The following is a 43,486-nucleotide window of genomic DNA, read 5'->3' as shown; positions in this document are numbered from 1 at the left end:
ATTCCTGCTTTCAGAGAGAAAGGTGTTTGGAAGATCAGCGAGAATTTTGAGTATACACCTGCAAAGATTTAAATATAAAAAAATGAAGGGGGAAATGGGAGGGGTTTTGTACTCTAATTACGCAGAGTCGCCGCTGGGGAGTTGGGGCTGGGAGATCAGATTTCAACGTCAGGATTTTTTTTGAAAAATATTCGGAGTTTGTCCAAGAGGGGCAACCATATCTTCAATTCACGTTATGCAAAAGGAATATAACCGGAGCCTAACCGAGAAGTCGAAAATTCAAACCGAAGTCACTCCGGCTATCCAGGAATTTTTAGGTGACTACAAAGTGAAAACCTATGAAGACTTAGTCGCCCTTCTTAAACATATTCATAGCTCTCTTGAATTTAGGAATTACAATGATGCAACCAAGGAGTATGCCGACAGTATTCAGTGGAAACGAACAGCCTCAGAGATAGTCGAGGACGGTTATGTCTATAAGGGTAAGGCCTGTTCTGATTTGGCTCTGATTTTTATTGCCCTCTGCAAAGCAGCTAGTGTTGATGCTCAACTGTTGAAATTGATCAGACTTGATGGCAAGAGCACTCATACGATTGTGGAAATACAACTGGAAGATGGATGGTATCGACTCGATACTTCAAATAACGGCTCCGTACCATTTAAAGGTTACTTAGCTGATGAGCAAGTGTGGAATAAAAACTGGGAAGGTGGTTGGAAGGTTTGGAAAAGGGGTCCTGATTTGTGGAGCATGGGTCTCGACAGTATTGATAGTGAGGATAAGGTTCGTGAGGAATAAACAATTATAATAACGTTTGTTTGAGAGTCGATTGAGGTATTTTGCCTTTCAGTAAGGCGCCAATGTTGCTGACGCTGAGCATGGTCCCACTATCGAATAGGCGGCAGATTAGCGCTCTAGCGAATAAGTGTGTACCATTAAGCTCATGACAGCACCTCTTAAATCAGCTGCATTTCTCAAAGCAATCACAGGACCGGATGATGAGCTTAATGACGAGAAGTCTCAGATTGCATTTATCGGCAGGTCGAATGTAGGAAAGTCCTCGCTGATTAACTCACTTACTCGACATAAGGGTCTTGCACGCACGAGCGCGCTCCCGGGGCGGACGCGCGAGATTATTCTTTTTCGTATAAATAAATCAGTCCTATTTGTTGATCTTCCGGGGTATGGGTATGCAAAGGGGTCAAAGCGCGAACAAGAGCAGATCCAACTTTTGATTTATTGGTATTTGTTCCAGTCGGGGTATGCGCAAAAAAAAGTTGTGCTCATAGTCGATGCGAACATCGGACTGACCGAATCAGACCGAAACATGCTCTATAGCCTAAAAGAGCACCATAAAGATATAATTGTTGTCGCAAACAAAATCGACAAACTAAAAAAGACTAAGATTAAGAATGCGCTGGAAGATATTCAGAACATCGTTGGGCGCGAAATGGTGATTCCATATTCCGCAAAAAAAAATATCGGCACGGGAATCTTAATGCACGAGCTACTCACATAGTTGATTTAGTTAAGATAATTGACAGTTTCAATGTTCACTAATAAAATACAAGCCGTAGATCCAACATAGTGTGTGATTATCATAAGGAGATAGAGAGTGCCCACTCCCGATGAATTGATTGATGCCGCATTGAACGGTCATGACCCGCGGAAGTATGATAAATTAAAGGATTTACTAGGAATCCCTCAGGAAGAAGAAGAGGTGGAGCAGAATCCTTCGCAACCCTCCTCCTAGTATTGGGGTAAAAAGTGAAGTGATTTATGAATATACCAAAACAACCATCTTTTTTGTTTACTTCAGAATCAGTAACCGAAGGTCATCCGGATAAAATCTGCGATCAGATTTCCGATGCGATTCTCGATGCTTTAATCGCCCAGGATCCGTATTCTCGCATCGCCGTTGAAGCTTTTACAACTACGGGCTTGGTGATCGTGGGTGGAGAAGTGACAACCGAAGGGTTCGTTGATGTGCAAAAAACTGTACGATCAGTGCTGCGATCGATTGGGTATACCGATCCTTCCTATGGCATAGATTTTGAAAACTGCGGCGTTCTAGTATCGCTCCATGAACAGAGTCCTGATATAGCACAAGGGGTGATAACAGATAAAAGGGTTCATGGTGCCGGTGATCAGGGGCTTATGTTTGGCTATGCATGCAGGGAAACACCCGAATACATGCCACTACCGATTATCTTAGCTCATAAGCTTGCAGCGCGTCTTGCTGAAGTGCGGAAAGATGGTACCCTGCCATATCTACGGCCTGACGGCAAGTCACAAGTAGCTGTGCAGTACCAGAATGGCAAACCGATGAGGCTTGCTAATGTTGTACTTGCCGCTCAGCATGATCCTGACATTTCACTTGAGCAAATCCGTACAGACTGTATTAAAGAAGTGATTATACCCGTCTGCAAAGACTATATTGATGAGAATACGCAGTATTTTATCAATATGACTGGACGATTCGTAGTTGGCGGCCCCCATGGGGATACCGGGTTAACAGGGCGAAAGATTATAGTCGATACTTATGGCGGCAAGGGGCGGCACGGTGGTGGATGTTTTTCCGGTAAAGACCCAAGTAAAGTAGATCGGTCGGGTGCCTATATGGCTCGTTATGTTGCTAAAAATATCGTTGCAGCGGGGTTAGCAGATACTGTCGAGGTACAAATAGCTTATGTTATCGGAAGAGAACAGCCAACATCGGTGATGGTTGATACGTTTGGAAGTGGTAAGCTGCCCGATGAAATAATCGCTGAGCGGGTGATGCAGTATTTTGACCTAACACCCGAAGGAATTATTACTCATTTGGATTTGCGGAAACCCATCTATGCAAAAACCGCCGCTTATGGGCACTTTGGCAGGAATGAAAACGAATTCTCATGGGAGTGTACCGATAGAGCGACTGATTTTTTCACATTTTGCCATAATGGATAAAACGAGTTTTTGTTTTGATTGAAATCGTGATAGTATACAGAGTGTTTCACTCAGCATACTATGGCACGAATGAGCAGTGAAGAAAAATGCATTGCTATCATGATTCGCAAAGACATCGTTTCTAAGGATGATGTTTTGGCATTGAAAAAATCGATTAAAGGAACAAAGCAGGATTTGTTCCCGGCCCTTTTAGAACAAAACAACCTATCTGAAGAAAAACTTGGAGCACAGCTTGGCAAAGCTCTTGGTGTTCCCTTTGTTGATCTTGTCAAAGAAACAATTGAAGAAAATGTTTTTTATCTCATTCCCCAAATTGTTTCAGAAGCAAGCGGAGTTGTAGCGTTTGGCAGAGGAGCGGAGGGTATTCGAGTGGGAATGATCGATCCGGAAGATCTTTCTATGCGGCATCTTCTTGAGAAGCGGTTTGGCGAACCCATTATTGTCTATGTCATCACTCCCAAAGGGCTTGCAAAAGCAGTGGCGCAATACAAGGGCAGCTTGATAGAGGTATTTAAAGGCATCTATCAGCGCATAAAAAACCTTTCGCTTTCCCGTGAAGAACGAGACAGTGCCATTGTTGAGCTTGTAGATTCGATCGTCCACTATGGTTACAAAAATCGCGTATCAGACATCCATGTCGAACCGTCTTCTCGAAGAATTCTTGTGCGATTCCGCATCGATGGCGTTATGCACGATGTTTTGGAAATGCCAAAAGAACTAACCGAGCTGATTGTAACACGCATTAAAATTCTTTCCCGAATGCGTACCGATGAACATCGAGCAGCTCAAGATGGAAAATTCCGTTTTGCTACCGATGGCGAAACAATCGATGTCCGCGTATCGGTTGTGCCCGTAACCTATGGAGAAAATGTCGTCATGCGCCTTCTTTCCAGTAAAGCTCAGCAGTTTAATCTCAATGATTTGGGATTTTCTGAAAATGATCTTAAAAAAACTCAGCGCGCTATTCGAAAACCCTATGGCATGATCTTGGTGACAGGACCAACCGGCAGCGGTAAAACCACCACGGTATACGCTATTTTAAAAATTCTCAATAAACGGGATGTTCATATTATTACCATTGAAGATCCTGTGGAATATGATATTGAAGGCATCAATCAGATCCAAGTAAATGCCAAAACCAATCTGACTTTTGCCACCGGGCTGCGTTCTATTTTGCGCCAAGATCCGGATATTATTTTAGTCGGTGAAATTCGCGATGAAGAAACAGCCGGCATTGCTATCAACTCTGCAATGACGGGGCATTTGGTGCTCTCAACGCTCCACGCAAATGATTCTGCAACAACACTGCCCCGACTTCTCGATATGAATATTGAACCGTTCTTGTTGGCAAGTACGGTGAATATTGTGATTGCTCAACGTTTGGTGAGAAAAATATGCGAAAAGTGTCGCGAATCGTACACCATAACACCGGAAGAAAAACGGCTTATCGAAGATGAAACACTTCTTAAAGAACGCATCCTTGCCCATAACGTAAAGTCTATCGCTCACATCCAATGGTACCGTGGAAAGGGATGTGCTCTTTGCAGCCAAACGGGGTATCGCGGGCGCTTAGGTATTTACGAGGTCATGCAGCTTGATGATATTCTTCGCGAAGCAATCCTGCGCCGCGCTTCAAGTGAGGAACTCATGGATGCTGCTGTGAAGGGTGGCATGACAACAATGCTGGATGATGGCATTGATAAAATATTTTTGGGCATCACGACTTTTCAGGAGGTGATTCGAGTTACCCGCACATAAGAAGAGTATGGTAAAAAAAACCAAAAAAAACCCTCTTACCATGTCACTTGGCGGCGTTTCGCTTTCCCAGCGAACGTTATTGGCGCGGCACCTTGCAATTATGCTGAAGTCAGGGCTTTCAATCACCGAAGCTTTGCATATCGTGCAAGATTCTGCGCATGGAACATTGAAGTTCGTTCTCGATAATGTTTCTCGTTCTGTTACTGCAGGCAGATCATTTGCCGATGCACTCTCAGATCATAAAAAGGTATTTTCTGGGTTATTTGTCAGTGCTGTGCGCGCCGGAGAAGTATCAGGCACACTCGAAACGAATCTTGAGCACCTTGCATTGCAGCTGGAAAAAGATCGTGCAGTTATTTCGAAAGTGAAAGGCGCGCTCATTTATCCCATTATCGTACTTATAGCAACGCTTGTATTGGGTCTTGTGATAGCATTCTTTGTGTTGCCGCAAATCACGCCGCTGTTTACCGGACTTCGGATGGAATTGCCGATTACGACACAATGGCTTATTGCTTTTTCAAAGCTTGTTGAGCAGCACGGAACAGTGCTTCTTGTTGGTGTTATTGGCGGTATTATTTTTTTGGCATGGCTGCTGAAGCGGCGTTTTATTCGCCCCTATACGCATTGGTTTTTTCTGCGGATTCCAATCGTCAAGCAAATTACGCAAGCGGCAAATCTTGCCAGATTTTCAAGAACACTCGGAATGTTGTTGAAAAGCGGACTGCGCATTGATGAAGCGCTTGATATTATGAAACAGACTCTTGAAAATTTCTATTATAAATCTGCAATGCAAGAGCTTGGCATCCGCGTTACAAAAGGAAGCGCACTTCATGAGATATTGGATCAATATCCTATTCTTTTTCCTTCGGTTCTTGTTCATATGGTGCGCGTTGGAGAGGAGTCGGGCAAGCTTGAGGATACGCTGCTCTACCTCGGAGAATATTATGAAGCAGAAGTGGATAGCGCAACAAAAGCGCTCTCAACTGTCATAGAACCAGCTCTCCTTATTTTCATAGGCCTTGCAGTGGCATTTTTGGCTCTCTCAATTATTACTCCAATTTACAATATTACAGGAGGGGTAAAAAAATGAAGTACGGTTTTACGCTTATTGAGCTTTTGGTCGTGAGCGGCATCACTCTTCTATTGGTGGCAGCAGCATTTCCCATCTATTCAAATCTTCAGGTAAGTTCGCAACTCAACGAAGGAGCAGCTCAACTTATACAAAATCTGAGGCTTATGCGTACCATGAGCGCAGCACGCCTTCATAACATTCCTCATGGGATCTATTTTGATAGTAATCCTACCGGTCCCGATCGCTATGTTGTTTTTCAGGGGACATCCTATGCGGCACGAGAACAGGGCTATGACCGAGTTGTGCAGTTGGATTCTGCAATCTCACTTGCGCCATCATTAACCCAAGGATCTCAGGAAATTGTTTTTTCAAATACATTCGCTCTTCCTTCGGCTACGGGAACAGTTATTCTCACGCATAGCGTATCAGGTGCTCGCACACTTTCTATTAATGGCGCAGGTAAAGCTGAATATGAATAAGAAAAAAGGGCAGGCCATTCTTGAAATTGTCATTGCTTTAGCTATTTTTTCTTTCATTGCAATGGCACTCGTCTCGCTTATGCTGGGTTCGCTTCATGGCGGTCAACAAGGTTCCCAGCATTTAGAAGCTGATGCCCTTGCCCAAGAGGGTCTTGAAGCAATTCGTTCAATACGCGATGGAGCATGGAATGAGCTTCCAGCCACGCCAAGCGGAGTTGCAATTTCGGCAAATCAATGGATTGCATCGGGTGCGAGCAATTCAATCCCACCCTTTACTCGTACGATCACCGTGAGTGATGTGTGCAGAACATCTCAAGGAGATAGTGCTTCATGTCCGGCAAGTTATACGGATCCCCATACGAAATATGCAGAGAGCCGCGTTGATTGGACAACGCTTGAGAATACGCCAAATAGAGTTGTGAGAAGTTCCTATCTTACCAATTGGGATTCATCAGTATGGACACAGACAGATTGGGTGGGCGGCGCAGGACAGAGTACATGGCTGCTTCCCAATCGTTATGAAAGCGATGATGGGCATGCGCTCACTACTATTGCGGGTCAAGTTCAGATTGCACCAAATATCGGGAGTGGCGCGTGGTCGCTCCATACGGAATTGCCTCAGGGGCACCATATTCGGGGTGTAAGCACAGTATCGGCAAGCGACATGTGGGCAGTGGGTGATAACGGGCTTATTGCCCATTACAACGGTACGGCATGGACGGAAGTATCCTCACCCCATGGGGATAGAATCAATGCAATCCATATGCTTTCACAGAGTGACGGCTGGGCGGTAGGAGATGGGGGTAAGATCATTCACTATAATGGAACTGCATGGTCATCTGCTATATCTCCGGCAACAGACCATCTTAATAGTGTGTATTTTTTAAACCCGTCTGACGGCTGGGCAGTTGGCGCTGCCGGTAAAATTTTTCGCTATAACGGTGTTAGCTGGTCAGAGTTTGCCGACACCGGCGGTACAGAATGGAATGATGTGCAGCTGATAAGCGCTACGGACGGTTGGATGGTTGGTAATCAAGGCTTGATCTATCACTGGAACGGTGCGGCATGGGCAGAACATACGGATACCGGCGGCACGGTATGGAGTGCACTCCATATGATTTCAGCGCTTGATGGCTGGGCAATCGGAGATCAGGGATTGATCTATCATTGGAATGGTATTGCATGGTCGCAAGCTGAGGATACGGGAGGCAATAATTGGAACGCTATTCATTTTTCCTCTACAGTCCATGGATGGGCTGTGGGAAACGGTGGAGAAATCCTTCATTGGAACGGCGTTTCATGGCAGGAAGCCACATCTCCAACGACGAACAATCTGCGTGGAGTTAGTGCGTTGTCACTAACATCAGCATGGGCCGTAGGCGATGGTTCGAAAATTTTTCGTTATGTAGCGAATGCTTATTATGCACAAGCGACACTCGTATCATCAGCATTTTCCCTGAGCGATTCCTCTCCTGTGACTGTTATTGAGTGGGATGAAGCAGTGCCTGTATGCACTCCTGCCTGCGATGTGCGTTTTCAGGTACGTACCGCGCCGGATAATGGTGGCATTCAGGGAGTTTTTGGATCGTGGTATGGCTCTGCAGGAGTTGATACGTATTTTTCCGATCCTCGAGGATCGGTGATATCCAGTGCCGCAAATAATAATCGATGGGTTCAATACCGAGTCATTCTCGATGGAGATATGCAGAACACGCCGACTCTTAATGAAGTTCGGATATATTATAAATGATCCGTATGTTCAACCGGAAATCAAAAGGCTTTACGCTTTTTGAAACAATAATCACTATTGCTCTTTTGTTAGCGATTGCCGGAAGTTTCGGAGGTTTTATGGTATCGCTTCTTTCCACACGGTCATCACTGGAAAGCATGCAGGAAGTCGATGAAAATAGTCGGATGGCACTGGATATCATGAGTCAAAAAATTCGGAGCGCCACAGGTGTCAATACTGGAGCATCAACATTTGATGCTGATCCTGGCGTGCTTGCACTTTCGATGGCAGACCCGGCAGTCAATCCAACAATATTCCGTCTTGATCAGGATAATGGCATACTTACCATGCAGGAGGGTGCAGCTCAACCTATTGCTTTGACGACTAATGAAGTTCAATTATCCCAATTACTATTTTCATTGCTTTCGGGTTCAACAGAACGCGAAAACGTTCGTATAACTATTGAAACGCAGATGCGTTCTCAAGATGATTCGTATGTTTCATTCACACACACATTTCAAACAGCCGCATCGGTCCGGCAATAAGAGGGGAGTTTCACTTCTCATTGCTGTTATTATTCTTGGCTCATCGCTGTTGATTATTTCAACAAGTGCGCTTGTGATTGGCCTTGGCCAAAGAGAAGGTAGTTATGTGGGTGAACGCGGTGGCGAAGCGTCGTCATTGGCAGATGGATGCATGGAAGAAGGATATATTCGTATTCGGCGAGATGTACTCTGGGGGCTCAGCAGTCCTGTGCCCTTCACAGCACCGAATGGCTCCTGTACACTACAGGTTGCTAATCTCGATGCTACTACGCGAAGAATAGACGTGACTGCCGTGGTGGCGGGACATACAAAACATATTCGATCGCAGTATTCGCTGTTGGGAGCAGTTCCCGTGGTGCTTTCATGGGAGGAGAGAAATGATTGATTTTTTTATATATGTTTGAAAAACAGGCACTAGGATTGGATATAGCTGACCACACTCTTGAAGCGATTGAACTTCGAAGGTCTGTTTTTTCGCACATACCCACTGTTGTAAATCGCGCACGCATGTCATTGGAGAAAGGAGTAGTAGAGCACGGGCGTCTTATAAATAAAAAAAAGCTTCTCGAGGCTCTCTCATTGCTTTGGCAGAGCGCTTCCGGGCAGCCGCTTTCGATGCATGACATTGTGGTAGGAATACCAGAGCGCCAAGTGTATACTTTCGTAGCTCGTTTTGAGGTCTCAACGCCAGCGGCACTAAATGAACAGATACGTGATACTGCACTCTCTACCATTCCGATCGAAAAAGACGATCTTATTTATTCTTCAAAAATTATTTCAAAGAAAGATACTGCCGTCGATGTGCTGATATATGGCATGAGCCGTGAAGTGCTCCAGGAATGGAAGGATTTTTTTGACACAACACCTTATCGAGTTGCTGCATTTGATCACGAACTTCTTGCTATCACGCGTGGGCTGTTTGGCAGCCAACCTCACGAACCTCTCTGTATTGTTGACTGTGGCGCAGAAAGGACAAAAATTGCCATATGCTCGTCGCGAGGCCTTGAATATATACACTCCCTTGAAATCGGCGGCGATTTTTTCACTGAACAAATTGCGAAGTCACTTGATGTTACCAAAGAAGAAGCCGATAGGATTAAACGGGAAGAGGGTCTTGAGCCCATTTCTCGGCGCGCTCTGTTTGAAAAACTGCTCCAGCCTATTATTGATGAAATACTCACTGCATGCTCATACTATGAGGTAGGCATGAATGCAACAATCACCAAGATACTTATTGTGGGTGGATCAGCGCGCCTGGTGGGATTGCCGGAATATCTTCAAGAGAAAACACAGCGGACTGTTCAGCGCGGAGCGTCATTCCTTGAACCCAATCACAATGCGGATACAACCGATCATCTTCATTATATCGAAGCGCTTGGATTGGCATTAAAAGGCGTGAGACTTGGTTTTTGGGAACGCGAGCATCCTTCTTTTCGTCTCTAGATCAAGAGTAAGTTATCCACTGCCCATAGTGGGATTTTAGAGTATACTTACTTAAGAGGTATAATTTTTACTTATTTTTTATTATAGCAAAAACATATGAAACAAAAGGCGTTTCAATGGGGGTTTACGCTGATCGAACTCCTTATTGTAATTGCGGTTATCGCGATATTAGCTGCAGTAGCATTTGTGGCACTGGATCCACTTACTCGGTTTCGTGATACGCGTGATGCTCGTCGCTGGTCGGATATTTCAGCGATTATGACGGCAATCAAGGCAGATCAAGTAGACAACAGGGGCAATTATCTCACAGCCATTACAAATATGACGGCCGGGCAAGTGTACATGGTCGGAACTGATGCGGCTGCCTGCAATGCATATGATGCTAATTGTGATACCGATGTTGTAACTGCAACAAATTGCGTGAACGTTGCCGGACTTGTGACGGCAGGGAAAATGGGCGGAGTACCAGTGAGCCCCAATGGTGCCGGCACATGGACAGCGGGACATACCGGCTATACGCTTCAGCGCGATGCGACGGGCATTGTTACCGTACGCGCCTGCGAGTCTGAAAACACGACAGAAATTTCAATAGCACGCTAAGAGGGCTGTGTATAGAAAAAAAGCCGCCCCGTTGTGGGGCGGTTTTTTTTATGTATGCAATAAAAAAAGGCCTCTGCTAGAGCAGATGGCCGATGTGTGCTGCAACACCGATGGTAATTACAGCCCCAGCAATAATAAGAGTGTAAACTCCTAGTGCTACTTCCAAGAACTGTTTTCCCAACTCGTCGCCTCTTGACGACGTTACATTCTCCTCTCTTCTGTTTTGTATGAGTGTTGCAAACGCAACAATCGATGTTACATTAACGCCAATATGTTGCCGTATATGGAAACCACTTTCATACAAAACTATTCCAACAATATACGAAGTTGCGATGATTATCCCGAGAGTGTTCCATGGTGCATATGCCACAGCGACTACTCCTAGAATGGCAAACGTGTAAATGCTGGCGATATCATCTTGATGTGAAATAGCGCTGTGTATCGCTTGCAGACCAAGTGCTATGCCCATCCAACCAAGAAACATCCCTGCCATATCTCCAAACGCGCTGGCATTGAACACATGAAAGTGCCAAAGTTCTTGTACAAATTGCGGGAACATCAGAATTGCTGTTGCAAATGCCATTGGCGTGCTAATGATCCTCAAATGTTTCGAAGATTCCCATGCGTTTTTAAGGTACGCTTGAAGGTACAAATGTGTACTCATTTCCAGCCGATTATAGCACATTTTTGCCTTTTTGTCAATACTCTCCTAATCGTCCCGAATCCATACGAAAAAGCGCGTATTCGCATTTTTTAAAAAAAAAGCTATACTAGTACCATTGTGAATAACTCATTATCACCTATGAATACAAAAACAGCCGTCATACTTATTTCAGCCATCGCTCTTCTTATTATTGTCATTGCAGCTTTTTTTCAATTTTCTAAACCAAGCGAAGTATCAATACCTATGACAGAACCACTTCAACAAGATACACAATCACTTTCAACACCTCCCGTGCAAGAAGTTCCTCAAGAGCAGATTAATCAGCGGGATCAGGAATTGGCACCTCCAACTCAGATGCCCCCGACACAGCAGCAGGTAGTTCAGGAGCAGGCGGCAGCGACATTTGACGCAGCAAAAAAATATTCAGCAATTCTTAGTACGGAAAAAGGAGATATTAGTATCGAATTTAACACACAACAAACCCCTAAGACTGTTGAGAATTTTGTGACGTTAGCAAAAAAGAAATTTTATAACGGAACTATTTTCCATCGCGCGATCAAAGGATTCATGATCCAGGGAGGAGATCCCAAGGGCGATGGTACTGGTGGTCCGGGATATCAGTTTGATGACGAACCGTTTAAGGGAGAATATACGCGAGGCACCATAGCAATGGCGAATAGCGGTCCAAATACCAACGGTAGTCAGTTTTTTATCATGCACCAGGATTATCCACTCCCTCCAAACTATGTGATTTTTGGGCGCGTAACAAAGGGTTTGGAAGTCGTGGATGCAATTGCCACTGCTCCGGTTGCCATGAGTGCAACAGGAGAACAGTCAAAACCCGTTACCCCGATAAAAATACTCTCGGTTTCTATTTCAGAAAAATAAAAGAACTATCTTGCAAAATTTGCAGTATAAGCAGTATAAGATTGTTTAGGAGCGTATGAGTATTCTTTCAATGATTATCGTGGTTGCCGGCCTTTGTTTGTTTGAGGTCGTCAGTAGCATCGACAATGCAATTATCAATGCAGAAGTGCTTTCTACAATGAAGGAGAAAAGTAGAAAGTGGTTTTTGACATGGGGGATTTTTTTTGCCGTGTTTGTTGTCCGAGGGCTTTTGCCATGGCTTATTGTGTGGTTGGTGACTCCCGGTATCGGGCCGTTTGAGGCATTTACCGCAACCATTACCAGTGACCCGAGTGTTATCGGGGCAATTGAACGGTCTTCCCCGATATTACTCATTGGCGGCGGCACATTCCTCTGTTTTCTATTTTTTCACTGGCTTTTTGTGGAGGAGAAAGAATATGGTCTTGTCGGGGAACGATTCATTCATACTCATGGCGTGTGGTTCTATGCTGTTGTTTCCCTTATACTCACGGTTCTCGTATGGTCTGCAATTCAACAGGATCCGCTTATGGCGATAGGTGCCGTTGTAGGATCTACAGCTTTTTTTATCATTCATGGCTTTCGGCAAAATGCAGAGAAAATCGAGAAAGAGCTTACGCATAGGTCTCATATCTCAGACATTAGTAAGTTATGCTATTTGGAAATTCTCGATGTGACCTTTTCTATCGATGGCGTGTTGGGTGCGTTTGCATTTACGCTTGCAGTACCGCTCATACTTATTGGAAATGGATTGGGTGCGCTTGTCGTGCGGTCGTTTACTATCAATCATATCCATACCATCAAGCGTTATCTCTATCTCAAAAACGGCGCAATGTATTCTATTTTTTTCTTAAGTGTTATTATGTTGCTGGAAAGTTTCGGCGCACATATTCCGGCGTGGCTTTCACCGCTAGTGACATTTGGCGTTGTTGCATATTTTTATATTAAATCGCGCCGGCACCCCCATTACCATAAAAATAGTTTTTCCACAGGTGACAAGATCTAATAGTAGTGTACAATGCCAGATGCATTTTGGTTTTACATGATAGGATATATATGAATCATGAAGTTGCAACCTCCAAACACGAGAAACAAACAAATTGTTGTATAGCACTCTATTCGGGGCAATTCATTGGCGATCATTCGTTCACCAAGCGGCTTGAGAAATCTGATCGTGAATACTTGGTGCGTTCTGTCCGTAAGGGAGTGGGTGAAGCTGGGCAGTGCTCATGGTTTGTTTTGCCAAGTTCACCATCATCGTCGGTTTGCGTCTTGGGTCTTGGCAAGAAGGAAGATTGGACTGCCCGAAAGCTCGTGCTTGCTGCGCGCAAACTATTTTCGCATCTTAAAGGAAATGATACCCGATCAATAACACTCTCTCTTGATGATTTCCGTCCACGTACTCTTTCCCTTGAACGCACAGCCGAAGTAGTGGCAACAAATCTTGAGATGGCGCAGTATGAATTTAATCGCTTTAAAGAAAAACCAAAAGACGGCTGGTTTGAAGTGCAATCGATATCCTATGAAGTAAAAGATGCAAGTAAGAAAAAAAGCATCTCAAAAGCACTCTTCACTGGCAAGAGTATTGGTGTGCATGTGAATGCCGCTCGAGAGCTCGCAAATACTCCGGGAGGTACCATGACACCGGTACTATTGGCGCGTGAAGCAAAAAATAGGGGAGAAAAATGCGGCGTGAAGGTGACGGTACTTAATGAAGCGGAAATGAAAAAGCTCGGCATGCATGCAATACTTGCAGTTTCAAAAGGCAGTAGTGAAGAAGCACAATTTATCATCATGGAATATCTAAAGGGGCCTAAATCGCAAAAGCCCATTGTGTTTGTAGGTAAAGGGATTACCTTTGATAGCGGTGGGCTGCATCTTAAACCCGGCAACGCAATGGATGATATGCATTTGGATATGAGCGGGGGAGCGGCTACGATTGGAGCACTCTGCGCTATTGCTGAACTGGGATTAAAAACAAATGTCATTGGACTGATTGCCGCTGTTGAAAATATGCCGTCAGGCGAAAGCTACCGTCCCGGAGACATTCTGACGTCAATGTCAGGAAAAACGATTGAGGTAGTGAGTCCCGACGCGGAAGGGCGCGTAACGCTTGCAGATGCGCTGTGGTATGCACGCCGCTATAATCCACGCCTCGTCGTCGATGTTGCAACATTAACAGGAGCATGTATTATTGCTCTTGGGCACCACGCATCAGCTCTGTTTAGCCCACAAGATCAGACTGCAGCTATGCTTTCAAAGGCTGGGGAAGAATGCGGAGATTATCTCTGGCGCATGCCACTGTGGGAGGAGTATGAATGCGGTTTGAAGGGTGTATTTGGAGATGTACTGAATGCTCCAAAAAATAGAGAAGCCGGATCCATTAATGCCGCACTGTTTCTTTATCAGTGGGCGAAGGACTTTCCTGCATGGGCTCACATAGATATTGCATCAACAATGACATCAGCGAGCGATGACAATCTTGCTAAGGGATCTACGGGCAGTGCAACACGGCTTTTTATTGAAGTAGCGCGGACATTTTAATAACTATACTACTAATAATTTCATTCTTAATATTGTTACATTTCTATGAGTGACTACCTTTGTCCGCAATGCGGTCAAACGTATGATTTGCCAGGCGTTTGCGATGTTTGCGGAGTAGATTTGCAGCCGAATGACGGCGATACCAATGAAGAAGAGGGAGATGAGCTTAATGATGAGGATACCGGATTCGATAATACGGATGACGAAAGTGAATCTGATCCTCTTGCAGCTGACTTTGATGATGATGATGACGATGATGAAGATGGGTTTGATGATGAATAACTCGAATAATGCATCGGCCGGGATACACTCCCGGCCGTTTTTCCACCTATGACTGACCTAATTATTATTGGAGGGGGTGTTGCTGCGTGCTCGGCAGGCATTTTTGCGGGTAGGCGCGGTTTGGCGCCTACGATTATTGCTAAAGACCTTGGCGGACAAACAGCATCGACATCTGAAATTGAGAATTATCCCGGCATAGGACGCATTGAAGGTCCAGAACTTGTTGAGCTTTTTTCACAGCAGGCGCGCAACGTGGGATGTACATTTATTGAAGGGCATGTTTCCGAGGTGCATGAGAATAATGAAGTGTTTGATGTGGTAACACGCACCAGTCGTTTTACTGCATCAAGCATCCTATGTGCGTTTGGGAAAACACCAAAGAATCTCGGAGTTGCAGGCGAAGAGCGCTATGAGGGGAAGGGAATCCATTACTGCAATGCGCACTCTGCTCTACACTATAAAGATAAAATTGTTGCCGTTGTCGGAGGCGGCAATTCAGCGCTGGAGCTTGTATGGAAGCTGTCTGGAATTGCGCGCCACATTTATCTTATCCATAGAAGCGATCAATTTAGGGCTGAAAAGATTCTTCTTGATCGTCTCAAGACACTTCATAATGTTGAACAACGTTTGTACACAACAGTTACTGCGCTCAGTGGCGAGGAATATCTGCGCGAGATAACACTTACACCATCTGACGCCGACAAACAAGAAATAGTAGCGGTGGACGGGTTGTTTGTTGCGATAGGGTTTGAATCAAGTACATCCTTTATATCCGGACTTGTTGAGTGCGATGCAACAGGTAAAATACAGATTGATGATAAATGTCAGACAACAAAACCAGGCATATTTGCTGCAGGTGATTGTACGACGGTGCCGTATCAGCAGATTATTATCTCGGCGGGAGAAGGTGCAAAAGCTGCTATTAGCGCGTATCAGTATCTTTCCAAAAAACAAGGCAAAAGACCGCTCCAAGTGGATTGGGGATTCCATGCCTAGTGCAGGGGAATGGTTTTTTAGCTCCCCTATGGTATACTTAGGTGTATAATACTTTACGTATGCACCTCTATGGATAAAAAAGGATTTTTGAAAGGTGCGGCACTGGGAGCAATTCTTGCATCTGCCGCCGCATTGCTCTGTGCTCCTCAGGCAGGGAAAAAAACACGGAAAGAAGCACAAAAACTTGCTCAGTCATTGCTGAAAAAAATGCTGAAAAGCGCACGGTCGCTCAATATGGTGTCTAAGGACGCTTATGAAAAAATGCTCGAAACATCGCTTTTGGAATATGCTCGTGGAAAGAAAATCACCACAGCATACTTGCAGGAAATGAAATCGATACTCACGAGCCATTGGGGTGATATACAAAAAGAATTAAAGAAAAAATAAGAGTTTCTATGCCTTATACTCTCACGGAAAATAAAGGAGGTATTGAGCTTCGCTCGGAAGGGACTATAGCAATAGATGCATTTTTGGACGGCGGCAGAGCGCTCTTTTCGCTTATGGGAGATTCAGAACATCTGAAAGATAAAGAGCGCATAAAAATGGTTGTCGATGCCAAAAATATAGAATCGCTTTTTGCCGAGTGGTTGCGAGAGCTTGTGCGGCATAGCGAAGAACAAAATATTCTTTTTGGCGAGTGTTCGATAGCTTCTATTCAGAAAGTAAACGATTCTCAATATCTGCTTACCGGAGCAGCATATGGCGAGGTATGTGACGCTTCAAAGCATGCACGAAAGCGCTCTATCAAAAATATTTCCCACCCAGAATGCAGTATAGATGAAGAAAAGCATACTGTGGTCTGTAGCGCCCAAATCACATAGGATTATTTTATGGATGCATTAGTACTCACACTCTCGAGATTTCTTAATGTATTGATTGTTGTTATTGTTGCGCTGTTTGCATACCTCATTGTTATCATTCTCGTGAAACGGTTTATTACGGTACTTTCCTCGAGATTGCCGATTATCCGCGGTACAACAATATCCGACCCCCGCATTAAGGGTGTCATAACGCTTTTTTTGACGTTAGCGCGCTGGGTACTTGGCCTTTGTGCCCTTTTCATTGTTCTCAATGAATTTAACGTGAATATCGGACCCTTGATCGCCGGGGCAGGCGTTGTAGGCATTGCTCTTTCTTTTGCTGCTCAGTCTATTTTGAAAGATGTTGGAAGCGGCATAACCATTCTTATTGGAGATCAATTTCGTCCTGGCGATGTCATTATTGTTAATGGTATTCAGGGTGTTGTAGAACATGTCAGCTTGATGAAAACAATTATTCGTGATAAACAGATTCTCTACACCATACCAAACGGACAAATCTCTACGGTGGGAGTTGTTCAATCACCAAGCCAAAATGCTCGAGGAACACGACACCACTAGCGATAGTAGTGTAGACCTCTTACACAACAATCCTTCCTACTACAATCATGCTTATTTGGCTGCAAACAATTCATCTCTCGTCAATGAATCACACGGATTCATTTCCTCAAGCTTCATTGTTTTCGCTCAAATAATCATGCTTTCGTTACGGAAAATTACTGTGCAAGAGGTCTTATGAAAACAAAATCACGGATGTATCGCAGAATGGAAATTATTCCAGGCATGCTTGTCTGGATCACTTTTTTTTCTGGAGTAGTACTGTCGATCGTCAAGCCATTTTGGGTGATCTATTTTATTCTTTTGTTCGATTTGTATTGGCTTTTCCGAGTTGCCTATTTTCTTATTTTTCTCATTCTTGCATGGAGGACGTATAGGCAATCAATGAAAACAGATTGGAATGCCGCATTGCGCGCGCACAACGATTGGCAATCCGTCTATCACCTCATATGCCTACCGTTTGTGCATGAAAGTACTGAGATAGTCGATACGGCACTTATTGCTCTTGCCCAATCGCGCTATCCCTCAGACAGGATGATTGTGGTGCTTGGAGGGGAGGGGCGAAATGAGCCACATGCCTTGCAAGTAATGGAAGTAATGAAAAAAAAATATTCAACTGTCTTTACTCGCTTTCTTACCACTATCCATCCGGATGGGATTGCAGGAGAAATAAAAACAAAAGGAGCAAACCTTCATTACATGGGCGTGCAATCGAAGACGCTTATAGATCAGCTCAATATTTCCTATGAGCGTGTGATTGTTTCAGCTTTTGATATCGATACGATTGTGCATCAGGACTACTTTTCCTGCCTGACATCGGCGTACCTTTCCCATCCGAATAGAACACACTCAAGCTACCAGCCGGTTGTGCTCTATAACAATAATATCTGGGATTCTCCCGCGCCGATGCGCCTCGCAGCATTTAGTACGACGTTTTGGCTCATGACTGAACTCGTGCGGCCTGATCGGTTGTTTACCTTTTCGTCTCACAGTATGCCATTTCAGGCGCTTGTTGATGTTGGGTATTGGGATCCTACAATCGTTAGTGAGGATTCGCGAATTTTCCTACAATGCTTTATGCGATATAACGGAGATTACGAAGTTACACCACTTTTTATACCTGTCTCAATGGATACCGTATTAGCTGAAGGGACATGGAAGAGTTTGGTGAATTTGTACAAACAACAGAGGCGATGGGCATGGGGCGTGGAACATTTTCCCTATCTTGTTGAAAATTTCTTGAAAAATCGGATGATCCCAATCGGTAAACGCTTAAAAATACTTTGGAATCAGACCGAAGGCATGTATACCTGGGCAACAGCGCCATTTATCATACTTCTTCTTGGCCGCTTCCCCCTTTTGTTTGTAAGCGATTCAGAGCAAAGCAGTATTGTTGCTCAAAACGCACCTCATATTCTTGAACTGCTCTTGAATATGAGTTTTGCAGGCATTGTTATTATTGGTATAGTTTCCATGACATTGCTGCCGCCTCGCTCGAAGCGGCACGGGGTATCTAGTGTGCTATTTATGATCTTGCAGTGGCTTCTGCTTCCTATTTCTATTATTCTTCTCAGTTCAATTCCGGCAATTGATGCCCAAACACGACTTATGTTTGGAAGATATTTAGGATTCTATGTTACAGAAAAGTCCCGCATCGCTCAGAGCGCATGAAAAAGGCTCGTATGCTATCAGTCTTGTGACATTCAACGGCGAGAAGTACTTACCACGCTGCCTGCAAAGCGTTGCTTCTCAAACCAAGCCCCCCGCTGAATATAGGATATGGGATAATGCATCGACTGACAGCTCACGAGTTAGTATAAGCAAAAATACACAGAAAATCGATTGCGTGTTTTCGTCGGAAAATACAGGTTTTGCACGAGCGCATAACGATGCTATTCGCTCAACACGCTCTGAATATATTCTCATTCTCAATCAGGATACCGTTCTCGAACCCTCGTATTGCGAACTGCTTATTGCATTCATGGATAAACACCCGGATGTTGGAAGTGTAAGTGGACTTCTCATACGTATTCGGTCGTTCGATGACATTCCACGTGCAGCATCCATAGATGCGTGCGGAATATCATTGGCGCAGAGTCAGCATGCATACTTAACGCACTCAGGCTTAGCGGCTTCGCACTGTACAAGCGAGCAAGAAGTATTTGGTGTACCTGCAACATGTGCCCTCTATCGACGTTTGGCGCTTGAAGATTGCATGCTTGACAGACAAGGAAAGAATGAGTATTTTGATGATGATTTCTTCATGTATAAGGAAGATGTTGATCTTGCCTATCGTATGCGTTTACGGCAGTGGAAGAGCTACTGCATTCCTCAGGCGATATGCTATCATGTGAGAAGCGCTAAGAGTTCATTTCTCGTTGTCAATCGTGGGGCGCATATCATTCGCTACTGGTCGTATCGCAATCATTGGTATGTGCTTTTCAAAAATGTTCCGGCGGCACTTTTGCCGTTTGTCGGCATTCAGATGATATTCTATGAATGTGCAAAATGTATTTATATGATACTCTGCGAACCAACACAATTAAAAGCATTTGGCGAATTATGGAACATGTATGCAGTGATGAAAAAGAAGAGGTCAATCATTCAATTGAGGCGCACATGCTCTGTAGTTGATTTATTGAAATGGATGAAGCGCATTTTTATATAATCTATCTATGAACAAACCGGCATTCTCATTCGTTATTCTCAACTATAGAACAAAGGAATTGGTGCGGGAGTGCATTGCGAATATATACCGCGCAAATATTCAATTAGCTTTTGAGATTATTGTTGTTGATAATAGCCGAGACGCAGGGCTTGAGGAGATTCTCGAGCAGCGATACCCTCGTGTTCGTTATATTCCGCTTGCACGTAATATTGGGTGCGCAGCAGGAAATAATGTTGGTATGAATGCCGCTCGGGGAGAATATATCATCATTTCCAACGCAGATGTTACATTGTTATCTGGTGCCTTAGAAATGCTCTATCGGTTTTTACATGACCATCAGGATGTCGGCATTGTTGGCCCACGACTCTTGAATCCGGATGGCAGCATTCAAGAATCATACTATAGATTTTATCGCTTACTTACGCCGGTGTATCGTCGATTATGGATAGGCAAGCTGCCATTTGCTCGAAAACATATCGAAGCATTTTTGATGAAAGATATTGAGGTGAATGGCCCCACAGATGTAGATTCCCTCATGGGAGCTTTTCTGATTGCGCGACGATCGGCAGTGCAAAAGGTTGGTCTGTTTGACGAACGTTTTTTTCTTTACTTCAGTGATACCGACTGGTGTATGCGTTTTTGGCAGAATGGATTCCGAGTCGTCTATCATAGTAGCGCTCAGCTTATTCATCTCCATAAGCGGCAATCTGCACAGCGGATGGGACTCCATTCAATACGAGATACTGCCACGAGAATCCACATTATTGATGGTATACGATATTTTTTGAAATATCCCATGACGTATGCACGGACTTAGTTTTCATAAGCGAAAGCAAAGTCATCTTAAAAGCATAATTATCGGCTGTATTGTTCTTATTGCTCTTTGGATTGGCGGTATCATTTGGATTGGCGGACGCGATGTAGCGCGAGTAGCTCATATATTTTCTACGCTATCATCGTCACTCGAAAGTATTAAAAGTGATGTTGAGCACTTTCGATATTCAAGAATTCAAGACAGTCTTGCAATCTCTCGGCAAGCCCTTGCCGAACTGAAATTACAGATCTCAAGCGCCCCCACATTTACCGTTTCTTTTTCACCATTTCAAGCCTATCAGAAAGAAACTCTCACACTTATATCGCTTGTAGACCTTTTTGTGAGCGTGGGATACGATCTTTCAAAAATTACTATTCCACTGGAAACAATTCTTCTTGTGCAGGAGGGAGATTCACATATTAAGGAATTGTCGGAGCAAGATAAGAAACGCATATTAGACATACTAACGTCCGGACTGCCGTCAATAACAGGTTCGCGTGCTTCGTTAGATCTCTTGCTGCAGCGGCTTGAAAAAATTTCAGATACTTCACTTCCAAGCCAGGCAGTGCCGCTTAAGCAGGCATTGTATAATCATGCACAAAGGGTGCGAGATATACTAGATGCCGCAGTACCCTATCTATCAGTTGCACCCGCACTTCTTGGACATGACCGCGAGATGACGTATCTTTTGCTATTCCAAAACAATGCGGAGGTGCGCGCAACAGGAGGATTTATTGGATCATATGGAATTCTTACACTTCGTAATGGAGAAATTAAATCATTTTTTACCGATAATATTTATAATTTTGATGACAATGCAAAACACTTGCGCATTCCACCGCCAAAACCGTTGCGTACGTATGGTGGCATACGCGCATGGTATTTGCGTGATTCAAATTGGTCTCCTGATTTTCCTACTGCTGCACGGCAGGCCCTCTGGTTTTATGCGCGCGAGGGCGGCACTAAAAAAATTGATGCCGTACTTACCTTGACTCCAGATGTCATATCATCGCTTATGCGGATCGTTGGTCCTGTATCCGTGGAGGATCTTAATTTCGATCCCGATCAATTGCGCGATCAACTGGAATACCAAGTTGAAAAAGGTTATGAACGAAGGGGTATTGCCAGATCTGAGCGCAAGGACGTTATTCGATTGATTGCGGATGAGCTTATCCGGCGCATTGCGAAATTAAGCATAGTGGAGTGGGAAGGGATATTCGGCGTCATGCGCGCCCGCTTGGCTGAAAAGACGCTTATGGCCTATACGCGCGATAGCGACCTTTTTCAATTTTTGAAAGATCATGGCTGGAGCGGAGAAGTTCTTCAGAAATCGAGTGATTACCTTATGGTTGTGGATAGCAACATCATCAGTTTAAAAACAGATGCCGTGATGGATAAGAAGATTTCATATACTATTAAGGAAAATGATGACGGCGTCCTGAAAGCAAAAGTACTTCTCACCTATACAAATAATGGAACATTTTCATGGACGTCTACCACGTATAAGGATTATGTTCGAATTCTTATTCCTCAAGGAAGTTCGCATATTTCTTCCCCTATTCCCCTTGAGATTTCTCAAGAGCATGGTAAGATGGTTCTCGGCGCATTCATTGAGATTGAACCCCAAAAAACAGGTACCCTTTCCATTGAATATCAGCTTCCAAAACACGTAGAAGAAGATGTCAAAAAAGGGTTGTATACATTATTTGTTCAGAAGCAGAGCGGTGTTATTGGGCAAGAGATTTCTGTTGTTGCGCATTTTGTCCGTCCGATTGCTTCATATAGCCCACTGATCGGATCAACGTCAAAGTCAGAGCTTGGAAGTGTTGAGTTCGAATCACTTCTTCAAACTGATAAGGAATACTCTATCACATTTAAGTAACGTATGGCATTTACACCAAAACTCGGCATTGATCTTGGAACGACAAATATTCTGGTTCATATCCCCAAACGCGGCATTGTCATAAATGAGCCATCAGTTGTTGCTATTTCCATTATTGATAAAAAAGTTCTTGCTGTTGGCAGAGAGGCAAAAGAAATGCTTGGAAGAACGCCAGATACCATTGTTGCCTATCGCCCACTTAAAGACGGAGTAATAGCAGATTATCGCACGACAGAAGCAATGCTGCGGTATTTTGTGAACAAAGCACTCGGCGGTTTTCGTATTTTCCGTCCGGAAGTCATGGTGGCGGTTCCTGCAGGCATTACATCTACCGAACGCCGTGCAGTTATCGATGCTACGCTCGCGAGCGGCGCAAAGGCTGCATATATTATTAAAGAACCGGTTGCTGCAGCAATCGGTGCCAATATTCCTATTGGCAATGCATCCGGCCATATGATCATTGATATTGGAGGCGGCACTGCAGAAATTGCCGTTATTTCATTGGGTGGGGTTGTTGCTTCAACGTCAGTGCGTATCGGCGGGAATAAGTTTGATTATGCAATTATGGAATATGTTCGAAAAAAGTACGGACTTGCGATAGGGGAGCGAACGTCAGAAGAAATCAAAATAACTATTGGTTCAGCACTCTATCTTGATGATAAGCTCACAATGGAAGTGCGTGGACGCGATATGCTTACCGGACTGCCAAAAACAATTAGTGTAACATCAGATGATGTAACCGATGCGGTGTCAAATGAACTTGATGGTATTATTTCTGCGCTCAAAACTGTGCTTCAGAATACACCACCCGAACTTGCGGCAGACATTATTGATAGAGGTATTATTATGTCGGGGGGCAGCTGTTTGCTTCGCAATTTAGACCAGTTGGTAACACGCGCTACGGGTATCCCATCATATATTGCCGATGAAGCATTGTTGTGTGTCGCAAAGGGTACCGGTATTGTTTTGGAAAACCTCGATGCGTATAAGAGAAGTATTTTAGCAACAAAATAGCCATGACGATTGGTGTTGATGTATCGCGTGCATTTAGGAAAGAAAAAACCGGCATTGAATGGTATGTTTTTCATTTGATGAAAGCACTGGCAGACATCGATACAGAGCACGAATATATATTTTATACAGACCGAATGCCCCCAGGCGATATGGATGCTGTCATTTCTTCTCGTTTGCGTATACTTCACTGGCCATTCAAACACTTTTGGACTCAAGGAAGACTTTCACTTGAAATGCTAGTTCATCCCCCAGATGTATTGCTCATACCAGCGAGCGCATTACCGCTCATTCATCCACAAAAAACCATTACTGTCGTTCATGATGTCGGCTTTTTCTGCCACACAACATATCGGAGCTGGCAAGATGTGGCATATTTGAAATGGTCAACGTTGTATGCGCTTAAGCAGGCGTGGCGAATCGTTGCCGTTTCAGAATGGACAAAACAAGAAATTATTCGTAACTACAGAACCCCGAGTGAGAATATTCACGTTGTACATATAGGTTTGGATTCAACCTATGCCGCTTTGCAAGACAAGAGTGCCATTCGAGCGACTATCGAAAAGTATGGCATCCAACAACCATATTTTCTCACCATTGGTAGAATTGATGAACGAAAAAATATTAAGAGCTTAGTGCAGGGATTCGTGCTTTTTTCCCGCTCCAATTCCTCACACTGTCTTGTCGTTGCCGGTCCAAAAGGCTATGGAGCTCAAAAAAGCATTGCCGCTATTGAAGAAGCGCACAAAATGGGTGTAAGGATTATGTATATTCCATGGTTAGAAGAGTATGAGAAGAAAGCGCTTTTGTCGGGATGTGCTGCATTTGTTTTCCCGAGCCTCTACGAGGGTTTTGGTATTCCTGTAATTGAAGCTCAAGCATGCCACGTTCCGGTTATTACTTCACAAACAACTTCACTGCCAGAAATTGCAGGTGCCGGAGCGCTTTATATCGATCCACAATCAGCCCTATCTATAGCGAATGCCATGCAAAAAATTGCTTCTGATGTATCGTATGCCGCTCATCTCACAGAAATCGGGTATGAAAATACAAAGCGATTCACGTGGAAGTCGTGTGCGCGTGGCATTGACTCTCTATCGAGAGAGAAGACAGTATGCTAAACTATCTACAGCTATGAATAGTATAGTAAAAGAACAGCATCCAATGTGGCAGTATGTCGTTCGACTCTATCATGAGGGTATGCTTCCTCATGCCCTGCTTTTTGTTGGTTGTACAGGTGATGGTGAAAAAGATTTTGTACAAACATTTATCGATTACATTAAACCATCGGAAACAATTACAGTCCAAAATGAAGACGAAGATCGCAAGCATCCTATTATAACAGTTAAGCAAATACAGGATGTGCGGCAGAAGCTATCGCGAAGGAGTATTTCTGGACGGATTCGGATCGTTTTGATACCATGCGCCGAGGAGCTTACTGCAGAAAGCGGTAATGCACTACTTAAAACACTGGAAGAGACACCTGCAGACAGTGTATTTATATTAAAGGCATTTTCTCGCTTAGGAGTCATGCCAACTGTTGCATCTCGCTGTGCCGTATTGAGACTGCCCGAAAGTACTCATATCAGCGGGATGAGTAGTATGAGTCTTTCGCATTTGATATCGCTTTCTCTTGGTGAAAAGCTCGTAGCATGCCAGTCGCTGACAAAGGATGATTGTGACGGATTTTTTTCTGAATTAGAAGGTACAATCTTGCGTGAGAAAGATTCCATTCCCAAGGTGAATATATTGCTCTATCGCGAACTAATCAATGTGCAGATGAGCCGGAGTGGCGGTGTGCGCGAACAAAGCGTATATGATGCTTTTTGCCTGAACACAAGCCTATGACTACCTCAAACACATCACTTGGTATTGTCATTCTCACACTGATGCTTACCGGAGCCTCATGTACGTTAAAGGGGTCTTCCGATACTGTTATACAATCGTCGAATAAAGGAAATACATGGCAGTCAAAATCGCTTGTAAAGGGTACGGGTGGCAAACTCCTGAGGCTTACTACAGCAGAAGCTACATTTCTTGCAGTTAATCCAAAGAATTCTCTTAATCTTTTTTTGGGCACCAAAGCCCAAGGATTGTTTATCAGTGATAACGCAGCAATTCACTGGACACAAATGATTGCAAATCAAGAGATTGTTGATGTTGTACTAGATCCAACGGCGAAATGTACGCTTTTTGTGGCGCTTCCGACCAAAGTTTTACGTACCGTTAATTGCGCAGAAAGTTGGGAAACCATCTATAATGAAACTCGGAAAACAAGAATTACCAGTATTGCGCTTGACTCGTCCGATCCCATGGTGGTGTATATTGCAAGTCTTTCGGGAGATGTCTTCAAAAGTACCAATCAAGGGATGACATGGAATTCTGTATTTTATCGTGATCGCACTCCCATTGCAAAAATTCTCCTTGATCAGTTTGATACAGCAATTGTAACCATTATTTCACGCGATTCCCAAGTAATTCGAAGTTATACGAAGGGCGGTGACTGGCAAGACATAACGCCACCAAAGGAAATCCAGCTTCAACGAGGTGATTATCGAGCGGCTCAAGTATCTGGCAAAAAAGAACAGTTATTCCTAGCAACATCGATGGGTCTCTGGAAATTTGAAGGAACGGAAAAGAGTTGGCGGTTTATTCCCCCGCTTACGCCAATAGGCAGCGTGGATGTGCGCGTCGGTGCGATGAATCCGTCGAACGAGGATGAGATTTATTATGCAACAAAAAATACATTCTACCATTCCACAGACAATGGCGCTCATTGGACAGCACAGGTTCTCCCAACGTCCCAGTGGCCCTCAGTCATTGCGATTGACCCTAATAACCTATCGATTATCTATATGGGTCTTATGAAAGAGGTAGAAAAAAATCCTTATTTATAATGTTTTCAATATGATTGATATCCACAAACAAAAAAGTGAATTCGAAAAACATCTGACGTATTTGCAGGATGAGCTGAAGAATCTTCGAACAGGACGCGCAAGTACCAGTCTCGTAGAGGGGCTTATGGTTGAAGCGTACGGAACTCTTTCGCAGTTGCAGCATCTTGCATCACTCAGTATTCCCGATGCTCGCACTATTCTTATTTCTCCGTGGGATAAGTCTGTACTCAAAGATATTGAAAAAGGGCTCTTGGCGGCAAATCTTGGCGTCAATCCTGTAAACGACGGTTCATCAATTAGATTAGTCATGCCGTTGCTCACTGAAGAAAATAGAAAGGCGCTTGTGAAAGTAGTGGGACAAAAAGTGGAGCAGGCAAAAATTGCCGTTCGAGCTGTCCGCGATGCTTTGCGGGAAGATGTTCAGAAAAGCGAGAAATTAAACGAAATTACCGAAGACGATCGCTATGATCTCTATAAACAGATTGATGAGCTTACAAAGCTGACAACTACGCGAGCGGATGAATTTGGTTCAAAAAAAGAAGAGGATATTCTTACACTTTAATTCATGATTATAGGCTAACAGTATGGTTGGAATTATTGCAACCGTCCTATTGTTTTTAGCTGTACTATGTGTTTTAGTTCTTATTCATGAACTGGGGCATTTTGTTGCAGCACGCATATTTGGCATACACGTTGAAGAGTTTGGCTTTGGTTTTCCCCCGCGCGTCTGGGGTATAAAAAGGGGACCGACGCTGTATTCTATCAATGCACTGCCGCTTGGAGGTTTTGTCAAATTAAAGGGTGAAGATGGTACGGGAACATTGTCGCAGGATAAGGATAGCTTTGCATCGCGTCCGTGGTGGCAGAAATTAATTGTACTCGCGGCGGGTGTTTTCATGAATGTAGTATTGACGATTGTATTGTTTACCGTAGGGTATGCTATTGGCATGCCTCATATTCTTGATGCTGAAAAGCTGGATGGGCAAGCACGGGATGCAAAAATTCAAATAACCTATATACAGCAGGGGTCACCGGCTCAGAAAGCAGGACTTGCAATAGGCGATGTCATATCGCAGCTTGATGGAGTAGCGCAAACATCCATACAAGATGTACAGGATTATACTCGAGCACATGTTGAGCAATCCGTAACGGTAACCTATATACGTGGCAACAGTGTTTCTACTCAGCAGATTACCCCTGTCATTTTAAAAGAAACCGGTAAGGCAGGTATTGGTATTGGAATAGCTCGCATTGGTCTTGTGTCCTATCCGTTGCATATCGCATTTATTAAATCACTTGAAACGACATGGGGTATTGCTGTTATGATTGTGAGTACGCTAGGAAGTGCATTGCGACACTTGGCTTTTGATAATTTTGTCGGTCCAGTAGGAATCGCGTCATATACAGGCACCGTTGCGCAGCTCGGCATAACCTATCTCATTAATCTTGTTGGTCAGCTTTCCATGAGTCTTGCTATTTTTAATTTTCTTCCGATTCCTGCACTTGATGGCGGGCGGGCGCTTTTTATCCTTATTGAACGCGTGAGGCGCAAAAGTCTGAACCCGGCATTTGAAAATGCCATTCATGTTGCTGGATTCATGCTCTTGATTGCTCTACTGATACTCATTACAATACGGGATGTTACGAGAATGCTGCCGATGTAGAGCGACTCCTCTATGGACGTATTATTATTTTCTTTCATCAATGGAGTTGCACATCGTTCTTGGATTATAGATGCTGGTATCGTTTTTTTTGCAACCTATGCACTTCCTCTTCTGGGTATTGGAATAGTCATTGCAGGTGTACAAAAAAAATCGCTGTTGAAGCATGCGATTTTTAGCTCGAGTTTGGCATTTGGAATAAATGCCACAATTGGTTCTTTGTTATTTCGCTCGCGACCGTTTGTTGACCATTCTGTTATTCAGCTTATTGAAAAATCTGCAACGAGCAAATCATTTCCGTCAGATCATACAGCCCTTTCCTTTGCTTTGGCAGCAAGCATCGGTGCGGCGTATCCTCGTATGAGTGGCGTAGCGTATACGCTAGCATGTATCATTGGCGTGTCTCGCATTGCAGCAGGCGTGCATTACCCATTGGATATTATTACAGGCGCTTTTGTTGGTTTGATGAGTTTTGCGATTGTATGGAGAGTGGTTCGGTTATGAAAAAGCTGTTCATATGTATCACTGCATGTAGTGCAATTGTTATGCTATTACTTGCAGCTGTTTTCACTATTCTCAGTCCGTTATCATCATCGGTACAAGAAAAAAAAATAATCATTGAGTCGGGTGATACGGTCGAAATAATAGCTGCTAAACTCTATGACAGTGGGTTGATCCGCAATCCTTCTGTAATGATAACTGTATCAAAGCTTCTTTTCCCATCGTATTCATACAAGGCGGGGGAATATGATATCCCATCAAATGAGCCGCTTTTTAGCCTCATGAAGAAATTAGCAATTGGAGTACCAAAGCGTGAATTGAGTATTACTATCCCCGAAGGATGGTCGATTGACGACATAGGAAGCGCGTTGGATAAGCAAGGTGTTTTTTCAAAAGATGATTTTTTACGTTCATCAAAAAAAGATTGGTCGGCATACTTTCCATTTCTGATTGGGACAGCGCAACAAAGGACAATCGAAGGTTTTTTGTTTCCGGATACCTACCGTATATTTGTTGATTCCACCCCTGATGATGTAATACGAAAAATGCTTACAAATTTTAATACTAAAGTGTATGTGAAGTTCGGCGAAAAGGCAGATGAAAAAGGATGGGCGCTTTACGATAGAGTAATACTTGCAAGTATTGTGGAACGAGAAGTTCGGACTGATGTCGACCGCGCACGTGTTGCCGACATCTTTATGCGACGGATGGAACTTGGCATGCCGCTACAGGCCGATTCAACAGTAAACTACATTACCGGTAAAAAATCTCCTCAAAGCTCCTATAATGATATTGCAATTGATTCGCCTTACAACACCTATCGCGTGAAAGGCCTGCCGCCGGGACCTATTTGTAATCCTGGCCTTTCCTCCCTGCGGGCAGTGCTCTACCCTATACGGAATGAGTATCTCTATTTTCTTACAGCACCAGATGGCAGAACTGTTTTTAGTAAGACCTTCCAAGAGCATGTGAAGAATAAAAGAGAATATTTGCAAAACTGATATGAAAAATCACGCACGAGTGAGGGGTAAATCGCAAGTTCTTGGTTATCGAACGCCAAGTAGGTTTATTGCTCATCAGCAGTATCACCGGGTGATAAAAAGCTACAAAGCAAAAACAAACAAGAGCACTACTTGACAGCTTATCTCCACTATCCTAGAATAGACCATATACTCCATAGACAGCGGGTGCAGTTCCCTTGAACTGCTTAATTACCCGCCGAGGATTAAAGGTCGGGCCAATGATAATTGGCATGTAGGTCTGTGGCAGTATGCACAGATTTTTTTATTACCTAGTTAGTTACTTGTTATGGCTCGAACAAAAGAAAGTAAACAAGGCATCATTAAGCAGCTTACGGAAAGACTTGCAGATGCGCGCTCAGTGGTATTTGTTAGCTTGAAGGGTTTGAAGGTTAAAGAAACCGAAGAATTACGTCGCAACTTGCGAGCAGAACGCATAGATTGCATGATGGCAAAAAAAACGCTGATTCGCCGTTCGCTTGAGAACCGCGGTGTAACAACAGTCGATCCAAAGCGCTATGAAGGAGAGGTTGCGTTGGTATGCGGTTATGATGATGAAGTAGCTCCTGCTCGATTGTTGGCGTTGTTTGCAAAAACCCATGAGGCATTGCAGCTTCTTGGAGGATTGATGTTCAAGGAAGGTGAAGAGTTGGTCAGTATGGATGCAATGCAAATTAAGCGTCTTGCCCTTCTGCCTTCTCAGACTGAACTTCGCGCTAAGGTAGTAGGATGTCTTGCCAACCCTCTGCGCGGCATTGTATCTGTTCTAAGCGGCAATACTAGAAGTCTCGTATATGTACTGAATGCAATCAAAATTGCGAAATCTTCCTAAGTGAATTGCATTCCTAATTAATGAAAGAATCATATTTTTATGTCAGATGAAAAAAAAGAGGTCATTGTTCCCGAGAAATTTAAAGACCTAGTATCCAAGATCGAAAGCTTAACAGTCCTTGATCTTGCTGAACTTGTTAGTCTTCTCGAAGATAAATTTGGCGTTTCAGCCGCAGCTCCCATGATGGCTGCCGCAGCAGGCGCGCCTACAGCAGAAGCAGTTGAAGAAAAAACCGCATTTGATGTTGAGCTCAGCGAAGCAGGAGCGCAGAAAATTAATGTTATTAAAGCAATCCGTGAATTGACGCAGCTTGGCTTGAAGGAAGCAAAAGATCTTGTCGATGCAGCACCAAAAATTGTGAAAGAAGGTGTAAGTAAGGCCGATGCTGAAAGCATGAAGAAGAGACTTGAAGAAGCAGGAGCAAAAGTCACTCTCAAATAGGCGTACATATAAAAAACTGCCCACATGCCGGTGCTTTATGCAGAGCATGGTATGGGCTGTTTTTTATTTGAGTTTTTCCAGTGGTATATTCAGAAGATCTGCACCGTTGACTACCAGAAGAGATTTTGTCGATGGACGCAGTTGAATATCTTTCAGTGAGCTGAAGACAGGAGAGAGAAGCTGTGCTTTGAGCTGGTATGATTTTTTATCAAGTACAATGATTCTGTTACCTCGCGGCTCCAAAAGAAATAATAAGGGGGTGGAAGGATCCGTTTCTATCTTTGTAAGAGATTGAGGTGTTGGAATGATCGATGGTAGAGGTATGGGTCGAGGCCTTCCGTTGACGTATTGATAGAGCTGGTTACTGCTTTTCAGTACATAGAGAGAGCCGTCAATATCGAAATCCAAAATATCATGAAGGGAAATTGATGGATCTTTCACCCATTCGATCCCTATTCCAAAGCCACTTCCCAATACCAAATGTTTAAAAAACGTTGCAGCACTCGCACTATACACATAAGCATTTGAGTTGTACGTTTGAATTTTATCTATTCTTCCTTCTTTAGCAGAAAGAGAAATTGGCAATGGTTTTGATACGGAGTTTTGTTCTAGACGATAGAGGCGAGTGCCATCGCCATTGCATGCAATGATCGCATTCTTTATCGCTGCTGCGCAGCGGGAGGTGGTCATGGAAGAGGGAACCGTGCTGTGTGTTGGATTCTTTGCTCCCGGCGAAAGTGAATAAAAATGTTGTTCAGATGCAATGAGAATCGTTCCGGAGTATTCTGTTGCATCTACTGATTCGGCAGTAGCTATGTCTGCAAGTGTTGCAATATATTCGGGAGAATCAATAGTGATAGCATGATTAAGGCGCTTCACAAGTGATGCGATTTTTGTCCGAAGTATCACAAGTGATGATTGCTGCTTGTCGGTAAGTGGTTGCGGTACATGCTCAATAAGCTGCTGCATCTCTTGGATAAGGGGAAATGCAGCTGAGTCATTTTCGAAAATAACGCGAGCTTCAGCACTATTTGATTTATCGGTAATCGACTGAATAATTGTTTCAACTGATGCAACGTGCTGCTGCTTTTTTTTCTGCGCGCTTAGTGTAAACAAGCTTGTTACAAAGAGCACAATAAAAAGGATGCTGAGCGAGAGGATAATTCGCGATGGTTTCGGTAGTTTGAGAAAAGTATGCTTAGCAGAAGAATATGCAGCTTGGAATTTGGAATACATTTTAGGTGCCAAATGAGCATGGCTCTGAAGTACATTTCGATATGATCGCGATGTAATAGCGCGCTGGATTGATCGCGCAGTATTGATAAGATGTTTTCCAAAACGCTGAAGCGCTGTGATTATGATATGAATAAACGAACGCATTTTTTTTGCGTTTGCCGGTTGAAAAAGTATTTTTTCAAGGGTAATAATCTTTTGAATACAAAGTTTAAGAAGATGAGTAGCACGGGATATTGCGTGAGAAACATGGAATGATGTAGCTGGAGTCATAACACTATCCGTGCCTCGTTGTCTGCTATTAAGCTCTTCCATAGAACGGTTAGATGCGGTTTGGATCCTATGCTGCTGTTGGGCCATTTGTGCATTGCCTGTGTATGTTGGATGAATAAAAAGCGCAGTGAGATCATTGCGGGCCTGAACTCTGCCAAGTATGCGCTCAAGGGACAATGTTAGATGGTCTGGATGTTGGGTTGTGACAATTTGTTTGAGCTGCTCGAGCGAAAGGTAGTCCAGAAGCGATCCGGTTGTAATACATACAACACCGTCAGGCAAACTAACAGCGCCGGAAACTATTTGTGAAAAAAGCCTCGTCTGATGCTCGCTGTTCTTTCCCGCGTCAATAATAGGAGCGAGAGAGTACCGAGAGAACCCCTGCTTGTTTGTGGTTGGGTAGATATAGAAACTGTGCAGCATTCCCCCTGTTACACTGAGATAGAGCGTACCTTCTGAAAGCACGCCAATAATGCAGTGAATTTTTTTTAAATCAATCGATCCCGAACGCTTGTGATCCTCTTGAAAGTCAATAAGTGCAGTTGTAACTTTGTCGTATATGTATTGAATTGCATTCTCAAATAAAAACTCATGATTATTCAATCCGCTTTCTGCAGTTTGTGCATTATCGGGAAGTGATTGTGCTCGATGATAAAAATCAACAAAATGTTTAACTGTTTGTTTTATGAAATACTGGTAAAGTTCTTGAGAAGAATTGATGGAAAAAACACCAAAAATAGTAACTGAACCATTTTTCTGTTCGATGGGTCCATTTGAAAATGTATATGATAGTTCATCGTGTCCCTTTCCCTGAATTGATATCTTTGAGAAAAAAGGTTTATAATTATAAGCCATATCAGGGCATCTTTACAGTTTTCTAAAAAGCAATTATAGTATAGCCTATAAATATGTAAACAGCAATTGTTCAGGATTTATGGCAAGGAGGTGCTGTTGAATTTTCAGATCATATGCTTGAACACATTTTTGGTTCAAAGACACGTACGCGACTTTTGCGTTTATTTCTCATGCATCCCGAGGACTCATATTTTATTCGTGAGCTTACACGAAAGATTGATACACAGATTAACTCAGTGCGTCGTGAACTCAAAAATCTTATTGATTGCGGTATTATTTCTGAAGCAGTCATAAAGAGCAATCATTCTCTCAAGCCCCAGTTTGTTGTAAAAAAAGAGCCACAAAGTAAAAAGCAAGATACTGAATTAACAGACAAACATATAAAGCGGTATTTCACAGCAAATAAAGAATACTCGCTCTACCAGGAATTGAGATCTCTATTCTTAAAAAGTCCAATCTTATTTCAGCAGGATCTCATTCGTGAAGTTCAGAATCTTGGCTCCATCAATTCCATCATACTGTCTGGTTTTTTTGTGAATAGGGAAGATACTCCGGTTGATCTACTCATTATTGGAGACGTTTCGCGCAGTAGGCTCTTGAAAGTAGTGCAGGCATTTGAGAGAGAGTATGAGCGTGAGATTAATTTTACAACAATGACTCGTGATGAATATGCCTATCGAAAGAGTGTCACGGATCGTTTTCTATTTAAAATTTTAGAGGGCAAAAAGATAGTTGTTTTTGATACACTGACTGATCAACAGGTCTAGGCATTGGATTTAATTCAAGGTATACTTGAGTGAGATTCATACTCACTGATCCAATGTCAATATTTCAGGAAACACTTCATATAAGCCAGGATGAAGAAGTGCTGGGAACCTATCGCCCACATTCTATTGTTGCTCTCCTCCGCCTGTTGCCCTTCTGCGCTCTTCTTATTGTTACCTGCTTGTTTTTGTTTCCATTTCTTTCACTTGGTTTAAATGGAATTGTTATATTTTCTTTGCTTATTTTTGCACTTCTTCTTTTTATGTTCACAATCCTTTCTCAATGGATTGGAACCATTACGGTTGTTACATCGCGGAGGATCATGCAAATCACGCGCACAAGCATGCTCAAAAAACAAGTGAAGGAATTTCAACTGGAAACAATTACTGAAATTTCATATGAGTGTAAAGGATTTTTGCAAACACTTTTTTCGTTGGGGAATATGCAGATTACCGCGCTCTATACAGGAACGCGCTATACAGTTATGAAAAATATCGAACATCCACAGCAGGTGCTTGATCGTATTTCTCATGCAGTATCACGCATGCAAAAAAGAACCGATAGCCCCAAAGGCCAAGCAGGAAAACTTCATTCAGTTGAAATCACCGGTGATGAAGAAGGCGTATGAGGGATAAGCGCACGTTAAGCCTTCATTCATCAAAACTCTTTTTTTTTACACTTTCATTGGTGTTTGTTTTTTTGATGTGGAAATTTGTAAGTATTACGTTACAAACAATAGAAAGCCAATCAAAAATTGCCGCACTGCGTTCTGAGCTTGAACAGATGCAGTCGAGGCAGGATAATCTAAAGCACATGGAAGAATTTTTTAAGAGCGATTTTTTTGCTGAACGTGAGGCACGGATGAAATTCGGACTTCAAAAAAAGAATGAACAAATGGTCATTTTGCAAAATAATTCTAAAACTTCTCCATTTAAAAAAGATAGCGAGCCTTCTGAGGAAAAAAACCCTTCGTTGATTTACGGTCAAAATTCGCCAGATCGTTCCATCCGAGTAGAATGGTGGAAATACTTTTTCGGTGATTAAGAAAATCATCGCTGCGGTCTTCTCAAACTTTTTCAAAGCCAGCGGTGGGATTCGCCTACAACTCTCGGTTCGCCGTCGCTCACCTTGGTCGCAGGCCGCCCCTCGCGATTTTGCCTTCTGGCAAAATATCGCTGCGGTCTTCTCATCCCACACGCAATAGAAGCAGTTCTATTACTCGCAGTCTTTTCAAACTTTTTCAAAGCCAGCGGTGGGATTCGAACCCACGACCTCTGCTTTACGAAAGCATTGCTCTACCAACTGAGCTACGCTGGCATATACTTTTTTGCTCGATCGAGCCTGTCGTGCTAATCTGTCTGTACAATGTTTCTGTTAATAACTTTTGCAGTATACGTTATATGAACATTATTGTCTATACAAAACGGGGGTGCCCTTGGTGTGAAGAGGTTCTTGAGCTTCTGCAGTCAAAAGGTGTTCCATTTGAAGAGAGAGAAGTACTAAGTAATGAGAAGTATTATCAGGAAATGAGAGATAAGTCCGGACAGGAAAAGGCTCCGACTCTCGATGTTGACGGTGATATTCTGGCAGATACGGATGCAGATGCTGTTGTGGCATTTCTTGCAGAAAAAGGCCTTCCACAATTCCAATCATAAAGCAATCTATGGCTCAGCAAAAAGCGAAACGCCATAAGTTCATATTTGTTATTGGCGGTGTTATGTCGGGAGTGGGCAAGGGTGTCGCTTCTGCTTCAATTGCCAAGATTCTTCAATCGCGAGGTCTTGCAGTAAGCTCCATCAAAATTGATCCGTATTTGAATGTTGATGCTGGTACTATGAACCCAATAGAACACGGGGAAGTCTTTGTGCTTTCATCCGGTCTTGAGTGCGATCAAGACATGGGGAATTATGAACGTTTTTTGGATATTGAAATTCCTCTGGAAAATTACATGACTAATGGCATGATTTTTAAAACAGTAATTGATCGAGAACGGAATCTTGGGTATGGAGGCGCATGCGTAGAACCAACATTTCATATTTCACAGGAAATTATCAATCGAATTTATGCTTCCGCGGAACTTACGCATGCTGATGTGACTATTGTCGAAATTGGCGGCACGGTGGGCGAATATCAGAATGCTATCTTTATCGAAGCTGCAAGAATTATGAAACTTAAGCATGCGAATGATGTGCTTTTTGCACTCGTCAGCTACTTGCCAATACCCGGAACAATCGGAGAAATGAAAACAAAGCCAACGCAGAATGCGGTCCATACCCTCAATTCTTATGGTGTGCATCCTGATATTATCATTGCGCGCGGTTCCTATCCGCTCGACGATAAGCGTAAAATGAAAATTGGGGATATGTGCAGTATTCCTCATAAGAATATTATCTCAGCGCCTGACGTTCCAAATATTTATGAAGTTCCTTTAAATTTTGATCATGATGGATTGACAGATATTCTTATACGAACCCTGCGCTTGCGATCACAAAAACAATCAGATCTTTCGGGATGGAAGCGGATTGTTGAGCGGGCAAAAAAAACAGAAAAAAAAGTCCGTATCGCTATGATTGGTAAGTATTTTAAAACAGGGGATTATGTTCTCTCTGACGTCTACATATCTATCATAGAATCCCTTAAGCATGCATCGTATCAGCTGGGATGCGGCATTCAAATAGAGTGGATCGATTCGCAAAAATTCGAAAAAAATCCATCGTCAGTCAGTGAGCTAAAGGCTTATGATGGAGTGCTTGTACCGGGAGGATTTGGCAGTAGGGGTATTGAAGGTATTATGTGCGGCATTCGATATGCTCGTAAGGAAAAGATACCCTATTTTGGAATCTGTTATGGCATGCAGCTTGCGCTTATCGAATATGCACGAAGTGAGATGAATCTCGAAGGTGCTCATACAACAGAAGTATCCAAAAAAACACCCTATCCGGTTGTGGATATTATGCCGGATCAAGCCGTTCTTATTCGCCAAAACCGTTATGGCGGTACTATGCGTCTCGGTTCGTATCTTGCGCATCTCAAAACAGCAAGTCTTGCTTATAGATTATATTCAAGTGCCAAAGAGGGCCGGTGGATAGATAAGAGTGTGAGGCAGAATCATATCATTAAAGAACGTCATCGCCATCGCTATGAAGTCAATCCGCAATACATCAGCAGATTTGAAAACGCCGGCATTCTTTTTTCTGGCACATCTGAAGATAAAGTGTTAATGGAGATTATGGAGCTACCGCAAGATGTGCATCCGTTTTTTATTGGAACACAGTTTCATCCGGAATTCACTGGAAGTTTTTTGAATCCCCACCCACTGTTTATTGGTTTTGTTGATGCTGCATGTAGGAATAAGGATAGAACATAACAAAAACACCCAATCTTTCGATTGAGTGTTTTTGCTTCACAGCGGGTGATGGGAATCGGACCCACGTCTTGTGCTTGGGAAGCACACATACTGCCATTGTACTACACCCGCGCATAATACGTTGTCAGTATAGGGACTCCTGTTAAAAGATACAAGATATAATTTTGTCTTTGGTATATTGCTCCTATTTCTTGCATCGGGTATACTATCTTTATGATTACCCTTGAGACGGTTACTAAAATCTATCAACCGAATATCACTGTTCTAGAAGACCTCTCTCTTCGAATTGAACCAGGCGAATTTGTTTTTTTGGTTGGAAAGAGCGGAGCAGGCAAGAGCACCATCGTCCGACTTATTACCGCTGAGGAGCGTCCGAGCTCTGGCACAGTCGAAGTAAATGGACTTATGGTATCAAAGCTTCCAAGCTATAAAATTCCCTCATTGCGCAGACAGATTGGTGTTGTATATCAGGATTTTAAACTCCTTGAACAAAAAACGGTTTACGAAAATATTGCATTTGCTCTTGAAGTCTGTGGTGAATCGGGAACATCTATACGATCAGTTGTTCCGCAGGTCATTAGTATTGTTGGATTGGAAGGTAAAGAGGGTCGATACCCGCGCCATCTTTCCGGTGGCGAACAGCAACGCGTTGCCATTGCACGGGCGCTTGTGCACCGGCCCCATATTCTCATTGCCGATGAGCCAACTGGCGATCTCGATGCGCTCACAAGTCGGGGGATTGTGGATGTGCTTGTGAAAATTAATGATCTTGGAACGACTCTTGTGTTTGTTACGCACAACAAGGACGTAGTAAATATGCTCAAAAAACGCGTCATATCCATTAAAGACGGCCGCGTTGTTTCTGACCGCGAAGGCGGCAAATATTTCATTTAACCTATGCTTGTCAAACCCATTCGTATCATTCGCTTTGCATTCCAGAATTTTTGGAGGAATCTATGGCTTTCCACCGTGACGATTACCGTCATGACGTTAGCATTTTTATCTGTTAATTTTTTCTTGCTGGCAAATGTTTTTTTTGATACAGCCCTTGATGCAATTGAAGCGCGAGTAAATTTAACCATCTTTTTTAAACCAACTGCTCAAGACAGCGATATTCAGGCACTTGCAGCGCGACTCCAGGCAATGCCAAATGTTTCTGGTGTTACATATGTTACCAAAGACCAGGCACTTGATCAGTTGAAAAATAAGTTTTCTCAACAGGGTAATACGCTTATTCAGGATACGCTCAAGGAACTTGATACCAACCCTCTGAGCGGTAACCTTGTCATACAGGCAGGAGATGTGAGTAACTACGCAGCCATTCAGGAAGTACTGAAAGCAGATGAGTATGCGACATTTATTGAGAATCAGACGATGGATGATCGGCAGGCGCTTATAGAAAAGATCAAATCGGTAAAAGATAATATTGTGCGCGCTGGGATAGCCGTAAATGCTTTTTTTGCATTTGTTGTCATTCTGATTATTTTCAACACGATACGCATGACAATCTATACACGTAAGCGCGAAATAGGCATCATGAAGCTTGTCGGTGCAACAAATTGGTTTATTCGAGCACCATTGATTGTCGAAAGTCTTCTTTATAGTGTTATTTCCATTGCGCTTACAATTGTTATACTCTATCCAATACTCGGCGCGTCCCAGCCCTATGTCTCAAAATTCTTCGACGGCCAAGCACTTGACGTCATCGGCTATTTCAGTAACAATTTCACCACGATCTTCGGAACCGAGTTGTTGGCAGCATTTATTTTAAGTGTTATGAGTTCCTCTATCGCCATTGGCCGGTATCTGAAGGTGTAATTCTGAGTTAATTGACAACAAAACCACGATAAGGTATTCTATAGGTATGTATCGTGGTTTTTATGATTTTAAAGATCGAAGAAAGAAATCAAGCACTACGCTTAAGAAAGAAAGGAATGTCCTTGCGGGATATTGTTAAAATCGTTCCTGTTGCAAAATCTACATTATCGCTATGGCTTAAAGAAGTGCACTTATCTAAACCACAGAAACAAAGACTTACTCAAAAGAAACTTGAAGCAGGACGAAGAGGTGGAATAAAAAGAAAAAATGAAAGGATAGTACGTACACAGGCTATATTTGATGAAGCTGCGAGTGATATAACAGATCTATCGAAAAAAGATTTATGGTTAATGGGAATTATGCTTTACTGGGCTGAAGGATCTAAGGCAAAAGAATATCGTCCAACGTGCGGAATTAAATTCTCAAATTCAGATCCTCATATGTTAAGACTGTTTCAGTATTGGCTTAAAGAAGTTTTTATGATTAATGAAGATCGATTGAACTACGAGATTTATATTCACAAATCAAGCTATTACTCCCTAAAAAAAGTGACAAGATATTGGTCAAGAATACTGAAGGTTCCACTCTCAAAATTAACACACATATACTTTAAAACAAATAAAATCAAAACTACTAGACATAATATAGGAAAGAGTTATTATGGACTTATTTGCATGAGAGTGACTAAGAGCACAGATCTCTATAGAAGGATTGAGGGTTGGATACGAGCAATTGGTAATTATTATTGCCGGGTCGTCTAATGGCAGGACAGCAGGCTTTGAACCTGTGAATGAGGGTTCGATTCCTTCCCCGGCAGGAAAAATGTATTTTGTGCAAAAATCTCCTCTCTGAGGAGATTTTTGGTATTCGGATACCTTTGTATTTTCATACAGAGTAGACGTTTCTTCAGTTATTTGCTTTACCTCGCAAATAAAGTAAAATTAAGTCATCAGTAATACGATCAACATGAAAAAGCTACTTGAATTCCTACAATCACAAAAATTGGTGATTATTGCTACCTGTGAAAATGGTGAGCCATGGGTCGCAAACGTGTATTACGGTGTTGATGCAAATTTTAAACTATATTTTGTCTCAGGAAAGAATACGAGACACAGTAGTCACATACAGCAAAATTCCCATATCGCCTTCTCTATCGTATGGTTTGACAGATCAAATCACAAAAACAGGAAAGCCATTCAGGGTTTGGGACAGTGTCGACTTGCTCAGAATGAGGAAGAAATAGACGTCGGTGTACGTCTACATAACGCAAACTTTCCTGAATTTGCAGAAAAGATCACACTTGATTGGATCCACACTAATAAGCGCGGTTCGTCAATTTGGATAATTGAACCAAGCTATATGAAATATTGGGATGATGAGCTCTATGGCGAGGACGGAAGCAAAGAATTTACGTTTTAACACAATTATGGAAGACATACCAAAATTCGAAACAGGAAAAACAAAAGAAGTGTTTGTAAAAGCTAAACGTCCGCGGGACTTACTCTAATAGAGAGAATCTCGCGTCACTAGATATGTCTGGTGACTTTTTATTTTGCGCAAAGATCGTCGTATGATATCATAGTGCAATGATTTACATTATGAAGTATTTATCTGCCAGTTTGAGTATTTGCGCTTTCCTTTTCTTTGGAGTTTCTCTGGGCTATGCCGAAGTATCCTCTGATTATGCAGAATTTTCTATCCGTCTTGATGCGGCTACGATTGCAAAAGGGTATACAGTAACTGCCTTTGAAGAAGGATTGAAACTTTCTCTTATTCCTGGAATCCTTTCCAGTGAAACAACTATTCGAGCTACTGTTATTCCGGAGATGGAAATGCCCCTGGGTCTTCAGCGGATCAGTCCGATTTATGATTTTGAATTTCTGAATAAGAGTGCTTACGACGCAACTAAGCCATTTATCATTGAATTGAAAGCTACAGAAGAAACATCGCGTCTTAAGCAAGTCTTTTTTTACGATAAGACGAAATCAACATGGCGCGCTTTACCCACAACAGTATTAACAAATACCGCACTTGCAAGATCGCTGATTCATTTGCCCTATGCCCGTATCGCTCTCTTTGCCTATCCTGATGTGCTCGCTGAAGGTAAGGCGAGTTGGTATGCTCACAAAAAAGGACTCTTTGCGGCTTCGCCCGATTTTCCCAAAGGATCAAAAATACGCGTATACAATACCCTAAATGACAAGCGTGTTGATGTGACTATTAATGATTATGGCCCTGACAGATTGCTCCATCCCGAACGCGTTGTGGATTTGGAAAAAAGCGCGTTTCAAAAAATCGCTCCTCTCGGAGCTGGGATTATACCGGTGAGAATTGAACCGCTTTTCATTGCACTACAGGATGGGAAAGCGCTTGGCATTTCACATGAAGACGCAGTCACCTATCCGCACATCACATCAAAAGCTGCCGTAGTGTTGGATGAGGGAACTGGAAATGTATTATATGAAAAAAATGCAGAAACTCCGCTTCCGATAGCAAGTCTTTCAAAGATCATTGCCATTCGTGTATTTCTTGATTCAAATCCAAACCTCAATGACGTTGTACCATATCATGTAGATGATGAAATAGTAACCTACAAACTCGTTGACTACCCCTACGAAGCAGCAACACTCAAACTCAAAGAAGGGGATACGTTGACCGTTGAAGATCTCCTGTATTCAGCACTTGTCGGATCTGCAAATAATGCTGTTGAATCTCTGGTGCGGGTAAGTGGCTTGCCCCGCGACGAGTTTATACAAAAAATGAACAGCTTTGCTCATGATCGCGGTTTTCTTTCTGTGCATTTCAATGAACCTACCGGCCTTTCGCCAAATAATGTAAGCTCTGCACACGACTATGCATTGCTGGCGCTTGTAGCGCTTCGTGATCCGATTATTCAAAAAGCAAGCACTATGAAACGCTATGCATTTTCAACAATCAATACCAAGCAAAAACATGTACTAAAAAATTCCAATCAGCTTGTGACTTCAAACCTTGCAGTGACAGGATCCAAAACAGGATACCTTCACGAAGCAGGGTATTGCTTGATGACGAGTATCCAAGGAAAATCAGGACAAATTATTGCTGTAGCGCTTGGAGATAAGACAAAGAGTGAAAATACAGCAGAGATTCGTGAGCTTTTGCGGTTTGGCGAACAAAAAGTTTCAGCCAAACTTCATACAGTAGCGCTTGAAGCACTGAATGAGAAAAAGGAGTTGCAACAGTAAATACATTCTTTTCATGATATACTAAGCATGAGCAATTATTTATTTGAACCATGCCGAAAACTAAATCGATTTTAAAAAAAACTATTGAAGCGCCGGCAATTATACTCGAAAAAACTGTTGAGTTATCCGAGTTGGTAGTTCATGATATTGCAAGTAAAAAGCCTATGCAAGAAGCACGGGGCTTTTGGCGCACTCTTGGGCCAGGATTGACGACTGGCGCATCCGACGATGATCCTGCGGGTATTGCGACCTATTCCCAGACTGGAGCACAGTATGGTCCACAGCTGCTCTGGCTTGCAGGATTCACCTTCCCTTTTATGGCAGTAGTTCAGGAAATGTGCGCACGTATTGGGATTGTAACAGGCAAGGGTCTTGCGGCAAATATCCGCACACACTATCCGCGCACCGTACTCTATATATGCACTATCCTCCTTTTTGCTGCAAATACATTTAATCTCGGGGCGGACCTTGGTGCTATGGCAGAATCTATGAAGCTTCTTTTTCCCGGAGCGAATTTTGCAGCACTCATTATTATTTTCGCGTTGGTGAGTCTCTTTCTTCAAATCTTCTCTACTTATGCGCGTTATGCCAAATATTTGAAGTATCTCGCACTGACGCTTGTTGCATATATCATTTCGACAATCATGATTAAAGGTCTCGATTGGCAAGCCATCACGTTTCATACCCTGACTCCATCGATTGCTTTTTCACAAGATCAAATTATTCTCATTTGTGCAATCCTAGGCACAACAATATCTCCCTATCTTTTTTTCTGGCAGACTTCACAAGAGGTTGAGGAGCAAGTGTTGGAAGGAAAAACAACGATAAGGGAGCGTCGGGGCGCGAGCGTGGAAGATATCAAAAAGATGCGTATTGATGTGTGGTCTGGAATGTTTCTTTCAAAT

General features: G+C 43.0%; 47 protein-coding genes, 3 tRNA genes and 1 other annotated feature (1 of these 51 only partly in view). Of the genes, 46 read left to right on the top strand and 4 right to left on the bottom strand.

Features of this window, described 5'->3' with window-relative positions; all coding sequences use genetic code 11:
- The 12 genes from AAB400_03460 to AAB400_03405 form a co-directional block, all read left to right on the top strand.
- Positions 1-184, top strand: a 184-nt coding sequence (locus AAB400_03460) for a hypothetical protein (protein ID MEK7648949.1), incomplete at its 5' end; no start/stop codon positions are given.
- A 51-nt stretch (positions 185-235) separates the two neighbouring features.
- Positions 236-796: a hypothetical protein gene (locus AAB400_03455; protein ID MEK7648948.1), complete on the top strand. Its 561-nt coding sequence runs from the start codon at positions 236-238 to the stop codon at positions 794-796.
- Positions 797-941: 145 nt separating this feature from the next.
- The gene (gene yihA / locus AAB400_03450; protein MEK7648947.1) at positions 942-1,517 is read left to right on the top strand and encodes a ribosome biogenesis GTP-binding protein YihA/YsxC; all 576 of its coding nucleotides are present in this window, start codon (positions 942-944) and stop codon (positions 1,515-1,517) included.
- A 260-nt stretch (positions 1,518-1,777) separates the two neighbouring features.
- Positions 1,778-2,947: a methionine adenosyltransferase gene (gene metK, locus AAB400_03445; protein ID MEK7648946.1), complete on the top strand. Its 1,170-nt coding sequence runs from the start codon at positions 1,778-1,780 to the stop codon at positions 2,945-2,947.
- A 60-nt stretch (positions 2,948-3,007) separates the two neighbouring features.
- The gene (locus tag AAB400_03440) at positions 3,008-4,705 is read left to right on the top strand and encodes a GspE/PulE family protein (protein MEK7648945.1); all 1,698 of its coding nucleotides are present in this window, start codon (positions 3,008-3,010) and stop codon (positions 4,703-4,705) included.
- Positions 4,706-4,712: 7 nt separating this feature from the next.
- The gene (locus tag AAB400_03435) at positions 4,713-5,795 is read left to right on the top strand and encodes a type II secretion system F family protein (GenBank protein ID MEK7648944.1); all 1,083 of its coding nucleotides are present in this window, start codon (positions 4,713-4,715) and stop codon (positions 5,793-5,795) included.
- Complete coding sequence (locus AAB400_03430) at positions 5,792-6,256, top strand: prepilin-type N-terminal cleavage/methylation domain-containing protein (protein ID MEK7648943.1); 465 nt, start codon at positions 5,792-5,794, stop codon at positions 6,254-6,256. Before AAB400_03435 ends, AAB400_03430 begins: the two co-directional genes overlap by 4 nt.
- Entirely contained in the window at positions 6,249-8,006 is a 1,758-nt protein-coding gene (locus tag AAB400_03425; protein ID MEK7648942.1) for a hypothetical protein, read from the top strand. The genes AAB400_03430 and AAB400_03425 overlap by 8 nt, the downstream gene beginning before the upstream one ends.
- 5 nt (positions 8,007-8,011) lie before the next feature.
- A complete protein-coding gene (locus AAB400_03420) occupies positions 8,012-8,530 on the top strand; it encodes a prepilin-type N-terminal cleavage/methylation domain-containing protein (protein MEK7648941.1) in 519 nt (172 codons plus the stop codon).
- The gene (locus AAB400_03415; protein ID MEK7648940.1) at positions 8,481-8,915 is read left to right on the top strand and encodes a hypothetical protein; all 435 of its coding nucleotides are present in this window, start codon (positions 8,481-8,483) and stop codon (positions 8,913-8,915) included. Before AAB400_03420 ends, AAB400_03415 begins: the two co-directional genes overlap by 50 nt.
- Before the next feature lie 11 nt (positions 8,916-8,926).
- On the top strand, positions 8,927-9,973 hold the full coding sequence (pilM, locus tag AAB400_03410) for a pilus assembly protein PilM (protein ID MEK7648939.1): 1,047 nt from the start codon (positions 8,927-8,929) through the stop codon (positions 9,971-9,973).
- 96 nt (positions 9,974-10,069) lie between these two features.
- A complete protein-coding gene (locus AAB400_03405) occupies positions 10,070-10,573 on the top strand; it encodes a prepilin-type N-terminal cleavage/methylation domain-containing protein (protein MEK7648938.1) in 504 nt (167 codons plus the stop codon).
- A 76-nt stretch (positions 10,574-10,649) separates the two neighbouring features.
- Here the strand turns inward: AAB400_03405 and AAB400_03400 are convergent, their stop codons facing one another.
- A complete protein-coding gene (locus AAB400_03400) occupies positions 10,650-11,177 on the bottom strand; it encodes a hypothetical protein (protein ID MEK7648937.1) in 528 nt (175 codons plus the stop codon).
- Between the two features lie 198 nt (positions 11,178-11,375).
- Between AAB400_03400 and AAB400_03395 the strand changes: the two genes are divergently transcribed.
- The 22 genes from AAB400_03395 to rplL all read left to right on the top strand — a co-directional run bounded on the left by AAB400_03395 (position 11,376) and on the right by rplL (position 31,046).
- Positions 11,376-12,125, top strand: a complete 750-nt coding sequence (locus tag AAB400_03395; protein ID MEK7648936.1) for a peptidylprolyl isomerase — start codon at positions 11,376-11,378, stop codon at positions 12,123-12,125.
- A 55-nt stretch (positions 12,126-12,180) separates the two neighbouring features.
- A complete protein-coding gene (locus AAB400_03390; GenBank protein ID MEK7648935.1) occupies positions 12,181-13,128 on the top strand; it encodes a DUF475 domain-containing protein in 948 nt (315 codons plus the stop codon).
- A 50-nt stretch (positions 13,129-13,178) separates the two neighbouring features.
- A complete protein-coding gene (locus tag AAB400_03385; protein ID MEK7648934.1) occupies positions 13,179-14,666 on the top strand; it encodes a leucyl aminopeptidase in 1,488 nt (495 codons plus the stop codon).
- Between the two features lie 45 nt (positions 14,667-14,711).
- On the top strand, positions 14,712-14,948 hold the full coding sequence (locus AAB400_03380) for a hypothetical protein (protein MEK7648933.1): 237 nt from the start codon (positions 14,712-14,714) through the stop codon (positions 14,946-14,948).
- A gap of 48 nt (positions 14,949-14,996) precedes the next feature.
- Positions 14,997-15,944 carry an FAD-dependent oxidoreductase gene (locus AAB400_03375; GenBank protein ID MEK7648932.1) on the top strand — a complete coding sequence of 316 codons (948 nt, stop codon included), beginning with the start codon at positions 14,997-14,999 and terminating at the stop codon, positions 15,942-15,944.
- A gap of 69 nt (positions 15,945-16,013) precedes the next feature.
- Positions 16,014-16,331, top strand: a complete 318-nt coding sequence (locus tag AAB400_03370) for a hypothetical protein (protein ID MEK7648931.1) — start codon at positions 16,014-16,016, stop codon at positions 16,329-16,331.
- Between the two features lie 8 nt (positions 16,332-16,339).
- Entirely contained in the window at positions 16,340-16,765 is a 426-nt protein-coding gene (locus AAB400_03365) for an archease (protein MEK7648930.1), read from the top strand.
- A 9-nt stretch (positions 16,766-16,774) separates the two neighbouring features.
- On the top strand, positions 16,775-17,323 hold the full coding sequence (locus AAB400_03360) for a mechanosensitive ion channel domain-containing protein (GenBank protein MEK7648929.1): 549 nt from the start codon (positions 16,775-16,777) through the stop codon (positions 17,321-17,323).
- Positions 17,324-17,497: 174 nt separating this feature from the next.
- Positions 17,498-18,991, top strand: coding sequence for a glycosyltransferase family 2 protein (locus tag AAB400_03355; GenBank protein MEK7648928.1), 1,494 nt, complete (start codon positions 17,498-17,500; stop codon positions 18,989-18,991).
- Positions 18,954-19,988 carry a glycosyltransferase family 2 protein gene (locus AAB400_03350; GenBank protein ID MEK7648927.1) on the top strand — a complete coding sequence of 345 codons (1,035 nt, stop codon included), beginning with the start codon at positions 18,954-18,956 and terminating at the stop codon, positions 19,986-19,988. The genes AAB400_03355 and AAB400_03350 overlap by 38 nt, the downstream gene beginning before the upstream one ends.
- Positions 19,989-19,995: 7 nt before the next feature.
- Positions 19,996-20,805, top strand: coding sequence for a glycosyltransferase family 2 protein (locus AAB400_03345; GenBank protein ID MEK7648926.1), 810 nt, complete (start codon positions 19,996-19,998; stop codon positions 20,803-20,805).
- Entirely contained in the window at positions 20,792-22,684 is a 1,893-nt protein-coding gene (locus AAB400_03340) for a DUF4012 domain-containing protein (protein ID MEK7648925.1), read from the top strand. The genes AAB400_03345 and AAB400_03340 overlap by 14 nt, the downstream gene beginning before the upstream one ends.
- Before the next feature lie 3 nt (positions 22,685-22,687).
- Positions 22,688-23,698 (top strand): rod shape-determining protein, encoded by a 1,011-nt coding sequence (locus AAB400_03335; GenBank protein MEK7648924.1) that lies wholly within the window; start codon positions 22,688-22,690, stop codon positions 23,696-23,698.
- Positions 23,699-23,700: 2 nt separating this feature from the next.
- Positions 23,701-24,816: a glycosyltransferase family 1 protein gene (locus tag AAB400_03330; GenBank protein ID MEK7648923.1), complete on the top strand. Its 1,116-nt coding sequence runs from the start codon at positions 23,701-23,703 to the stop codon at positions 24,814-24,816.
- A gap of 13 nt (positions 24,817-24,829) precedes the next feature.
- A complete protein-coding gene (locus tag AAB400_03325) occupies positions 24,830-25,543 on the top strand; it encodes a hypothetical protein (GenBank protein MEK7648922.1) in 714 nt (237 codons plus the stop codon).
- Positions 25,540-26,592: a hypothetical protein gene (locus AAB400_03320; GenBank protein ID MEK7648921.1), complete on the top strand. Its 1,053-nt coding sequence runs from the start codon at positions 25,540-25,542 to the stop codon at positions 26,590-26,592. Before AAB400_03325 ends, AAB400_03320 begins: the two co-directional genes overlap by 4 nt.
- Positions 26,593-26,602: 10 nt before the next feature.
- Positions 26,603-27,154: a ribosome recycling factor gene (frr, locus tag AAB400_03315; protein MEK7648920.1), complete on the top strand. Its 552-nt coding sequence runs from the start codon at positions 26,603-26,605 to the stop codon at positions 27,152-27,154.
- Between the two features lie 22 nt (positions 27,155-27,176).
- On the top strand, positions 27,177-28,256 hold the full coding sequence (locus AAB400_03310) for a M50 family metallopeptidase (protein MEK7648919.1): 1,080 nt from the start codon (positions 27,177-27,179) through the stop codon (positions 28,254-28,256).
- A 12-nt stretch (positions 28,257-28,268) separates the two neighbouring features.
- Positions 28,269-28,757: a phosphatase PAP2 family protein gene (locus tag AAB400_03305; protein MEK7648918.1), complete on the top strand. Its 489-nt coding sequence runs from the start codon at positions 28,269-28,271 to the stop codon at positions 28,755-28,757.
- Positions 28,754-29,755 carry an endolytic transglycosylase MltG gene (gene mltG / locus AAB400_03300; protein ID MEK7648917.1) on the top strand — a complete coding sequence of 334 codons (1,002 nt, stop codon included), beginning with the start codon at positions 28,754-28,756 and terminating at the stop codon, positions 29,753-29,755. The genes AAB400_03305 and mltG overlap by 4 nt, the downstream gene beginning before the upstream one ends.
- 155 nt (positions 29,756-29,910) lie before the next feature.
- Positions 29,911-30,048 (top strand) — a sequence feature (ribosomal protein L10 leader region).
- Positions 30,049-30,062: 14 nt separating this feature from the next.
- Positions 30,063-30,605, top strand: a complete 543-nt coding sequence (gene rplJ, locus AAB400_03295; GenBank protein MEK7648916.1) for a 50S ribosomal protein L10 — start codon at positions 30,063-30,065, stop codon at positions 30,603-30,605.
- 39 nt (positions 30,606-30,644) lie between these two features.
- Positions 30,645-31,046, top strand: coding sequence for a 50S ribosomal protein L7/L12 (gene rplL, locus AAB400_03290; GenBank protein ID MEK7648915.1), 402 nt, complete (start codon positions 30,645-30,647; stop codon positions 31,044-31,046).
- A gap of 63 nt (positions 31,047-31,109) precedes the next feature.
- Here rplL and AAB400_03285 read toward each other — a convergent pair whose 3' ends face one another.
- A complete protein-coding gene (locus AAB400_03285; protein ID MEK7648914.1) occupies positions 31,110-33,407 on the bottom strand; it encodes a hypothetical protein in 2,298 nt (765 codons plus the stop codon).
- A 113-nt stretch (positions 33,408-33,520) separates the two neighbouring features.
- Here AAB400_03285 and AAB400_03280 point away from each other — a divergent pair, with 113 nt between their 5' ends.
- From AAB400_03280 to AAB400_03270, 3 genes are read left to right on the top strand one after another with little or no spacing between them, the layout of a single operon-like run.
- Positions 33,521-34,174 carry a hypothetical protein gene (locus AAB400_03280; GenBank protein ID MEK7648913.1) on the top strand — a complete coding sequence of 218 codons (654 nt, stop codon included), beginning with the start codon at positions 33,521-33,523 and terminating at the stop codon, positions 34,172-34,174.
- Between the two features lie 53 nt (positions 34,175-34,227).
- The gene (locus AAB400_03275; protein MEK7648912.1) at positions 34,228-34,800 is read left to right on the top strand and encodes a hypothetical protein; all 573 of its coding nucleotides are present in this window, start codon (positions 34,228-34,230) and stop codon (positions 34,798-34,800) included.
- A complete protein-coding gene (locus AAB400_03270; protein MEK7648911.1) occupies positions 34,797-35,216 on the top strand; it encodes a septum formation initiator family protein in 420 nt (139 codons plus the stop codon). The genes AAB400_03275 and AAB400_03270 overlap by 4 nt, the downstream gene beginning before the upstream one ends.
- 200 nt (positions 35,217-35,416) lie before the next feature.
- Here AAB400_03270 and AAB400_03265 read toward each other — a convergent pair.
- Positions 35,417-35,489, bottom strand: a tRNA-Thr gene (locus tag AAB400_03265).
- Positions 35,490-35,572: 83 nt separating this feature from the next.
- Here AAB400_03265 and AAB400_03260 point away from each other — a divergent pair.
- The gene (locus tag AAB400_03260) at positions 35,573-35,827 is read left to right on the top strand and encodes a glutaredoxin (protein ID MEK7648910.1); all 255 of its coding nucleotides are present in this window, start codon (positions 35,573-35,575) and stop codon (positions 35,825-35,827) included.
- A gap of 8 nt (positions 35,828-35,835) precedes the next feature.
- Positions 35,836-37,539: a CTP synthase gene (locus tag AAB400_03255; GenBank protein ID MEK7648909.1), complete on the top strand. Its 1,704-nt coding sequence runs from the start codon at positions 35,836-35,838 to the stop codon at positions 37,537-37,539.
- A gap of 40 nt (positions 37,540-37,579) precedes the next feature.
- On the opposite strand, the gene AAB400_03250 is transcribed toward AAB400_03255, so the two are convergent.
- Positions 37,580-37,650: transfer RNA gene (locus AAB400_03250), tRNA-Gly, on the bottom strand.
- A gap of 102 nt (positions 37,651-37,752) precedes the next feature.
- On the opposite strand from AAB400_03250, the gene ftsE reads away from it, so the two are divergent.
- The 7 genes from ftsE to AAB400_03215 form a co-directional block, all read left to right on the top strand.
- Positions 37,753-38,433 (top strand): cell division ATP-binding protein FtsE, encoded by a 681-nt coding sequence (gene ftsE / locus AAB400_03245; GenBank protein MEK7648908.1) that lies wholly within the window; start codon positions 37,753-37,755, stop codon positions 38,431-38,433.
- A 3-nt stretch (positions 38,434-38,436) separates the two neighbouring features.
- Positions 38,437-39,357, top strand: a complete 921-nt coding sequence (locus AAB400_03240) for a permease-like cell division protein FtsX (GenBank protein ID MEK7648907.1) — start codon at positions 38,437-38,439, stop codon at positions 39,355-39,357.
- A gap of 62 nt (positions 39,358-39,419) precedes the next feature.
- The gene (locus AAB400_03235; GenBank protein ID MEK7648906.1) at positions 39,420-40,118 is read left to right on the top strand and encodes a helix-turn-helix domain-containing protein; all 699 of its coding nucleotides are present in this window, start codon (positions 39,420-39,422) and stop codon (positions 40,116-40,118) included.
- A tRNA-Gln gene (locus tag AAB400_03230) sits at positions 40,104-40,174 on the top strand. The genes AAB400_03235 and AAB400_03230 overlap by 15 nt, the downstream gene beginning before the upstream one ends.
- Positions 40,175-40,323: 149 nt before the next feature.
- A complete protein-coding gene (locus tag AAB400_03225) occupies positions 40,324-40,776 on the top strand; it encodes a pyridoxamine 5'-phosphate oxidase family protein (GenBank protein MEK7648905.1) in 453 nt (150 codons plus the stop codon).
- A 179-nt stretch (positions 40,777-40,955) separates the two neighbouring features.
- Positions 40,956-42,581, top strand: coding sequence for an RlpA-like double-psi beta-barrel domain-containing protein (locus tag AAB400_03220; protein MEK7648904.1), 1,626 nt, complete (start codon positions 40,956-40,958; stop codon positions 42,579-42,581).
- A 50-nt stretch (positions 42,582-42,631) separates the two neighbouring features.
- A protein-coding gene (locus AAB400_03215) for a divalent metal cation transporter (GenBank protein MEK7648903.1) crosses the window boundary here: on the top strand, positions 42,632-43,486 show its 5' portion. The gene runs 522 nt beyond the window's last position; only the first 855 of its 1,377 coding nucleotides appear in the window; it begins with the start codon at positions 42,632-42,634; the stop codon falls past the right edge of the window.

It is taken from the genome of Patescibacteria group bacterium, from assembly GCA_038065255.1.
Taxonomy (GTDB): Bacteria; Patescibacteriota; Patescibacteriia; order JACQRZ01; family JACQRZ01; genus JBBTRI01.
The sequence above is the reverse complement of the archived record's forward strand: the minus strand, read 5'-3'. Positions and strand labels throughout refer to the sequence as shown.

Coding starts and splice junctions, on each gene's coding strand:
- AAB400_03455 (MEK7648948.1), top strand. CDS start 236: ATGCAAAAGGAATATAACCGGAGCCTAACCGAGAAGTCGAAAATTCAA.
- yihA (MEK7648947.1), top strand. CDS start 942: ATGACAGCACCTCTTAAATCAGCTGCATTTCTCAAAGCAATCACAGGA.
- metK (MEK7648946.1), top strand. CDS start 1,778: ATGAATATACCAAAACAACCATCTTTTTTGTTTACTTCAGAATCAGTA.
- AAB400_03440 (MEK7648945.1), top strand. CDS start 3,008: ATGGCACGAATGAGCAGTGAAGAAAAATGCATTGCTATCATGATTCGC.
- AAB400_03435 (MEK7648944.1), top strand. CDS start 4,713: ATGGTAAAAAAAACCAAAAAAAACCCTCTTACCATGTCACTTGGCGGC.
- AAB400_03430 (MEK7648943.1), top strand. CDS start 5,792: ATGAAGTACGGTTTTACGCTTATTGAGCTTTTGGTCGTGAGCGGCATC.
- AAB400_03425 (MEK7648942.1), top strand. CDS start 6,249: ATGAATAAGAAAAAAGGGCAGGCCATTCTTGAAATTGTCATTGCTTTA.
- AAB400_03420 (MEK7648941.1), top strand. CDS start 8,012: ATGTTCAACCGGAAATCAAAAGGCTTTACGCTTTTTGAAACAATAATC.
- AAB400_03415 (MEK7648940.1), top strand. CDS start 8,481: ATGTTTCATTCACACACACATTTCAAACAGCCGCATCGGTCCGGCAAT.
- pilM (MEK7648939.1), top strand. CDS start 8,927: ATGTTTGAAAAACAGGCACTAGGATTGGATATAGCTGACCACACTCTT.
- AAB400_03405 (MEK7648938.1), top strand. CDS start 10,070: ATGAAACAAAAGGCGTTTCAATGGGGGTTTACGCTGATCGAACTCCTT.
- AAB400_03395 (MEK7648936.1), top strand. CDS start 11,376: ATGAATACAAAAACAGCCGTCATACTTATTTCAGCCATCGCTCTTCTT.
- AAB400_03390 (MEK7648935.1), top strand. CDS start 12,181: ATGAGTATTCTTTCAATGATTATCGTGGTTGCCGGCCTTTGTTTGTTT.
- AAB400_03385 (MEK7648934.1), top strand. CDS start 13,179: ATGAATCATGAAGTTGCAACCTCCAAACACGAGAAACAAACAAATTGT.
- AAB400_03380 (MEK7648933.1), top strand. CDS start 14,712: ATGAGTGACTACCTTTGTCCGCAATGCGGTCAAACGTATGATTTGCCA.
- AAB400_03375 (MEK7648932.1), top strand. CDS start 14,997: ATGACTGACCTAATTATTATTGGAGGGGGTGTTGCTGCGTGCTCGGCA.
- AAB400_03370 (MEK7648931.1), top strand. CDS start 16,014: ATGGATAAAAAAGGATTTTTGAAAGGTGCGGCACTGGGAGCAATTCTT.
- AAB400_03365 (MEK7648930.1), top strand. CDS start 16,340: ATGCCTTATACTCTCACGGAAAATAAAGGAGGTATTGAGCTTCGCTCG.
- AAB400_03360 (MEK7648929.1), top strand. CDS start 16,775: ATGGATGCATTAGTACTCACACTCTCGAGATTTCTTAATGTATTGATT.
- AAB400_03355 (MEK7648928.1), top strand. CDS start 17,498: ATGAAAACAAAATCACGGATGTATCGCAGAATGGAAATTATTCCAGGC.
- AAB400_03350 (MEK7648927.1), top strand. CDS start 18,954: ATGTTACAGAAAAGTCCCGCATCGCTCAGAGCGCATGAAAAAGGCTCG.
- AAB400_03345 (MEK7648926.1), top strand. CDS start 19,996: ATGAACAAACCGGCATTCTCATTCGTTATTCTCAACTATAGAACAAAG.
- AAB400_03340 (MEK7648925.1), top strand. CDS start 20,792: ATGCACGGACTTAGTTTTCATAAGCGAAAGCAAAGTCATCTTAAAAGC.
- AAB400_03335 (MEK7648924.1), top strand. CDS start 22,688: ATGGCATTTACACCAAAACTCGGCATTGATCTTGGAACGACAAATATT.
- AAB400_03330 (MEK7648923.1), top strand. CDS start 23,701: ATGACGATTGGTGTTGATGTATCGCGTGCATTTAGGAAAGAAAAAACC.
- AAB400_03325 (MEK7648922.1), top strand. CDS start 24,830: ATGAATAGTATAGTAAAAGAACAGCATCCAATGTGGCAGTATGTCGTT.
- AAB400_03320 (MEK7648921.1), top strand. CDS start 25,540: ATGACTACCTCAAACACATCACTTGGTATTGTCATTCTCACACTGATG.
- frr (MEK7648920.1), top strand. CDS start 26,603: ATGATTGATATCCACAAACAAAAAAGTGAATTCGAAAAACATCTGACG.
- AAB400_03310 (MEK7648919.1), top strand. CDS start 27,177: ATGGTTGGAATTATTGCAACCGTCCTATTGTTTTTAGCTGTACTATGT.
- AAB400_03305 (MEK7648918.1), top strand. CDS start 28,269: ATGGACGTATTATTATTTTCTTTCATCAATGGAGTTGCACATCGTTCT.
- mltG (MEK7648917.1), top strand. CDS start 28,754: ATGAAAAAGCTGTTCATATGTATCACTGCATGTAGTGCAATTGTTATG.
- rplJ (MEK7648916.1), top strand. CDS start 30,063: ATGGCTCGAACAAAAGAAAGTAAACAAGGCATCATTAAGCAGCTTACG.
- rplL (MEK7648915.1), top strand. CDS start 30,645: ATGTCAGATGAAAAAAAAGAGGTCATTGTTCCCGAGAAATTTAAAGAC.
- AAB400_03285 (MEK7648914.1), bottom strand. CDS start 33,407: ATGGCTTATAATTATAAACCTTTTTTCTCAAAGATATCAATTCAGGGA.
- AAB400_03280 (MEK7648913.1), top strand. CDS start 33,521: ATGCTTGAACACATTTTTGGTTCAAAGACACGTACGCGACTTTTGCGT.
- AAB400_03275 (MEK7648912.1), top strand. CDS start 34,228: ATGTCAATATTTCAGGAAACACTTCATATAAGCCAGGATGAAGAAGTG.
- AAB400_03270 (MEK7648911.1), top strand. CDS start 34,797: ATGAGGGATAAGCGCACGTTAAGCCTTCATTCATCAAAACTCTTTTTT.
- AAB400_03260 (MEK7648910.1), top strand. CDS start 35,573: ATGAACATTATTGTCTATACAAAACGGGGGTGCCCTTGGTGTGAAGAG.
- AAB400_03255 (MEK7648909.1), top strand. CDS start 35,836: ATGGCTCAGCAAAAAGCGAAACGCCATAAGTTCATATTTGTTATTGGC.
- ftsE (MEK7648908.1), top strand. CDS start 37,753: ATGATTACCCTTGAGACGGTTACTAAAATCTATCAACCGAATATCACT.
- AAB400_03240 (MEK7648907.1), top strand. CDS start 38,437: ATGCTTGTCAAACCCATTCGTATCATTCGCTTTGCATTCCAGAATTTT.
- AAB400_03235 (MEK7648906.1), top strand. CDS start 39,420: ATGATTTTAAAGATCGAAGAAAGAAATCAAGCACTACGCTTAAGAAAG.
- AAB400_03225 (MEK7648905.1), top strand. CDS start 40,324: ATGAAAAAGCTACTTGAATTCCTACAATCACAAAAATTGGTGATTATT.
- AAB400_03220 (MEK7648904.1), top strand. CDS start 40,956: ATGAAGTATTTATCTGCCAGTTTGAGTATTTGCGCTTTCCTTTTCTTT.